This window comes from Microbacterium sp. I2, assembly GCF_051364985.1.
Taxonomy (GTDB): Bacteria; Actinomycetota; Actinomycetes; order Actinomycetales; family Microbacteriaceae; genus Microbacterium.
The window spans coordinates 1-54,606 of sequence record NZ_JBLWIH010000003.1 but is presented as its reverse complement, the minus strand read 5'-3'; the positions used below and the strand labels follow the sequence as shown (position 1 = coordinate 54,606).

Annotated in this window: 55 protein-coding genes and 1 tRNA gene (1 of these 56 only partly in view); 27 read left to right on the top strand and 29 right to left on the bottom strand. The window is 69.6% G+C overall.

Going from position 1 to position 54,606, the window contains the following annotated elements; all coding sequences use genetic code 11:
- On the bottom strand, positions 1-13 hold the 5' portion of the coding sequence (locus tag ACLKM7_RS04450) for an SDR family NAD(P)-dependent oxidoreductase (RefSeq protein ID WP_436445955.1). It extends 836 nt beyond the left edge of the window; only the first 13 of its 849 coding nucleotides appear in the window; it begins with the start codon at positions 11-13; the stop codon falls past the left edge of the window.
- Positions 14-122: 109 nt separating this feature from the next.
- On the opposite strand from ACLKM7_RS04450, the gene ACLKM7_RS04445 reads away from it, so the two are divergent.
- The 3 genes from ACLKM7_RS04445 to ACLKM7_RS04435 all read left to right on the top strand — a co-directional run bounded on the left by ACLKM7_RS04445 (position 123) and on the right by ACLKM7_RS04435 (position 1,367).
- A complete protein-coding gene (locus ACLKM7_RS04445) occupies positions 123-707 on the top strand; it encodes an asparagine synthase (RefSeq protein WP_436445954.1) in 585 nt (194 codons plus the stop codon).
- A gap of 38 nt (positions 708-745) precedes the next feature.
- Positions 746-818, top strand: a tRNA-Arg gene (locus ACLKM7_RS04440).
- A 354-nt stretch (positions 819-1,172) separates the two neighbouring features.
- On the top strand, positions 1,173-1,367 hold the full coding sequence (locus ACLKM7_RS04435; RefSeq protein WP_436445953.1) for a hypothetical protein: 195 nt from the start codon (positions 1,173-1,175) through the stop codon (positions 1,365-1,367).
- A gap of 38 nt (positions 1,368-1,405) precedes the next feature.
- On the opposite strand, the gene ACLKM7_RS04430 is transcribed toward ACLKM7_RS04435, so the two are convergent.
- The 3 genes from ACLKM7_RS04430 to ACLKM7_RS04420 form a co-directional block, all read right to left on the bottom strand.
- The gene (locus tag ACLKM7_RS04430) at positions 1,406-2,293 is read right to left on the bottom strand and encodes a zinc-ribbon domain-containing protein (protein ID WP_436445952.1); all 888 of its coding nucleotides are present in this window, start codon (positions 2,291-2,293) and stop codon (positions 1,406-1,408) included.
- A gap of 33 nt (positions 2,294-2,326) precedes the next feature.
- A complete protein-coding gene (gene dinB / locus ACLKM7_RS04425; protein WP_436445951.1) occupies positions 2,327-3,523 on the bottom strand; it encodes a DNA polymerase IV in 1,197 nt (398 codons plus the stop codon).
- A 99-nt stretch (positions 3,524-3,622) separates the two neighbouring features.
- The gene (locus tag ACLKM7_RS04420; protein ID WP_436445950.1) at positions 3,623-4,579 is read right to left on the bottom strand and encodes a zinc-binding dehydrogenase; all 957 of its coding nucleotides are present in this window, start codon (positions 4,577-4,579) and stop codon (positions 3,623-3,625) included.
- A gap of 89 nt (positions 4,580-4,668) precedes the next feature.
- Here ACLKM7_RS04420 and ACLKM7_RS04415 point away from each other — a divergent pair, with 89 nt between their 5' ends.
- Entirely contained in the window at positions 4,669-5,319 is a 651-nt protein-coding gene (locus ACLKM7_RS04415; RefSeq protein WP_436445949.1) for a TetR/AcrR family transcriptional regulator, read from the top strand.
- Positions 5,320-5,368: 49 nt separating this feature from the next.
- On the opposite strand, the gene ACLKM7_RS04410 is transcribed toward ACLKM7_RS04415, so the two are convergent.
- On the bottom strand, positions 5,369-5,545 hold the full coding sequence (locus ACLKM7_RS04410) for a hypothetical protein (protein ID WP_436445948.1): 177 nt from the start codon (positions 5,543-5,545) through the stop codon (positions 5,369-5,371).
- A gap of 124 nt (positions 5,546-5,669) precedes the next feature.
- Here ACLKM7_RS04410 and ACLKM7_RS04405 point away from each other — a divergent pair, with 124 nt between their 5' ends.
- Together ACLKM7_RS04405 and ACLKM7_RS04400 are read left to right on the top strand one after the other, a co-directional pair.
- Positions 5,670-6,035 carry a VOC family protein gene (locus ACLKM7_RS04405; protein ID WP_436445947.1) on the top strand — a complete coding sequence of 122 codons (366 nt, stop codon included), beginning with the start codon at positions 5,670-5,672 and terminating at the stop codon, positions 6,033-6,035.
- 101 nt (positions 6,036-6,136) lie between these two features.
- Positions 6,137-7,732, top strand: a complete 1,596-nt coding sequence (locus ACLKM7_RS04400) for an L-serine ammonia-lyase, iron-sulfur-dependent, subunit alpha (protein WP_436445946.1) — start codon at positions 6,137-6,139, stop codon at positions 7,730-7,732.
- A gap of 227 nt (positions 7,733-7,959) precedes the next feature.
- Here ACLKM7_RS04400 and ACLKM7_RS04395 read toward each other — a convergent pair whose 3' ends face one another.
- Complete coding sequence (locus tag ACLKM7_RS04395; protein ID WP_436445945.1) at positions 7,960-8,931, bottom strand: DUF559 domain-containing protein; 972 nt, start codon at positions 8,929-8,931, stop codon at positions 7,960-7,962.
- A gap of 415 nt (positions 8,932-9,346) precedes the next feature.
- Here ACLKM7_RS04395 and ACLKM7_RS04390 point away from each other — a divergent pair, with 415 nt between their 5' ends.
- Positions 9,347-9,814: an Hsp20/alpha crystallin family protein gene (locus ACLKM7_RS04390; protein WP_436445944.1), complete on the top strand. Its 468-nt coding sequence runs from the start codon at positions 9,347-9,349 to the stop codon at positions 9,812-9,814.
- Between the two features lie 31 nt (positions 9,815-9,845).
- On the opposite strand, the gene ACLKM7_RS04385 is transcribed toward ACLKM7_RS04390, so the two are convergent.
- Both ACLKM7_RS04385 and ACLKM7_RS04380 read right to left on the bottom strand, forming a co-directional pair.
- Positions 9,846-10,463: a thymidine kinase gene (locus tag ACLKM7_RS04385; RefSeq protein ID WP_436445943.1), complete on the bottom strand. Its 618-nt coding sequence runs from the start codon at positions 10,461-10,463 to the stop codon at positions 9,846-9,848.
- Between the two features lie 11 nt (positions 10,464-10,474).
- The gene (locus ACLKM7_RS04380; protein ID WP_436445942.1) at positions 10,475-10,915 is read right to left on the bottom strand and encodes a MarR family winged helix-turn-helix transcriptional regulator; all 441 of its coding nucleotides are present in this window, start codon (positions 10,913-10,915) and stop codon (positions 10,475-10,477) included.
- A 42-nt stretch (positions 10,916-10,957) separates the two neighbouring features.
- Here ACLKM7_RS04380 and ACLKM7_RS04375 point away from each other — a divergent pair, with 42 nt between their 5' ends.
- Positions 10,958-12,766, top strand: a complete 1,809-nt coding sequence (locus tag ACLKM7_RS04375; protein WP_436445941.1) for a DUF2207 domain-containing protein — start codon at positions 10,958-10,960, stop codon at positions 12,764-12,766.
- Positions 12,767-12,839: 73 nt separating this feature from the next.
- A complete protein-coding gene (locus ACLKM7_RS04370) occupies positions 12,840-14,507 on the top strand; it encodes an alpha-amylase family protein (RefSeq protein ID WP_436445940.1) in 1,668 nt (555 codons plus the stop codon).
- Positions 14,508-14,713: 206 nt separating this feature from the next.
- On the opposite strand, the gene ACLKM7_RS04365 is transcribed toward ACLKM7_RS04370, so the two are convergent.
- The 4 genes from ACLKM7_RS04365 to ACLKM7_RS04350 all read right to left on the bottom strand — a co-directional run bounded on the left by ACLKM7_RS04365 (position 14,714) and on the right by ACLKM7_RS04350 (position 18,731).
- On the bottom strand, positions 14,714-15,301 hold the full coding sequence (locus ACLKM7_RS04365; RefSeq protein WP_436445939.1) for an NADPH-dependent FMN reductase: 588 nt from the start codon (positions 15,299-15,301) through the stop codon (positions 14,714-14,716).
- Positions 15,302-15,377: 76 nt separating this feature from the next.
- Positions 15,378-16,637: a dihydrolipoamide acetyltransferase family protein gene (locus tag ACLKM7_RS04360; RefSeq protein WP_436445938.1), complete on the bottom strand. Its 1,260-nt coding sequence runs from the start codon at positions 16,635-16,637 to the stop codon at positions 15,378-15,380.
- A 10-nt stretch (positions 16,638-16,647) separates the two neighbouring features.
- Complete coding sequence (locus ACLKM7_RS04355) at positions 16,648-17,640, bottom strand: alpha-ketoacid dehydrogenase subunit beta (RefSeq protein WP_436445937.1); 993 nt, start codon at positions 17,638-17,640, stop codon at positions 16,648-16,650.
- Positions 17,637-18,731, bottom strand: a complete 1,095-nt coding sequence (locus ACLKM7_RS04350) for a thiamine pyrophosphate-dependent enzyme (protein WP_436445936.1) — start codon at positions 18,729-18,731, stop codon at positions 17,637-17,639. Before ACLKM7_RS04350 ends, ACLKM7_RS04355 begins: the two co-directional genes overlap by 4 nt.
- Before the next feature lie 234 nt (positions 18,732-18,965).
- On the opposite strand from ACLKM7_RS04350, the gene ACLKM7_RS04345 reads away from it, so the two are divergent.
- From ACLKM7_RS04345 to qcrB, 3 genes are all read left to right on the top strand, one after another.
- The gene (locus tag ACLKM7_RS04345) at positions 18,966-19,418 is read left to right on the top strand and encodes a carboxymuconolactone decarboxylase family protein (RefSeq protein ID WP_436445935.1); all 453 of its coding nucleotides are present in this window, start codon (positions 18,966-18,968) and stop codon (positions 19,416-19,418) included.
- A 64-nt stretch (positions 19,419-19,482) separates the two neighbouring features.
- Positions 19,483-20,856 (top strand): NAD(P)/FAD-dependent oxidoreductase, encoded by a 1,374-nt coding sequence (locus ACLKM7_RS04340; RefSeq protein ID WP_436445934.1) that lies wholly within the window; start codon positions 19,483-19,485, stop codon positions 20,854-20,856.
- The gene (qcrB, locus tag ACLKM7_RS04335) at positions 20,846-22,486 is read left to right on the top strand and encodes a cytochrome bc1 complex cytochrome b subunit (RefSeq protein WP_436445933.1); all 1,641 of its coding nucleotides are present in this window, start codon (positions 20,846-20,848) and stop codon (positions 22,484-22,486) included. The genes ACLKM7_RS04340 and qcrB overlap by 11 nt, the downstream gene beginning before the upstream one ends.
- 25 nt (positions 22,487-22,511) lie before the next feature.
- On the opposite strand, the gene ACLKM7_RS04330 is transcribed toward qcrB, so the two are convergent.
- Together ACLKM7_RS04330 and sigJ are read right to left on the bottom strand one after the other, a co-directional pair.
- Positions 22,512-23,624 carry a lipocalin-like domain-containing protein gene (locus ACLKM7_RS04330; RefSeq protein WP_436445932.1) on the bottom strand — a complete coding sequence of 371 codons (1,113 nt, stop codon included), beginning with the start codon at positions 23,622-23,624 and terminating at the stop codon, positions 22,512-22,514.
- 71 nt (positions 23,625-23,695) lie between these two features.
- A complete protein-coding gene (gene sigJ, locus ACLKM7_RS04325) occupies positions 23,696-24,598 on the bottom strand; it encodes an RNA polymerase sigma factor SigJ (protein WP_436445931.1) in 903 nt (300 codons plus the stop codon).
- Positions 24,599-24,736: 138 nt separating this feature from the next.
- Here sigJ and ACLKM7_RS04320 point away from each other — a divergent pair, with 138 nt between their 5' ends.
- From ACLKM7_RS04320 to ACLKM7_RS04305, 4 genes are all read left to right on the top strand, one after another.
- Positions 24,737-25,564 carry an NAD-dependent epimerase/dehydratase family protein gene (locus tag ACLKM7_RS04320; RefSeq protein ID WP_436445930.1) on the top strand — a complete coding sequence of 276 codons (828 nt, stop codon included), beginning with the start codon at positions 24,737-24,739 and terminating at the stop codon, positions 25,562-25,564.
- Positions 25,565-25,978: 414 nt separating this feature from the next.
- Positions 25,979-26,485: an alpha/beta hydrolase gene (locus ACLKM7_RS04315; RefSeq protein WP_436445929.1), complete on the top strand. Its 507-nt coding sequence runs from the start codon at positions 25,979-25,981 to the stop codon at positions 26,483-26,485.
- A gap of 100 nt (positions 26,486-26,585) precedes the next feature.
- The gene (locus tag ACLKM7_RS04310; RefSeq protein ID WP_436445928.1) at positions 26,586-27,290 is read left to right on the top strand and encodes a DUF899 domain-containing protein; all 705 of its coding nucleotides are present in this window, start codon (positions 26,586-26,588) and stop codon (positions 27,288-27,290) included.
- A gap of 29 nt (positions 27,291-27,319) precedes the next feature.
- Positions 27,320-28,474 (top strand): DUF4232 domain-containing protein, encoded by a 1,155-nt coding sequence (locus ACLKM7_RS04305; RefSeq protein WP_436445927.1) that lies wholly within the window; start codon positions 27,320-27,322, stop codon positions 28,472-28,474.
- 17 nt (positions 28,475-28,491) lie between these two features.
- Here ACLKM7_RS04305 and ACLKM7_RS04300 read toward each other — a convergent pair whose 3' ends face one another.
- Positions 28,492-28,977: an RrF2 family transcriptional regulator gene (locus ACLKM7_RS04300; RefSeq protein ID WP_436445926.1), complete on the bottom strand. Its 486-nt coding sequence runs from the start codon at positions 28,975-28,977 to the stop codon at positions 28,492-28,494.
- A 59-nt stretch (positions 28,978-29,036) separates the two neighbouring features.
- On the opposite strand from ACLKM7_RS04300, the gene ACLKM7_RS04295 reads away from it, so the two are divergent.
- Positions 29,037-29,780: an SDR family oxidoreductase gene (locus ACLKM7_RS04295; protein WP_436445925.1), complete on the top strand. Its 744-nt coding sequence runs from the start codon at positions 29,037-29,039 to the stop codon at positions 29,778-29,780.
- 25 nt (positions 29,781-29,805) lie between these two features.
- Here the strand turns inward: ACLKM7_RS04295 and ACLKM7_RS04290 are convergent, their stop codons facing one another.
- On the bottom strand, positions 29,806-30,732 hold the full coding sequence (locus ACLKM7_RS04290; protein ID WP_436445924.1) for a phospholipase: 927 nt from the start codon (positions 30,730-30,732) through the stop codon (positions 29,806-29,808).
- A gap of 184 nt (positions 30,733-30,916) precedes the next feature.
- A complete protein-coding gene (gene pgi, locus ACLKM7_RS04285; protein ID WP_436445923.1) occupies positions 30,917-32,599 on the bottom strand; it encodes a glucose-6-phosphate isomerase in 1,683 nt (560 codons plus the stop codon).
- 259 nt (positions 32,600-32,858) lie between these two features.
- Between pgi and ACLKM7_RS04280 the strand changes: the two genes are divergently transcribed.
- On the top strand, positions 32,859-33,221 hold the full coding sequence (locus ACLKM7_RS04280) for an HNH endonuclease (protein WP_436445922.1): 363 nt from the start codon (positions 32,859-32,861) through the stop codon (positions 33,219-33,221).
- Here the strand turns inward: ACLKM7_RS04280 and ACLKM7_RS04275 are convergent, their stop codons facing one another.
- Both ACLKM7_RS04275 and ACLKM7_RS04270 read right to left on the bottom strand, forming a co-directional pair.
- Positions 33,222-34,070: an esterase/lipase family protein gene (locus ACLKM7_RS04275; RefSeq protein WP_436445921.1), complete on the bottom strand. Its 849-nt coding sequence runs from the start codon at positions 34,068-34,070 to the stop codon at positions 33,222-33,224.
- A gap of 25 nt (positions 34,071-34,095) precedes the next feature.
- A complete protein-coding gene (locus ACLKM7_RS04270; RefSeq protein ID WP_436445920.1) occupies positions 34,096-34,764 on the bottom strand; it encodes a TetR/AcrR family transcriptional regulator in 669 nt (222 codons plus the stop codon).
- A gap of 124 nt (positions 34,765-34,888) precedes the next feature.
- On the opposite strand from ACLKM7_RS04270, the gene ACLKM7_RS04265 reads away from it, so the two are divergent.
- On the top strand, positions 34,889-36,397 hold the full coding sequence (locus ACLKM7_RS04265; RefSeq protein ID WP_436445919.1) for an MFS transporter: 1,509 nt from the start codon (positions 34,889-34,891) through the stop codon (positions 36,395-36,397).
- Positions 36,398-36,409: 12 nt separating this feature from the next.
- On the opposite strand, the gene ACLKM7_RS04260 is transcribed toward ACLKM7_RS04265, so the two are convergent.
- Both ACLKM7_RS04260 and ACLKM7_RS04255 read right to left on the bottom strand, forming a co-directional pair.
- A complete protein-coding gene (locus ACLKM7_RS04260) occupies positions 36,410-38,140 on the bottom strand; it encodes an amidase (protein WP_436445918.1) in 1,731 nt (576 codons plus the stop codon).
- A complete protein-coding gene (locus tag ACLKM7_RS04255) occupies positions 38,137-39,171 on the bottom strand; it encodes an agmatine deiminase family protein (RefSeq protein ID WP_436445917.1) in 1,035 nt (344 codons plus the stop codon). The genes ACLKM7_RS04260 and ACLKM7_RS04255 overlap by 4 nt, the downstream gene beginning before the upstream one ends.
- An 86-nt stretch (positions 39,172-39,257) precedes the next feature.
- On the opposite strand from ACLKM7_RS04255, the gene ACLKM7_RS04250 reads away from it, so the two are divergent.
- The 4 genes from ACLKM7_RS04250 (at position 39,258) to ACLKM7_RS04235 (ending at position 41,859) form a co-directional block, all read left to right on the top strand.
- The gene (locus ACLKM7_RS04250; protein ID WP_436445916.1) at positions 39,258-39,902 is read left to right on the top strand and encodes a TetR/AcrR family transcriptional regulator; all 645 of its coding nucleotides are present in this window, start codon (positions 39,258-39,260) and stop codon (positions 39,900-39,902) included.
- 40 nt (positions 39,903-39,942) lie between these two features.
- Entirely contained in the window at positions 39,943-40,644 is a 702-nt protein-coding gene (locus ACLKM7_RS04245) for a M23 family metallopeptidase (protein ID WP_436445915.1), read from the top strand.
- A gap of 104 nt (positions 40,645-40,748) precedes the next feature.
- Entirely contained in the window at positions 40,749-40,940 is a 192-nt protein-coding gene (locus ACLKM7_RS04240) for a hypothetical protein (RefSeq protein ID WP_436445914.1), read from the top strand.
- 85 nt (positions 40,941-41,025) lie between these two features.
- Positions 41,026-41,859, top strand: a complete 834-nt coding sequence (locus ACLKM7_RS04235; protein WP_436445913.1) for an aldo/keto reductase — start codon at positions 41,026-41,028, stop codon at positions 41,857-41,859.
- A 30-nt stretch (positions 41,860-41,889) separates the two neighbouring features.
- Here ACLKM7_RS04235 and ACLKM7_RS04230 read toward each other — a convergent pair whose 3' ends face one another.
- From ACLKM7_RS04230 to ACLKM7_RS04220, 3 genes are all read right to left on the bottom strand, one after another.
- The gene (locus ACLKM7_RS04230; RefSeq protein ID WP_436445912.1) at positions 41,890-43,653 is read right to left on the bottom strand and encodes a glycoside hydrolase family 35 protein; all 1,764 of its coding nucleotides are present in this window, start codon (positions 43,651-43,653) and stop codon (positions 41,890-41,892) included.
- 105 nt (positions 43,654-43,758) lie between these two features.
- Positions 43,759-44,505 carry an SDR family oxidoreductase gene (locus ACLKM7_RS04225; protein ID WP_436445911.1) on the bottom strand — a complete coding sequence of 249 codons (747 nt, stop codon included), beginning with the start codon at positions 44,503-44,505 and terminating at the stop codon, positions 43,759-43,761.
- Between the two features lie 66 nt (positions 44,506-44,571).
- Positions 44,572-45,345, bottom strand: coding sequence for an SDR family oxidoreductase (locus tag ACLKM7_RS04220; protein WP_436445910.1), 774 nt, complete (start codon positions 45,343-45,345; stop codon positions 44,572-44,574).
- A gap of 92 nt (positions 45,346-45,437) precedes the next feature.
- On the opposite strand from ACLKM7_RS04220, the gene ACLKM7_RS04215 reads away from it, so the two are divergent.
- The gene (locus tag ACLKM7_RS04215; RefSeq protein ID WP_436445909.1) at positions 45,438-47,576 is read left to right on the top strand and encodes a S9 family peptidase; all 2,139 of its coding nucleotides are present in this window, start codon (positions 45,438-45,440) and stop codon (positions 47,574-47,576) included.
- A gap of 73 nt (positions 47,577-47,649) precedes the next feature.
- Here ACLKM7_RS04215 and ACLKM7_RS04210 read toward each other — a convergent pair whose 3' ends face one another.
- A complete protein-coding gene (locus ACLKM7_RS04210; RefSeq protein ID WP_168911557.1) occupies positions 47,650-47,835 on the bottom strand; it encodes a DUF1918 domain-containing protein in 186 nt (61 codons plus the stop codon).
- A gap of 62 nt (positions 47,836-47,897) precedes the next feature.
- Complete coding sequence (locus ACLKM7_RS04205; protein ID WP_436445908.1) at positions 47,898-48,122, bottom strand: hypothetical protein; 225 nt, start codon at positions 48,120-48,122, stop codon at positions 47,898-47,900.
- 72 nt (positions 48,123-48,194) lie between these two features.
- On the opposite strand from ACLKM7_RS04205, the gene ACLKM7_RS04200 reads away from it, so the two are divergent.
- Complete coding sequence (locus tag ACLKM7_RS04200; protein WP_436445907.1) at positions 48,195-49,112, top strand: aldo/keto reductase; 918 nt, start codon at positions 48,195-48,197, stop codon at positions 49,110-49,112.
- 57 nt (positions 49,113-49,169) lie between these two features.
- On the opposite strand, the gene ACLKM7_RS04195 is transcribed toward ACLKM7_RS04200, so the two are convergent.
- The 3 genes from ACLKM7_RS04195 to ACLKM7_RS04185 all read right to left on the bottom strand — a co-directional run bounded on the left by ACLKM7_RS04195 (position 49,170) and on the right by ACLKM7_RS04185 (position 51,533).
- Entirely contained in the window at positions 49,170-49,586 is a 417-nt protein-coding gene (locus ACLKM7_RS04195) for a VOC family protein (protein ID WP_436445906.1), read from the bottom strand.
- 129 nt (positions 49,587-49,715) lie between these two features.
- On the bottom strand, positions 49,716-50,729 hold the full coding sequence (locus tag ACLKM7_RS04190) for a DNA-3-methyladenine glycosylase family protein (protein WP_436445905.1): 1,014 nt from the start codon (positions 50,727-50,729) through the stop codon (positions 49,716-49,718).
- A 60-nt stretch (positions 50,730-50,789) separates the two neighbouring features.
- A complete protein-coding gene (locus ACLKM7_RS04185) occupies positions 50,790-51,533 on the bottom strand; it encodes a winged helix-turn-helix domain-containing protein (RefSeq protein ID WP_436445904.1) in 744 nt (247 codons plus the stop codon).
- 581 nt (positions 51,534-52,114) lie between these two features.
- Here ACLKM7_RS04185 and ACLKM7_RS04180 point away from each other — a divergent pair.
- Positions 52,115-53,152, top strand: coding sequence for a LacI family DNA-binding transcriptional regulator (locus ACLKM7_RS04180; protein ID WP_436445903.1), 1,038 nt, complete (start codon positions 52,115-52,117; stop codon positions 53,150-53,152).
- A gap of 103 nt (positions 53,153-53,255) precedes the next feature.
- The gene (locus ACLKM7_RS04175; RefSeq protein ID WP_436445902.1) at positions 53,256-54,566 is read left to right on the top strand and encodes an ABC transporter substrate-binding protein; all 1,311 of its coding nucleotides are present in this window, start codon (positions 53,256-53,258) and stop codon (positions 54,564-54,566) included.
- The last annotated feature ends 40 nt before the right edge of the window (positions 54,567-54,606 follow it).

The window sequence follows — 54,606 nt, the reverse complement described above, 5'->3', positions numbered from 1 at the left end:
CGAGTCGTCGCATCCGTGCCACGCTTCCTCCCGTGTGCGGGCATCGCCTGTGATGCCCGACGCCTTCGATTCTGGCCCACCGCGAGGGCGCCGACGCACTAGCCTTTCCCGAGGGAGGTGCGATGGGGAAGACCGCGGATGCGATCGCCGAGGGCGTCTCCATCGCGTCCGCCGCCGCTCGTCTGGCCCTGCGCAACCGGATCCTCGTCGAGACCATCGCCAACGACGAGCCGTTCGACCTGACGCGGTTCGCGCCGTACGCGCGCGAGATCCTCATCTCGCTGGCCGATGAGCAGGACCAGGCAGCCGAGCTCGCCCGGCGTCAGCGCAAGAAGGCGTGGGGCAAGTTCACCGATCCCGACGGCACGCACGACTACCGCGACCGCGACACCCGCAACCTGCGCAAGCGCCACCGTCAGTACGTGGGCGTCGCGAAGGAGCTCCGCCGCATGGCGGAGGATCCGCACGTCGTGCGCGTCCTCGTCGAGCAGTCGCGCGATGCCGCGTGGGGAGACGTCGAGGCCAACCTGCAACGCCGGCTCACGGTCGAGGGCATGCGACCCGATCTCGACCCCGACTACGAGCGGATGCGTGCCGCGCGCATGCAGTCGATCCGCCTGGTCGACCTGCCGCGGCTGTCGGCCCACCGTCGCCGCGCGACCGAGCCCGAGGAGCCCGACGCCGATTCGCGCCGATCCGCACCGTGAGGTATTCTTGACGACGTTGTGCGCGAGAGCGGCAACGTGCGCCTCTAGCTCAATGGATAGAGCATCTGACTACGGATCAGAAGGTTGGGGGTTCGAGTCCCTCGAGGCGCGCACTGTGTTGAGACAGTAAGGAAGAAGCCCCGGATCCGGGGCTTTTTCTGTATCTGCCGGGCGTGTGTGCTCGATCGCGGTCGCGGGGCCGGAATCATTCCCGATCGAGGACTTCATCCGCCGAACGTTCGCGGCGACCGGCGATCAGCGCCCCGTCACCAAGAGCCCCGAAGCGCAGCACTTCGGAGCACACATCGAAGAGGCGGCGCTTCTTCCTCTGGACGGTGCCCAGCTCTCGTCGACCACGCTCGACGAATGCTGGCGGCGCAGAGCCGGCGCTGATAGACCGGGGTGGGAGGAGCGAGGATCGTCGCTCCTCCCACCCCGGTTCGTTTCAAGAGGAAGGTGACTCCGTTGGAAGATCCGCTATCCCAGACACCCGAGGACCTCACGGGGACGGTCGACGAGCGACAGAGGCGCCTCGCGCAGCTCGCGCCTGAGGCGCTGTCCGCCGAATGGCTCCGGCGCCAGCTCGACAACGCGCTCATCGCGTGGGCGGCCGAAGAGACGGAACTCGACATCGTCAAGGATGCACACACCGACTACTGACCACGGAGTCCGCGCAGTGCGTTCTCCTGCGGGCGGGCTCAAGACAAGTACGGGTCGACCAGCAGCGGTCCGCGGATGTCTCTGAGCGTGTCGATGAGACGATCGAGGCCGTTTCGGCTCCAGGCCGGCACCTGCAGATCGTAGGGGCCGAGCAGTTCGAGCTTGCCCGTGCGAATGCGCACGACCTCCCACTTCGCCCCGCGCAGGGCGCGGTCTTTGCGGCGGTCGGCGTCCGCGCGCTTGCCGACGTGCTCCAGGCCGTGCCGGCCGGTGCTGTCGTACTCGACGGCGATGCGCAGCTCCGGAAGCAGGATGTCGGGCCACACCTCCAGGTGATCGAAGAACGGCCGCGACACCCGGACCGCGTTCAGGCCCGCTGTCACCGACACGCGCGAGAACAGGTCGGCCCTCAGTTGCGCTTCGATCGCGGATGCCGGCTTGGGCGCGCACTCCGAGCGAAAGGGCGTGCCGGTCGGCAGATCCGGTGTCTTCGGGCAGAGCTGCAGCTTGCGCCTGGGCGTTCTCGGCCGCAGGACCGTGCGTTCCATCGGGGTTTCGATCGCGGCCGGGACGGGCGCGTCGGCAGGTGTCACGACGTCTCTCATCGGGAGCGCACGCGGGGGGCGGGCGAGATCCGTGCACTCGGGGCACCACGCGGAGCGGCGACGTTCGCGGCCGGGGCGGTTGCGCTGCTCGTCAGGGGTCGCGGCGAACTTGTGGCCTGCTTCGCACTGCCACAACAGCAGCACGTCTGCCGCCGGCGGCACCTGGCTGAGCACGATGCCGGCATTGAGCTCCGGATGGTATTGGCGGATGAGGGCGGGGAACGGCGCCCACGCTTCGCGGTAGCACCCCACGGGGTAGGGGACGGCCGCGCCCTTGGAGAACTGCCGGCGCGCCCACCAGAGTTCGACGCGTTCCGCCATGCGGGCAGAGTAATAGCGGCTGACGACATCCGTTCACTCGTGCTCGGGCAGCAGCGGCGTCGACCAGCCCGGATCATGACCGAGTTGGGCGGCGCGGGCGACGGATGCCGCTCCGAAGCGGTCACGCACCGCGTCGAGCACCGTGTCGAGGCGCGCACCGTCTTCCCAGTCGATCGGCAGTTCGGGCTGGATGCTGTCGGCGTGCCCCAATTGCGAGAGCGAGATGCCGATGAGGGTGATGCCCCGTTCTGCGATCTCGGGTGTGCAGGCAGCGAGCAGCGCGCGCGCGACCGAGAGCAGCACCGCCGTGCGGTCGGTGGGGAATCGGACGGTGCGAGACCGGGTGGCCTTGGCGTAGTCGCCGTAGCGCAGGCGCAGCACCACGGTGCGGCAGACCCGGTCGCGCTCGCGCAGGCGGCGGGCCAGCCTGTCGACGATCTGCGTCAGGATGAGGTCGAGCTCGTCGAGCGAACGCGCGCGGCTGCCGAGCGCCCGTTGAGAGCCGATCGAGCCGCGGCGCCGCGTGGTGTTTACCGGTCGGGGGTCCCGCAGCCGGGCCAGCGCGTGCAGGTGCGCTCCGGTCGCCTTGCCGAGCAGCCTCTCTGCGGCCGCGGCTTCGAGTTCGGCGAGCTGACCGACGGTACGGATGCCGAGGCGATGCAGCTTCTCGGCGGTCACAGCGCCGACGCCCCACAGCCGCTCCACCGGCAGAGGCAGGAGGAAGGTCTGCTCCTGGTCGGGCTCCACGACGAGCAGCCCATCGGGCTTGCTCACGGCGCTCGCGACCTTCGCGAGGAACTTGGTCCGCGCCACGCCGACCGAGATGGGCAGACCCACCTCGGTGCGCACGCGCTCGCGCAATCGCACCGCGATCTGGTCGGGGGTGCCGGCGATCCGGCGGAGCCCTCCGACCTCGAGGAACGCCTCGTCGATCGAGAGGCCTTCCACGAGCGGCGTCGTGTCGCGGAAGATCGCGAACACCGCTCGGCTGGCCTCGGAGTAGGCATCCATCCGAGGCGGAACGACCACCGCATCCGGGCACAGGTCCCGCGCCTGCCGTCCGCCCATCGCCGTGCGGACGCCGCGGGCCTTCGCCTCGTAGCTCGCTGCAAGGACCACTCCGCCACCCACGATCACGGGCCGTCCGCGCAGCGCGGGCGCATCGCGCTGCTCGACCGACGCGTAGAAGGCGTCGAGGTCGGCGTGCAGCACCGTCGCCTCTCCCCGCATCCCCACCCTCCCGCCGATCGCGCGTCCAGCGGATCGTCGCACGCACCGGGGACACGGCAGGTTCGGGGTGCGGGCCGCGGCGGGCCGATCAGGCGAATGTCAGGGAGTCAGGACGATCCGTCCGAACACTGCGCCTGCGTCCATGCTGCGATGGGCGTCGACGGCCGCCGCGAGGTCGAGCACGTCGTGGACCACGGCATGAAGCTCACCTCGGGTGGCGGCTTCGAGCTGCGCGCTGCGCACACGATGAAGCTCCGCCCTCGAAACGGTGTCGAGGCTGAAGGTGCTGAGCGTGAGCGAGCGCTGGAATCGGGCGAGCAACCCGGTGCCGAAGTCTGCCGGCGGGTATCCCCCGACGATCCCCACGATGACCATGCGGCCGTTCGGCGCCAGCCGCTCGATGAACAGGGGGGTGGCGGGGCCCGCGACGACGTCGAGGATCACGTCGAAGTCCCGGGGTGCGCTGTCGTCGCCGGTTCCGTCTCGCTCGAGCACGTGCGTCGCGCCGAAGCCGCGGAGGCGTTCCCCGCGCTCAGCGGAGGATGTCGTCACCGCGACCGCTGCGGCTCCCGCCTTCCGGGCGAGCTCCACGGCGGCGATGCCGATGCTTCCCGCGGCGCCACGCACCAGGACGGTCTCGCCGCGTGCCAGATGCGCATGCGCGAGTGCGAAATGCGCGACGGGTCCGGCGCTGCCGAGGGCGACAGCATCCACCGACGACAGCGTGTCGGGCAGAGCCACGATGTCATCCACGCGCGCGACCGCCTGCTCCGCATAGCCGCCGATGCCGGTGAAGGCCCACACGCGGGTGCCCACCCACGAGGAGTCCACGCCGTCGCCGACCGCGGTGACAATGCCCGCGACTTCGCTCCCGAGAACGATGCCCTCACTGAAGGAGCCGCCGATCGACCCGCGACGGATGACGGCGTCGACGCCGCCGACGCCGATCGCCTCGACCCGGACCGAGACCTCGCCAGGCGACGGTTCGGGCGACGCGAGATCGAGCAGCTCCAAGCCGTCGGGGTCTCCGAAGGAGCGGATGGTCACTGCGCGCATGTCTTCCTCCTGGTCGCGGCGGGCGGAAGTGCGCGCCGTACCCGGCGACCGTATCGGACGCAGGCGTCCACTTCGCTAAAGTGAGGCACATGAGCCACGCACTGCCTCAGGTGCTCCGATCGGACGCCCGAGAGAACCGTGACCGCATTCTCGAGGCCGCTCGCGAGATCTTCGCCGAGTCCGGCCTCGATGTCACGATGCGACAGATCGCGAGGCGAGCCGCTGTCGGGCCGGCCACGCTCTATCGGAGGTTCCCCTCCAAGCAGGACCTCATCCACGCGGCCTTCCGCAAGGAACTCGTCAGCTGCCAGGCGATCGTCGATCGAGGCGCGGCGGATGCCGACGCGTGGCACGGGCTGTGTGCTGTCATCGAACAGATCACCGTGCTCAATGCCCACAACCAGGGTTTCACAGACGCGTTCCTGGACGATCACCCCGGCGAGTTCGACTTTGCCGCGCATCGGCGGGGGATGCTGCGGCAGTTGTCCGCGCTGATCCGTCGAGCGCAGGGCGCGGGTGCGCTGCGCACCGACTTCACGATCGATGACTTCGTCCTCATCCTCCTCGCCGGGCGGGCCCTGGCGCGGACGCCTCTTGCGACGCGCGCGGCTGCGGCGCGGCGTTTCGCCGCCCTCACCATCGAGGCGCTGCGCGCCGCGCCGACCAATTCGCCGTTGCCGCCACGCGTGCGACTTACCGCGGAGATCGTCGGGACGGGGAGCGAAACCACCGCGGTGTGACTCAGGGGTGCATGAGCGGCTGACACCGGCTCACGGGACCGCGGGGCGCTCAGTGACCGGGCGGGTCGCTGTCCATGCGCTGTGCGGTGATGGGGACGGCAACCGCCGCGGCGATGCACAGCACGCCGGCGACGAAGATGAGCGACGACAGGGTCGGCGCAGCGAACGCGAAGCCGACGAGCCACATCCCGCCGATGAGCAGGATCGCGTAGAGAATGATGAGCACTTCGAACCTCCTGAGATCGGTCGTCTCCTTCGTATCCACCGGGCGGGCGTGCTGTCGCGGGGGTTGACAGCGTCCGATCGCGCAACCCGGTGACGTGGGTCCTGATGAGCGCGACAATGTCAGCATGAGACTCGCGCAGGTCGCACAGCGGGCGGTGGACCTCGATCGTGCCGCGGCGTTCTACACGGCGCTCCTCGAGGTCGAGCCCGTGGCCCGCTTCGACCCGCCCGGGCTGCTGTTCTTCGACTTGGACGGCATCCGTCTGCTGCTGGACCGCAACGCCCCGTCGTCGCTCATCTACCTGCATGTCGCGAACGTCCACGAGACTCTCGAGAGACTGGACGGTGTCGCGCGGATCGTCTCGCATCCGCACGTGATCTTCCGCCACGACGACGACCGACTGGGCCCCGAGGGCCACGACGAATGGCAGGCGTTCATCGAGGATTCCGAAGGCAACACCGTGGGGCTGATTGCTTTCCAACGCCCATGAGCGACACACTGCACATCCGAGCCGCCCGTGCCGCAGCATCCTGCCATTTCCTGATGAACCAGGGTACGCACTTTGCCCGCCGCGCGGCGTAACCTGGACGGGTGAGCGCCTACGTCTCGGCGTTCGAGCTGTTCTCCATCGGCGTAGGACCCTCGAGCTCCCACACAGTCGGCCCCATGCGGGCCGCGCATGACTTCGTCGTCCGGCTGCGCGAGACCGGGATGCTGCCCCGGGTCGAGCGCGTGACGTGCACCCTCTACGGCTCGCTGGGGGCCACCGGCATCGGGCACGGAACACCGGATGCGGTCGTCGCGGGGTTGCGCGGACTGCGGCCCGAGACGGCGGATCCGGATGCTGTGCGCTCGTCGTGGAGCGGGTGGCCCCACGACCGACCTCTCGACCTCGGCGGCGAGCACTCGGTGTCGTTCGACCGGTCCGACATCGTCTTCGAGCCGCGGACGCGGTTGCCCGCACATCCCAACGCGATGACGCTCGAGGCGTGGGCGTCGCCGCAGCAGGGTCCGCCGCGGCAGGGCCATGACCACGCGCTCGGGGTGCGGGCGACCGGCGCCGACAATCGGCCGGCGGCCGTGGCATCCGGTGGGCCGGCGCCCGGGCTCCTCGCCCGCGAGACGTACTACTCGGTGGGAGGCGGGTTCGTTCGGCGCGAGGGCGAAGCGGCGCCTGTCCGCGCGCACGCGTTCCCCGTCGACTTCGCCAGTGCAGAGGAGCTGCTCGCACTGTGCGACGAACGCGGGCTGACGATCGCCGAGGCTGCGCGACTGAACGAAGTGACGCTGCGCAGCGACGAGCAGCTCGCCGACGGCCTCGACGCCATCTGGGACGCGATGGCAGGCTGCGTCGAAGCGGGGTTGCAGGCCGACGGAGTGCTGCCGGGCATGCTGGGCGTGAAGCGGCGTGCCGCCGCGATCCGCGCGCAGCTCGAGGCAGCCGAAGCGGACGGCCGACGAGAACTGCCGGGGGAGTGGCTGGGCGCGTTCGCGCTCGCCGTGAACGAGGAGAACGCCGCGGGAGGACGCGTCGTCACCGCCCCGACCAACGGCGCCGCAGGCATCGTCCCGGCCGTGGCGATGTACTGGTGGCGGTTTCTCGCGGACTCGGGCCTCGGCGCCGGGAACGCCGTCACGCCGTATGGCGAGCTCGTCGGCAGTGCGCTGCTCGGGTTCGGCGAGGGCGGGCACGCGCCTGCCGCCGGCGCCTTGGAGGACGAACGCCTGATCGCCGAGGCGAACCGGCGCCGCGGCATCCGGCGGTTCCTGCTGACGGCGACCGCGCTGGGTTCGCTGTTCAAGGCGAACGCCTCGATCTCGGGCGCCGAGGGCGGCTGCCAGGCCGAGGTGGGATCGGCGTGCGCGATGGCCGCCGGCGGCCTGACGGCGGTGATGGGCGGCACCAACCGGCAGATCGAGAACGCCGCCGAGATCGCAATGGAGCACCACCTGGGCCTCACGTGCGACCCGGTCGGCGGCCTCGTGCAGATCCCCTGCATCGAGCGCAACGCGATCGCCGCATCCACCGCGGTGACTGCAGCACGGCTCGCGCTGCGCGGCGACGGCTCGCACTACGTCTCGCTTGATGCCGTCGTCGAGACCATGCGCCAGACCGGCATCGACATGTCGCACAAGTACAAGGAGACCAGCGAGGGCGGCCTCGCGGTCAACGTCATCGAGTGCTGACGCGAGGCGCCCTTAGCGCCGTTCCTCGCTCTTCGGTGGTGCGTGGAGGCGGGTTCGGGTGGCGCAACACGCGGAGTCGGACGACGGATGCCGCGTGTCGTGCCCCCTGAACGTGCGTCGCTCCCGGGTTGGCGTGGAGGCGGGTTCGGGTGGCGCAACACGCGGAATCGGACGACGGATGCCGCGTGTCGTGCCCCCTGAATGGCGGTTGGCCGCGCCTCGCGCGCTTATGACGGCGCGGGGCGCCAGCCTCGTCGCTGCAGAACGGACCGCACGATCGACACCCCGCGATGATCGGCACTGCGCACGTGGGCGGACGTGAGCCGGACCACCTCCCAGCCTTCGGTGGCGTACGCGGCGTACTTCTCGATGTCTCGGTTCCACTGCTTGCGGTCCGTGCGATGCTGATCTCCCTCGATTTCCACGACCGTCCGATACTTCCGGAACACGAACTCGGTGATTCCCAGGAGAACGCCGCGGCGATCACGGATCTCGACGTCGAGCTCGGGCCTCGGCAGGCCCGCGGCCTCGGCATCCAGGCGGAAGTCCGTCTCGAGCGGCGAGGAACTGCCCACCCGGATGAGCGGCAGGGCATCGGCGAGGCGTCCGATGCCGCGACGCCTCCCGGCCGAAACGCTCGTCGTCAGCTCGTCGATCGTGGCGAGGCGGTCGCGCGGCACGAGCCCTCCGCGCCGGTCACGAGGTATACGGACGATCTGGTCACCGAGTGCGACGAGTTCGCGCACGCTGAGTTCCGAGCCCAGCATGGCCCACGTCGATGCTGCGTCCGTCGTGCGCACCCCGGCGTGCACTCGGATGTTCGCGAGGTGCGGCGCGACCTTGACGCCACGGACGCCTCGCGCCCGGGGAGCTCGTGCTGGTGCGAGCACGCCGATCTCCAGGCGGGTGTCTGGGTCGATCGAAAGGCCGAGATGGACGGCGGCGGTACGTCCCGCGAGGAACGCGTGCGGTCGCATCGCGGTGGCGTACGCCTGAATTCTTCGCTGCTCCGATCGCCGGGCGGCGTCGTGGACGGACAGGTCGGCCTTGGGAACCTCCAACGTCTGGCGCACGCCGTGAAACGGCGCGTCCAAGTCGCTCGCCTGCAGTCGACCGGATGACACACCCCGCGCACGGGCGTCGGCAACGGAGAAGGCATTGCCAAGGCCTCCGGGCAGCGGTGAGGGGCGCGCAGACATGTTGCGACGATGCCGTGCGCTGAGTCCATCCGCCGCGCTCGGCTCCGGGATTGTGAGTTCTCCGCCCGAGAAGGTCGCCTGTGGAGGAGCCGCCGGTCGGGTGCCCGACGACTCGCCTCGAGTTCAGGTGGCGCGACACGCGGGGTGGGTGCGCGGATTCCGCGTGTTGTGGCACTTCGGCGGCGGGTTGGCTTTGGGTGCGAGGTGCCCGACGACTCGCCTCGAGTTCAGGTGGCGCGACACGCGGGGTGGGCGCGGGGATTCCGCGTGTTGTGCCACCCGAAGCGGCAGCGACCGACGGGGCTCATGTTCGTTCTGAGCGAACGTCACGCACTTAGCACTCGCGACCCTAGAGTGCTAATCTGGTCGTAGTTGAGCCGAGGTGGCTCAACTTACAGACCAGAGAGGAGAAACCATGGCCACGTACGACCCGTTCCGCGACCTCGACCGCCTCGCATCGAGCCTCTTCGACACGCGCCGCGGCCCGCGCCGCATGCCGATGGACCTCTACCGCGACGGAGACCACTACGTGCTGACCGCCGACCTTCCCGGCATCGACCCGGGCTCGGTCGACATCGACGTCGACGGCCAGCTGCTGACGATCCGCGCCGAGCGCACGCTCACCAGCGGCGAGGATGTCAAGTGGATCACGCGTGAGCGCGAGGCCGCGAGCTTCCTGCGACAGCTCAACCTCGGCCAGGGCATCGACACCGACCGCATCTCGGCGAACTACAACAACGGCGTGCTGAGCGTCACGATCCCGGTCAGCGAGAAGGCGAAGCCGCGCAAGATCGAGGTCAATTCCGAGGGTTCGGCGCCCGTGCTCCAGGCACAGGAGAGCAACCAGCCGAACCAGGACGAGCCGCAGCCGATCGAGCAGTAGGCGAAGGCGTCACAACACAGGAACGGATGCCTCATCCCCGGGATGAGGCATCCGTTCTGTCGTCTGCGGGCTTCTCAGCTCCGGTGAAGTGACGTCGGCAGCGCGCCTGGTACGACTCGATGCCGCCCACCTGCGCGGGGGTCGGAATGCGCGGATCTCCGAGCTCACCCGGCGCCAGACGCTGGTGGAACGCGGCGTCCGCGCCGCAGACCGCGCACACGGCCGTGAGCTTGAGCACGTCGTCCGCGATGGCCATCAGCGACGGCAGCGGTTCGAACGGGCGTCCGTCGAACGTGACGCACAGGCCGGCGACCATCACCGTCACGTCATCGGCGACGAGTGTGTTGACCGCGTCGACGAGGTCGCCGCCGAAGAACTGCGCCTCGTCGATCGCGACGACGTCGAGCCCGCGGCCGCCCACGCCTGCGACGAGCGCATCGACGTCCGGCACGGACCGCGAGGGCGCGGCGAGCCCGGAGTGCGAGCTGACCTGACCCTCGCCGCGCCGGTCGTCCAGCGCGTGGCTGACGACGTCGACCGACAGCCCGGCGATGCGGGCCCGCCGCACTCGGCGCAGCAGCTCCTCGGACTTGCCCGCGAACATCGGGCCGGCCACGACCTGCAGGCGGGCGGGGGCAGGTGAGCGCATGGGCGGGGCTTTCAGCAGCTCGGCTGCTTCTTGCGCAGCTTGGCGGTCAGCTCGCGCAGCTGCTGCAGCTCGTCGTCGCTCAGGATCGACATCCGCTCGGCGATCGCCCGGCCGTGCGCACCCGCGACGCGGCGGAAGAGGGCGGCTCCGGCATCCGTCGCCTTCACCAGCGAGCCGCGACCGTCGTCGGGGTCGGCGCATTTCGAGATGAGGCCACGGGCGACCATGCGGTCGACCAGACGCGACACACTGGGCTGGCTGATGAGCATGTTGGCCGTGACATCACGCAGCCGCGCGGTCATGTTCTCGCCGCGCGTGACGGTCAGGAGCACGTCGTACTCGGCCTGATTGAGGGTTTCGTCGTGGAAGTCCTCGTTGATGTCGCCGAACACCTCATGCTGCGCGCGGAACAGGCTCTCCCAGGCGTCGATGGCAAGGCGTCGATCGGTCATAGCGACAAGATTACGGCGAACCGGCACCCGTAGGCTGACCCCATGGGGACTGGATTCGCCACGCCACCGCTCGACCGCCGCCCCCGTGCCGGCGTACTGCTCCTCGGGATCCTCGCCGGCCTGCTCGCGATGGTGATCGGGCTTGGCGGATCGCCCGCCCACGCGGACGTCGACGACTTCGCCTTCGAGAACCTGAACGTCGAGTACCAGCTCGACCGCGACGAGGACGGCACGAGCACGCTGACCGTGGTCGAGACCTTCGTGGCGCTGTTCCCCGAGCACGATCAGAACCGAGGCATGCAGCGGGCCGTTCCCGAGGCGCACCAGGGCGCGCCGCTGCATCCCGAACTCGTCTCGATCACGGACGAGACCGGCGCCGAGCGCCCGTCCGAAGTCGAATCCGAGGACGGCTGGTACGTCATGACCTCGCGTGCCGACGACTTCGTGCACGGACGCCAGACCTTCGTCTTCACCTACACGCTCGAGAACGTCACGCGCCCGTTCGCCGACACGGCCGCGGACGAGTTCTACTGGGACGTCAACGGCACCGGCTGGCCGCAGCCGTTCGGCAGCGTCACCGCTCGAGTCACGATGACGGACGCGCTCGCCGAGGCGCGCACCGGCGAACAGGCCTGCTACGTCGGCGCCCAGGGCTCGACCCAGACGTGCACCCTCACCGGCGACGGCACCGAGGTCGAGGCATCCGTCGGTCCCTTGGGACCCCACGAGACGATGACCATCGCGATCGGCTTCGAGCAGGGCACCTTCACGCGGTTCGACTCGTCGTACTTCGCTTCACCGTGGGGCTGGCTGCAGGCCGGCGCCGCGGTGCTGGGCCTGGGCAGCGCGGTCGCCCTCGCCGTACGCGCCCGACGACGGCACCTGCGCGACGCGCCGGGCCGCCCCGTCGTCGTGGCCGAGTTCACCCCGCCGCGCGGCATCGACGCGCTCGAGAGCGCAGTCATGCTGGGCATGACCACGAAGGCGATCCCGGCCGAGGTGCTCGAGCAGGCCGTGGTGGGCAGCATCCGCATCGAAGAGGGCGCGTCGAAGTGGTGGGGCGGCACCAAGCTCAAGGCGGTGCTCATCGATCCGTCGAAGGCAGACGGGGATGGGCGGATGCTGCTGCAAGGCCTCTTTCCGGACGGCCGGCCCGGTGACGAGTTCGAGTTCGGTCGCACCGACACCAGGTTCTCGTCGGCCGCGCAGTCGATCCTCAAGAGCGCTGCTCGGGAACTGGTGACACGAGGGCTGCAGCGGCAGGTGCGCGGCGGCGTGCGGGCGTTGCCCATCCTCGTGGTGATCGTGGCCGCCGTGCTCGTCGTGGGCTTCGGGATTGCGGCGCTCGTCGGGTTCGTGCAGCCGCTCGTTCCCATCGTGCTCATCATCGTCGCGGTGCTCGCCGTGCTGCTGGTGATCCTCCTGGTCGTGCACAAGCCGCTCACGGCCGTGGGCGCCGAGACGCGGGATCACCTACTAGGGCTCAAGCAGTTCATCGAGTGGGCCGAGGCCGACCGCATCCGGATGCTGCAGTCTCCGGAGGGCGCCGAGAGGGTGCCCGTCGACACCGACGACCCGCGTCAGATGCTGCGGCTGTACGAGACGCTGCTGCCCTATGCGGTCGTGTTCGGCCAGGAGAAGCAATGGGCGCGCGAGCTCGCCGTGCTGTACGGCGAGGGCAATTCGCCCACGTGGTACGCGGGCAGTTCCGGCTTCAACGCCGCCGCGTTCTCGGCTGGGATCTCGAACCTGTCCTCGAGCTCGGCGTCGGCGTCGTCGACATCGGGCGGTTCCAGTGGCGGCGGTTCGGCCGGTGGAGGCGGCGGAGGTGGTGGCGGCGGCGGGGTGTAGGCCTGTTTAGCTCATCGCCGTCGCCCGCGAAAGGGGGTTCTGCGCGGCATCCGTCCCGACAACGCTCGGGGGAATGAGGATCACCGACACGAGCGACCTGTGGTGGAAGAGCGCCGTCATCTACTGCCTGGACGTCGAGACGTTCCTGGACTCGAACGGCGACGGCATCGGCGACCTGCAAGGCCTCGCCGCTCGCATCGACTATCTCGCGCAGCTGGGCGTCACGTGCATCTGGCTCATGCCGTTCTACCCGACGCCCGACCGGGACGACGGCTACGACGTCACCGACTTCTTCGGCGTCGACAGCCGCCTGGGCGATCACGGCACGTTCGTCGAGATGGTGCGCACGGCTAAAGACCGCGGCATGCGGGTGATCGTCGACCTCGTGATCAACCACACCTCGGACCGCCACCCGTGGTTCGTCTCGGCCAAGCGCAGTGTCAACTCGCCCTACCGCGACTACTACGTGTGGCGCGACGACCCGCCCCCCAAGGGCCAGAAGAACAGCGTGTTCCCCGGCGAGGCGGACGGGATCTGGACGAAGGACGAGAAGTCGGGGCAGTGGTACCTGCACAGCTTCTACGAGCATCAGCCTGACCTCAACGTCGCGAATCCGCGGGTACGCGACGAGATCGCGCGGACGATCGGCTTCTGGCTGCAACTCGGCGTCGCGGGCTTCCGCGTCGACGCGGTGCCGTTCCTGCTCGAAGTGCCCGAGGGTGCAGAGATGGCCAATCCGCACGACTTCCTGCGCGATGTACGACGGTTCCTGCAACGGCGTTCGAGCGAGGCGGTGCTGCTGGGTGAGGTGAATCTGCCGTACGAGCAGCAGGTCGCGTTCTTCGGTGCCAACGACGACGGCCAGGAACTCACGATGCAGTTCGACTTCGTCGCTATGCAGCGGTTGTACCTGTCACTGGTGCGCCGGGACCCCGCGCCCCTCGTCGAGGCATTGACCGCGCGGCCGGAGCTGCCGATTGAGACGCAGTGGGCGAACTTCTTGCGCAACCACGACGAGCTCACGCTCGACCAGCTGAGCGAGGACGAGCGGCAGGAGGTGTTCGACGCGCTCGCCCCCGACGAGAAGCAGCGCGTGTATGGGCGTGGCATCGTGCGGCGTTTGCCGACGATGCTCGAGGGCGATCCGCGGCGCATCCGCATGGCCTACAGCCTGTTGTTCACCCTGCCGGGCACGCCCGTGCTGTTCTACGGCGAAGAGATCGGGATGGGTGAGAACGCCGAGATCCGCGGCCGCCAGGCTGTGCGCACGCCGATGCAGTGGTCGCGCGACAAGAACGGAGGATTCTCGGATGCCGCGGCTTCACGCCTGGTCTCGCGGCCACCGGGCGATGGCTTCGCGCCCGAGCACGTCAACGTCGCCGATCAGCTCGAGGATCGCGGATCGCTGCTGCATTTCTTCCGTGATCTGATCTCGCGGTACCGGATCTCGCCCGAGCTCGGCTGGGGCCGATTCGAGGTGCTGTCGCCCGAAGGATCCCGGGTGCTGGTGCATTCGCTGCGGGCAGACGTCGGGCGCATGGTGGCCGTGCACAACTTCAGCGATGCGCCGGCGGTCGTGGCCTTCGCCCTCGAGGACGAGCCCGACGGGGTGTCCCTCGTCGACCTGCTCGGTGCGGAGCGGATCGCTCTCGGCGATCGAGGGCGCGTTGAGCTCGAGGTGCCCTCGTACGGATACCGGTGGCTGCGGGTCGCACGGCCGGGCGACGGGCGGGTCACGTAAGACGGCGGGGGCGCAGAAAAGGGCGGGGGCGCAGAAAAGGGCCGGTCGGAGAGGCTCCCGACCGGCCCTTGTCCCTGCACCAAGAGTGTCCTGCAATCACATGTCGGTAGCTGCCACAGCAAAACAACTACCTTCGTGAACTCTATAACGGCCAGGTAACGAAGGCAAGGTTTCTCGTTATCTTTCTGTGATCTGGAGCGTCGCCCTCAGGACTGCGTCAGGGTGAAGCCGTGAACGGGGCGCAGCGTCTTGTCGAAATGCGCGTGAGCGGCGGTCAGCCAGCTGATGAGGAATTCTCGGGTGCGGCTGTCCGTCACCTGCCCGTCATCGGTGAAGAGGTCGTCGTACGACTGCACGTATGCCTCGGGCTGTGGGAGCACCGGGGAGGCGAGGAAGCTCAGTATGCCGCGCAGCTGCTGCTGCGCAACGGCTGTGCCGATTGCACCCATGGACGTCCCGATCACTGCCGACGGCTTGTCGGCGAAGCTGTTGTCGCCCCAGGGGCGGCTCGCCGTGTCGAGCGCGTTCTTGAGAACGCCGGGTACCGAGCGGTTGTATTCGGGCGTCACCACGATGATGGCGTCGTAGTCCACGATCGCCCGCTTGAACTCGGCGGCCTCCTCGGGGATCGCCGCGTCGTGGTCGGCAGAGTAGATCGGCAGGTCGCGGATCGGGATCTCGGTGAGAAGGAGGTCGGTCTGCGGTGCGAGAGCGATCAGCGCCCGCGCGAGGCGACGGTTGATCGAGGTCGAGGAGATGCTGCCGACGATCAGGCCGACGTTGTGGATGGTCATTGTTGATTTCCTTTCGTGGTGGTCAGATGCTGACGACCGTGCCGAGCACGGCACGGAGTCGGCGAGGATTCTGAACTCAGGCGATGACCCGGAGCGGCTGTTCGAGAAGACCCCTGAGCGTGGCGAGGAATCGGGCGGCATCGGCCCCGTCGATGATGCGGTGGTCGGAAGTGAGGGTGAAGCTCAGCGCACTGCGTGCGACGAGCTCGCCGCCGACGGGGATCACCTCATCGCGCACGGCGCCGACGGCGAGGATGGCGCCCTGGGGCGGGTTGATGATCGCGGTGAAATGATCCAGGCCGAACATGCCGAGGTTGCTGATCGTGAAGGTCCCGTCGCGCACCTCCGCGGTCGACAGCCTGCGCTCCGACGCCTTGCCGATGAGCTCGCGGGACGACGTCGCGATTGCCGTGACCGACGCGCGATCGGCGTCGCGGATGACCGGCACGACCAGCCCGGCGGAGGATGCGACGGCGATGCCCACGTGCACTCGTCCGTGCCGCAGCGCAGCTCCTGGCCCGTCAGCGTCGTACGATGCGTTCACCGCGGGGTGCGCGCGCAACGCGAGCGCGACCGCGCGCACGATGAGGTCGTTCACGCTCACCTTGACGCCGCTCTCCGCTGTGGCCTCGTTGATCCGCGCCCTCAGCTGCAGCAGCTCCCCGACGTCGGCCGATGCGGTCGCCGTGAAAGTGGGGATGGTCGTTGCGCTCTTCGTCAATCGAGAGGAGATCACCTGACGGATGCCGTCGAACGGCACGCGCGTGCTCTGTCGCGCGTCCGTATCCGCCGGTGCGGCAGGCACGAGGGCGGCGACCGGGATGTGCTCGTCGGCGGCCGTCGTGGCGCCCGTGGGAGGGAGGTCGGCGCGTACGATGCGTCCGCCGGGGCCGGTGCCGGAGACGCTGCTCAGGTCGATGCCCTGCTCGCGGGCCAGCCGGCGCACGAGGGGTGTGGCGAGGCGCCTCTCGCCGGGGTCTGCGGGGCTCTCGGAGGCGGCGGCGCTCTCGGTGGGTGCGGCGGTCCTGGTGGGCAAGTCGGTGACGGTCGCGGAGACCGCCTCTGCGGCGGGCGGATCGGCGGCTTCCGGCCCGGGGCCGCGCCCATCGTCCAGGCGAGCGATGGGAGTGCCGATCTCGACGTTCTCGCCCTCGGGGACCAGGATCTCGACCAGGATGCCCTCGTCGTACGCCTCCTGCTCCATCAGCGCCTTGTCGGTCTCGATCTCTACGAGGATGTCGCCCGGCTTCACCGCATCACCCGGCTTCTTGTGCCAGGCGGCGACGGCGCCCTCCGTCATGGTGTCCGAGAGCCGCGGCATGAGGATGTCGATCATGATCGTCCTTTCAGACTCGGCGCGCGACGGCGTCGAGGGTTTCGCGGATGGCGTGGACCGCGTCGTCGAGCGAGGGCAGTGCGGCGGTCTCAAGCGACTTGGCGTAGGGCATCGGAACCTCCGCCATCGCCACGCGGCGGACAGGAGCGTCCAGCCAGTCGAACGCCCCGTCTGAGATGGATGCGGCGATCTCGGCGCCGATGCCGTAGGTGAGCCAGTCGTCCTCCAGGACGACGGCGCAGCCGGTCTTCTTCACCGAGGCGATGATCGTGTCGCGGTCGAGCGGACGCAGGCTTCGCAGGTCGATCACCTCGACGTCGATGTCTTCGCCCGCCAGCAGCTCGGCGGCCTGACGCGCGATCATCGCCATGCGCGAGTACGCGATCACGGTGATGTCCGCGCCGGTCCGCGCGACATGGGCCTTGCCGATCTGTACGGGCTCCAGGTCTTCGGGGACTTCTCCGGTCGTGTTGTAGAGTCCCAGGTTCTCGAGCACCAGCACGGGGTCGTCGTCGCGGATTGCCGCGAGCATGAGCGCCTTGGCATCCGCCGGCGTCGACGGTGCGACCACCTTCATGCCCGGCACGAAGGCGTAGTAGAGCTCGATGTTCTGAGAGTGGGTCGCGCCGAGCTGCTGACCGCCGCCTCCGGGGGTGCGCACGACGAGGGGGACGCGCGCCTGCCCGCCGAACATGCCGTAGATCTTGGCAGCGTGATTGACGATCTGATCGAGGGCGAGCAGGGAGAAATTGATCGTCATGATCTCGACCACGGGACGGAGTCCGACCATCGCGGCACCGATGGCCGCTCCCGTGAACCCCTCTTCGGCGATCGGCGTGTCCCGCACCCGCTGGGGGCCGAACTCCTCGAGCATTCCGGCGGTGATCTTGTACGAGCCTTCGAATCGACCGATCTCTTCGCCGATCAGGAAGACGTCGGGATCCCGGTGCATCTCCTCTCGCAGCGCATCGTGCAGTGCCTGCCGATAGCTGATGACGCTCATGCTCGCACTTCCGCGGTCACGGCGCCCGGCCGTGCGGCGGCAGGGAATAGGGCCTCCCCGGGCAGACGCCGGGAGTCGTTGGGGACGGGTGTCGCGTACGTGTAGTCGAACAGCGTGGACGCCGCGGGATGGGCGCTCGCGTCGGCGAACGCGACCGCGGCGTCGACAGCTGCCATCGCCGCATCGTCGATCTCCCTCGCGGACTCCTCGCTGAGGAGCTCCCGCTCGGCGAGAGTGGCTGCGTACTCGGCGAGGGCGTCGCCCGCCAGCAGCTCGGCCTTCTCCGCGCGGGAGCGGTACGAGGCGGGGTCGACGACCGAGTGGCCCTTGAGTCGCTCGGTGATCGTCTCGATCAGGAAGGGCCTCCCCGACCGGGCGCTCGCCAAGGCCTCGCATGCGGCTGCGTGCACGGCGACGGGATCGTTCCCGTCGACGCGTGCAGAGGGGATCCGATACGAGGAGGAGCGCTTGAAGAGCTCGGGTTCGGCCGAGGACTGCGCGACTGTCGTACCCATGCCCAAGCCGTTGTTGCTGACGACGTACACGATGGGCAGTCCCCACAGGGCTGCGATGTTGAGCGACTCGTGGAACGCGCCGATGTTCGTGGTGCCGTCGCCCATCTGACACAGGACGGCCTCGGTCCCGCCCCGGTGACTGATCGCGAGTGCGGTGCCTGTCGCGAGCGGGATCTGCCCGCCGACGATGCCGTAGCCGCCCATGAATCGCGAGTCGGCGTCGAACAGGTGCATGGACCCGCCCCAGCCCTTCGACACGCCGTCGGCGCGTCCGTACAGCTCGGCCATCACCCGCTCGGGGGCTATTCCGCGCGCCAGCGCGTATCCGTGGTCGCGGTAGCTCGTGTACACGTAGTCGTCGGGTTCGAGGGCGGCCATCACGCCGACGACGGCCGCTTCCTCTCCCAGATTCAGGTGGCAGTACCCGCCGATCTTGGCCTCGGCGTACCCGCGGGCGGCCCGCTCCTCGAAGCGCCGGACCAGCACCATCTGCCGGTAGAACGCCAGTTCCGCCTTGCCGTCACCTCGCTGTGGCTCCGCTGTGCTGGTGCGCTGCGCCTTGGATCGTGTGGGCATGTGCCTGCTTCTCCCTGATGTGCGGGTCGGTGTCGCGAGAGCGCGTCTCGCTCGTGTGATCGGTGCGGGTGCGCATCCGATGAGCCGAGCGTGCGCGGCGTGGAGACGTCCACTCCCTGTATGACCGGGTGGGTCCGCCCGATGTGAGGTTGTGCCGTGCGCCTCACAAACGGCCGATCCGTCCGGTCGTTCTCAGTAGGCGCGAGGACCGCGCCGGGAACGGAGCGGCCACTCATGGGTCACATCAACATCGGCAAGGAGTACCCCGAGGTCTATCGGGCGATGGAGCGATTCAGCGTGCAGGCCGCCGCGGCGGCGGAGCAGGCCGGACTGGAGGGCCGGCTGGTCGAACTGGTGAAGCTCCGGGCGTCCCAGATCAACGGATGCGCCTATTGCCTGCGGTTGCACGCACGGGATGCGACGGCGCTCGGTGAGACGCCGGAACGCCTCGCAGTGCTCGCGGCCTGGTGGGAGTCGCAGTACTTCTCGCCTCAAGAGCGCGCCACCTTGCAGATCGTGGAGCAGGTGACCCTGATCAGCGACCGCAACCCGATGCCGGATCGCGGAGCCGACCTGGCCGCGCTGTCGGACTCCCAGATCGCCGCGGTCACGTGGTTGTCGGTGGCGATCAACGCGTGGAACCGCGTCGCCATCAGCAGCCATTACCCGGTCGCTCCCGGCCACTGATGCGCGCCGATCACAAATCGCGCACCTCTCCGGTCTTCATATGTAGGAGCAATCGGAGGTAGTGATGCGAAGGATACTCATCATCGGCGGCGGCTACGCGGGTTTCTACGCGGCCTGGCACCTGGAGAAGAGGGCCAAGGCGAAGGAGGCGGAGATCACGATCATCGAGCCGCGGCCGTACATGACCTATCAGCCGTTCCTCCCGGAGGTCGTCGCCGGGTCCGTCGAGGCGCGGCACGTCGCCGTCTCGCTGCGCACCAACCTGCGGCGCACGCGAGTCATCCCTGGTCGGGTGCTCGCCATCAGGCATGCGGACAGGTCGGTGACGGTCCGCATGCCTGACGGATCATCAAGAACGGTCGACTACGACATCGTCGTGATCACTGCGGGCGCCGTGACGCGCACGTTTCCGATTGAAGGGATCGCCGAGCACGCGATCGGACTCAAGACCGTTGAGGAGGCCGTCGCGATCCGTGACCAGCTGCTGACCGCGTTCGAGACGGCGGCGGCCCTGCCCGACGGCCTGGAGCGTCGCAGACTGCTCACTTTCACCGTGGTCGGCGGAGGGTTCTCGGGCGTCGAGGTGTTCGGCGAGATGCTGTCGCTGGGGTCGGCGCTGTTGAGGTCGTATGCGGAGCTCGACTTCTCCGACCTCAGCTTCCACCTCATCGAAGCGAGTGGCCGGATCCTGCCGGAGGTGACCGAGAAACCGGGCAGGTGGGTCGTCGATCATCTGACCCAGCGCGGGGCGATCGTGCACCTCGAAACGCAGATGGTGTCAGCGCGCGGGGGAGAGGTGGTCCTCTCGACCGGCGAGCGATTCGCGACGAATGTCCTCGTCTGGGCGGCGGGCAACGCCGCGAACCCGGTGGTGGCCACTCACACCGATCTGCCGGTGGACGATCGCGGGCTGATCGTCACGAGGCCCGATCTGCGCGTCGGCACCGCGGACGAGGTCATCGAGGACGCGTGGGCGGCGGGAGACAATGCGGCCATCCCCGACCTGGCGCTCGGCCGGGATGGCGCGCGTACCGTCCCGAACGCACAGCACGCGGTGCGCCAGGGCAAGCTGCTGGCGAAGAATCTCACGGCGGTCGTCCGCGGCGAGCTGCCGAGGGACTATCTGCATCACAGCCTCGGAACGGTAGCGACGCTCGGCTTGGGGTACGGGATCTTCCAGTACCGACGTCTTGTCGTCAAAGGGCTCATCGCCTGGCTCATGCACCGGGGGTACCACGTACTCGCGGTGCCGACCTGGAGCCGCAAGGTCCGCGTCCTCATGCTCTGGATCTCGGCATTCCTCTTCGGGCGTGACATCGTCTCGCTCGAGTCCGTGCAGGAGCCGAGGGCCGCCTTCCTCGCCGCCGTTCCTGCTGCGCCCCGCCCGATGCCCGGCCGCGGCGACGACGAGCCGGTGGAGTCACGTCGTGCGAGCTGACCGGCGCCACCCTCAGTCCGTCACGGACCGAGCGGGACGGTTCCTGCGCGAGCGCACCACCCTCGGGCGCAGCCTCGCCGCCGCCGTCGCGGATGCGAAGCGGCGTTCCGTGCCCGTGCACTGGACGAACCTCTTCGGGGTGATCACCATCGCGAGCATCGCTGTGCTGTTCGTCACCGGCGTCGCGCTGATGTTCGTGTACTCGCCCTCCAGCGAGCCGGTCACCTACCACGGGCCCTTCGCGCCACTCGAGGGCGCGCAGGTCTCAAGGGCGTTCGACTCCGTGATGCGCCTGTCCTTCGAGGTGCCCGGCGGGCTCCTTCTGCGGCAGCTGCACCACTGGGCGGCTCTGCTCGTCCCGGCATCCATCATGATCCAGCTGCTCGTGAGCTTCTTCACGGGCGCCTTCCGGCGCCCGCGCCGAGGCAGCTGGGTCGCCCTGTTCCTCCTGCTCGTCGCGGTGCTCGCCGGTGGATGGAGTGGTTACGCGCTCCCTGACGACATGCTGTCGGGGTCGGGATTGCGCATCGTCCACGGAATCGTGCTCAGCATCCCGCTGGTCGGGACGTGGATCGCGTCCGTCCTCTTCGGCGGCGAGTTCCCGAGCAGGATCATCGAGAACCTCCACCTGATCCACATCGCCATCGTGCCGGTCGCCATCCTCGTGCTGATCGCCGTGCGAGCGAGGTCCGCATACCGCAACAAGCCGCCGCAGTTCGCAGCAGCCGGGCGTAAGGAGCGCAACGTGGTCGGCATCCGCTTGCTGCCCAACGCCGCCCTCCGCGCCGGTGGGCTGTTCTCGATGGTCCTCGGACTGCTGGTCCTGATCGCCGCAACCGTGCAGATCAGCCCGGTGTGGACGTATGGGCCCGCGGATCCGGGCAACGCGTCCGCCGGCAGTCAGCCGGACTGGTACACGGGGTTCCTCGACGGGGCGCTGCGACTGGTGCCCCCGAACTGGGAGTTCGTGCTGTTCGATCGCACCTGGGCGGCGGCGCTGCTCGTACCGCTCGTCGTCATCGGCGTCTTCCTCCTCGTCGTGGCGGTCTACCCGTTCCTCGAGGGATGGATCTCGAAGGATGCACGCGAGCATCACATCCTCGATCGACCCCGCAACGCCGCGACCCGCACGGGCATCGGAGTCGCCGGCATGACCTTCTACGGCGTGCTGTGGCTGGCCGCCAGTGCCGACATCATGGCATTCGTGTTCAGTCTGACGTTCGAGTCCGTCATCACGACCCTGCAGATAACGCTGATCGCCGGCCCATTCCTGGCCTTCTTCGTCACCCAGCGCATCTGCCTCGCCCTGCAGAAGAAGGACCGCGACCTGGTGGAGCACGGATTCGAGACGGGCAGGATCGTGCGTCTCCCTGGTGGCGAGTACATCGAGGTCCACGAACCACTCGACGACTACGAGCGCTGGCGTCTCTCGGCCCACACCCACCCGGATGCGGTCGATGCGCGGCCGGACGAGGCTGGACGACTCCCCGTGATCGAGCGTGTCAGGGCGCGGGTCGCGAGGTGGTTCTACTCCGACAGGATCGAGCAGCACGTCCGCGCGGGCATAGAGCCCATCCCGGTACGGACCGTCGAGGGCGGGGACGAGAAGGAGAGCATCAAAGCGGGGTGACGACATCTCGCTTTGATGAGCCGGCTCAGCGGCCGGCGCGCACCGGAGACGCCGCGTCCCTGCGCGGGTGGCCGAAGTACATAACCTCCCAGATGGCCTCGTCGGCGAACGACTCGACGAGCGTCGAGCCCGACCAGCGTTCGATGGTCAAGTCGCCGACGAAACGCAGGTAGGCGCCGTCGAAACGGATCAGCCGCGCGGCGAGTTTGCGCCATCCGCTCATCTGCTCCACGAACGTAGCGGCGACGAGATCCCGTCTCCTGGCGAACCGCACCACAAAGCGCTCCCTGCCGTCGTCGTAGGAGTACTCCGTGACTCCCGCGATCGGCTTCCTGGTCTTCGGGTCGATATACACGTCGGATGCTGTGAAGCGCACATACTCGGCCCGGTCGGCGACGATCTCGCCGTCCTTCGCGAGCATGAAGATCGGGATCTCAGCGAAGTCGTACTTCTCGTGGGACGTGATGTAGGAGGCGATCACCGAGTAGGGACCCGCTTGGCCGCGAGCCCAATACCAATCGTTGATGATCGTGGTCATGCCGACATTGCCCCAGTTGTGGTCGTGGTACCCCACGCCCGTGGCATCCGAGCGCAGACCGTCCACCTCGTAGTATCCGGAGACCCTTCCCTCCGGAACGGCCGGCAGCCATGAGAACTCCAGGTCGCGCTTCTCGCCGAAGACGAGGTAGCCGGTGTCGGGACGCCACGGACGGAGGGTCGCGTCGAGCGACACCTTCACCTTCACGTCGTCGATCTCGACGTCGATGTCGTAGTGGGAGAGGTCGCCGACGAAGCTGTTCCGGCCGATCTGCACGTCAGCGTTTCGGCGCCCCGCCTCGTAGGTGCCGGCGTCGTAGGTGCGGATGAAGCTCTTGCTCGTCCCGTCCGGCAGATCCAGGTTCAGCCGGATCATGGGCGATAGGGGCTTGCCCGGTGTCGACAGGTCCTTCGTCATGAAGATGATCACGAGCTTGGCGCCGTCGTCCAAGTGCGCGTCGAAGTACCACCACTCGTATGTTCCGCGACGACCGTCAGTGCGCGCGCCATCTTCCTTCGGGACGATCTCGTCGCGGGAGATCCCGATCCGACGATAGTCCTGATCTGTATTCGCGATGCTGGCGGTGTGCGGGGTGCTCACGATCGTCTCCATTCGCGGCCTCGTCCGGGCCGTTCACGAATATTGACCGGGCGGGAGCGTGTTTCGTGAGGTCAGTTCCACAGCGAGAGCTTGTACGGGTTCATCATCATCCGCACATCGACGATGAGACCGTCGGCCACGTCCAGGGTGACGATGCCGTAGATGCGTCCGTCGTCCCACAGCGCGAATCCCGTGCCGTCGTGGGTCTCCTGCTCGAGCACCGTGGTGTTCGGACGCTTGTGGAGCGCGCCCAGAATGAACCGGGCGACCTTCTCGACGCCGAAGACCGGATTGCGGGCGGCCGTGACGATTCCGCCGCCGTCGGAACGCAGCACGACGTCGGGGTCGAGCACGGCAACGAGGCCGGCGATGTCGCCCGCGCGAGCTGCGGCGGCGAAGGCCCTGACCACTTCTTCGTGCTCGGCATGGGTCGCTCGGCGACTGCGACTGCTCTGAACGCGGCGTCGCGCGGAGAGGGCCAGCTGACGACAGGCCGGTGCAGACCGGCCGACGACCTCGGCGATCTCGTCGAACGGCATCGCGAACACGTCGTGGAGCACGAAGGCGACGCGTTCCGCCGGCGTCATCGACTCCAGGACCACGAGCAGCGCGGTGCTGATCGACTCATCGAGGGTCACGCGGTCCAGTGGATCCAGAACCCCCTCGTTCGGGGTTCCGAACGCGAGGGCAGGCACCGGCTCCGGCAGCCACGGGCCGACGTACATCTCGCGCCGCTGTCGTGCTGAGGCCAGGATGTTCAGGCACACCCGACTCGTCGCCTTCGTGAGCCATGCCCGCGGCACCTCGATCGCCGCCCGATCCTCGTCGCTCATCCGGTACCAGCGGATGTACGTGTCCTGCACCGCATCTTCGGCATCCGCGACTGTCCCCAGCATGCGGAAGGCCAATGAGACGAGGTGTCTGCGTTCGCCCAGCACATCGTCCTGGAGCCCGCCGATCGGCGTGATCGTCATGTCTGCGCCCTCTCCTCTTGCTCATTAGACCGCGCAGCCGCTCCGAATGTGAGGTTTCGGCTCACATTTCATCGCGGTGCACGGTCCTGAAGGTATGAACGCAACACCCTGTCGCACAGGCCGCCCGAAAGCCGGCTCGTGAAGATCTTCATCGCCGGTGGCTCAGGAGTCATCGGAAGCCGCCTGATCCCGCCGCTCGCTTCCGCCGGGCATGACGTCGTCGCTTCCACTCGTCGTCCTGAGAATGTCCAGTTCATTGAAGACCGGGGTGCGCGCGGCGTCGTCGTCGATGTGTACGACGCGCCGCACATCGCGGATGTGATGTGCGGCGCCGCGCCCGACCTGATCATCCATCAGTTGACCGACCTCAGTGACTTCGACCTCGAGGCGAATGCGCGGCTGCGTCGCGCGGGCACCGCCAACCTCGTCGCGGCGGCGCGGCAGGCGGGCGTCGAGCGGATGATCGCGCAGAGCATCGCGTGGGCATATGTCCCTGGCGAGACCGTCGCCGATGAGAGCGTGCCGCTCGTCGAGAACACGGCGGTCGCAGTGATGGAGGAGCGTCTACGGGGGATGCCACGGACCACCGTCCTGCGCTATGGCCGCTTCTACGGCCCGGGCACCTGGTACGCCGAGGGCGGCCGGATAGCGAATGCCGCCGCTGCCGGACTTCTTCAGGCGACCCCCGCCATCGCGTCGTTCATTCATCTCCACGACGCGGTGACGGCGACCGTCCAATCGATCGACTGGCCCGACGGCGTCTACAACGTCGTGGATGACGAGCCGGCAGCGGCGACCATCTGGGCGCCGGTGTTCGCCCGTCGGCTCGGCGCCCCCGAACCTCGCGCATTACCGCTCCAGCCCGGCGAGGTGCGGGGCCGGCGCGTGTCGAACACGAAGGCCCGCGCGCGAGGCTGGTCGCCGGTCTACTCGACGTGGCGCGACGGCTTCCCTGGCGCCGACTAGTCACGACAGCTTTCGAGTGACCGACAGCATCCGTGGCGCGGGCGTTGGAGGGCCTGACGCGGCGGCAAAGGTGAGGGCCGGTCGGAGAGGCTAACCGACCGGCCCTTGTCCCTTTGCACCAAGAGTGTCCTGCAATCACATGCCGGCAGCTGCCACAGCAAAACAGCTACCGTGCAAGCACTGTATAACGGCGAGGTAACGACAGCAAGGGTTTGCCGTTATCTTTTCGTGATCGGACACGCGCACGATGGTCGCGACAAGATGGAGGCATGCCAGTTCCCCGCCGTCGTGATCGTGGCGTGATCCTCGTGCTTCCCCGGCGGCGGCTACCGCAGGCACGCCCCGCACGAGGCCGAGCCCGTCGCCGAGTGGCTCTCGGGTCTCGGCTGGACGACCCGGGTCGTACGTTATCCGGTGCTGACGCGGCATCCTGGACCGCTCGCTGCGGTCCGACGCGAGATCGCGGCCGAACGGGCGCGTGGGGCGCACACCGTCGGCGTGGTCGGATTCTCGGCCGGAGGACACCTTGCGGGACACGCCGCACTCGCTCCGGATTCGTCGCCCGACGAGCGGCCGGATTTCGCTGTTCTCGGCTATCCCGCGGTGAGCCTGGTGCACCACCCCCACCCGGGCTCCCGCAGCGTTCTCGTGGGCGACCCGGGTCCCGAAGAGACGGCGCTCGAGCTCTCGCTCGAGCGCCTCGTTGCGCCGGGTTCGCCCCCGATGTTCGTGTGGCATACCGCGGGCGACCGCGTCGTGCCCGTCGAGCACAGCTATCTGCTGGGCACCGCGCTCGCGGCCGCGGGCGTCGGGCATGAGCTGCACGTCTTTCCCGGCGACGTGCACGGCATCGGCCTGGCAGTCGATACGGATGCCGCGGCCTGGACATCGCTCGCGGCCGCCTGGCTCGACCGCCGCTGACGGCCGCTCGGCGGCGCAGCTCGTGCAGCGCAGTCGGGCTTGACCAGCCTCGGGTGATGTGTACAGTGTGAACATAACACTCGCACACTCGGAGGTTCCGATGCAGAGCACGACCCAGAACGCCCTCCCGCCCGTTGTGGACGCCGAGACGTGGCGCCGTGAACTCGCCGAGCTGCGGGTGCGCGAGAAGGCTGCCACGCGCGAACTCGACGCGATCGCGGCGCAGCGCCGGCGGCTGTCGATGGTCGCGCTGCCCGAGTACACGCTCGTCGGCGAGGACGGCCCCATGCGCCTGGCCGACATCTTCGAGGGCCGCTCGCAGCTCATCACGTACCACCACATGTGGTTCGAGGGAAAGGAATGGCAGTGCCCGGGCTGCACCGGCTTCACGTCGCAGTTCACGCGGCTGGAGTTCCTCGAGCCGTACGACGCGCGCTTCGTGATCATCACGCAAGGGCCGATCGACGAGGCCCTGGCCTACAAGGAGAAGACCGGGAACCGCATGGAGTGGTATTCGACGGCAGACAGCCCCTTCGGTGAGGACATGGACGCGCCGAAGGGCGGCGGGTTCGCGGTGAACGTGTTCCTCCGCGACGGCAACGACGTGTATCGCACATGGCACACCGACGGTCGCGGCACGGAGCAGCTGGCGCACACCTTCCCGCTCATCGATCTGCTGCCCTACGGCCGCCGGGAAGCGTGGCAGGACTCTCCGGAGGGATGGCCACAGGCCGAGACTTTCGACGGCTGGCTGACCTCGCAGCAGGTCGCGCAGTACTACGGAACGCACACGCCCGTCCGCTGAGCGTTCGTCCATCGGCCAGGATGGACTCGATGAATGAACCCTCCGGCCGGCGTCTGGCCCTCTCGAGTGTCCTGGCCGGAGCGCTCTGGCTGATCGTGGCCGGGGCTGCCTGGGGCTTGCGTCAGCTGCCCGGAGGTCTGCCGCAGCTGGCCAACCTGGTTCCGGCCATCATGCCGCCCACTGTCTGGACGTGGCCCGGCGCCTGGCCGGCAGCGATGGTCGTGCTGGGTGGCCTCGCGATCGTCGTCTGCCACGCGCTGTTCACGAGGCTCGCGCGCCGCGGGGCCGCGACATCCGGTCTCATCGGCGGGTGGTTCGCGACCGCTGCGGCAGGTGCGACGGTCGGACTCGCTCTCGACTTCGCGGTGGCCTGGAGCTCGCTGTCGATGTTCGGTGCGCGCGGTCTTCTCGGCGGCGCGTTCGGCGTGGCAGCCGCGTCCGGGGCGCTGTGGGGGCTGGCCGCGGGATGGATGCCGGGGCTCGTCGCCGCGCGCGAAGCACCACGCGGCGCGGCGGAGACGGGCACACCCGTGATGCGCCCATGGATCTGGGCGGCCGCCGCGGCATCGGTCGTCATCGTCCTCGTGGCGGGCCTCGGGGGTGATGACGCCCGGCGTCTCGACATCGAGGCGCAGGTCGAGGCCACGCGGCAGGCGCAGGCCGAGGCGGCTAGGGGCATCGGCGCACCGGTCGACCCGAACGCGGAGGGGGATCCCGTGCCCGCGCAGGCAGAGGCATCCGTTCCCGACGACGCGCAGTGGTGCACGCCCGAGCGCGCCACGCTCCTGCTGGGAGGCGGGGACGCCGCCACCGGGCACCGTGTGCAGGCCGTGCAGCTGATGAACTTCTCGGAACAACCCTGCGTCGTCGAGGGCTACCCCGACATCGCCTTCGGCGACCAGAACGGGCATCTGCTCGACGTCACCATCGCGCGGGGCGGCTCGTTCATGACGACGGACTTCGGTGCGCAGCGCATCGAAGTGCCGGCGGGCGGCTCGGCCGTCACGTACCTCGGCTGGGATGCGGCATCCACCCACGGCGCGCTCGTCGGTGCGACGCTGCACGCCGCCCCTGTCGTCGGCATGACGCGCGACTCGTGGCCCGTCGAGCTCGACATCGTCGAAGGGGCGACCGTGGCCGTCACTGCGTGGCAGCTCGATGACGGAGGCTACGCGGGCCAATAGCTCGAGGTCCTCGGGCTTCAGCGGCGCGGGAGCGGATTCTCGACGAGCAGCCGGCGGTTCTTGGCCACGACATCGGGCGACAGTCCGGCGATGATCTCTCCGAGCGTCACGCCGCGCAGCGACTCCAGCCATGCCTCGTGGGCGCCACGCATCGCCACCGCCAGTGCGCACGGGCGCGTGCAGTCCTCGGGCCGCGCGCTTCCGCGTCCCTGCTGTCGCAGTTCGCGGCACACGTACGGATCCGAGATGCCGTCGACGGCGGCCACGACGTCGAGGAGGCTGATCCGGGATGCCGGCCGCGCCAGGCGGAAGCCCCCGCGCGGTCCGGTGCTGCCGGTGAGGATCCCGCCGCGCACCAGCTTCGCGAGCTGCTTGGAGAGGTACGGGTTCGGCACGCCGAAATGCTCGGCGAGCTGCGCACCCGAGATCGTCGAGTCGGTGGGGAGCTGTGCGAGCACAGCGGCGGTGTGCAGTGCCCATTCCGTGGTCTCGGGAAGCTTCACTTGTCCAGAGTATCGGTCCTGGCTATCGTGGACACTAAATATCCATAATAGGAGATCTCATGCGCAGTGCAGTGGCAGGCGGTACCGGTCGGATCGGAACGCTGGTGGTGGAGCGGCTTCGAGCTCGCGATCACGAGGTGGTCTCGCTCAGTCGGGGGCAGGGCGTCGATCTCGTGACGGGTGAGGGCCTGGACGGCGCGCTCGCCGGGATCGACGTCGTCATCGACGTGAGCAATCCGGCCGTGGCGGATGTGCCGACGGCGGAGCGGGTGTTCGCCGCGGTGAGCGAGAACCTGCTCGCCGCCGAGGCGAGGGCCGGGGTCGGCCACCACGTCGCGCTGTCCATCGCGGGTGCCAGCCGGGTGCTCGGCAACCCGCACTACTTCGGCAAGCGCGTTCAAGAGCGAGTAGTGGCGACCGGTCCGGTGCCGTACACGACCGTTCCGGCGACGCAGTTCCACGACTTCCCGGCGATGATCGCCGACTGGAGCACCGTCGACGGTGTCTCGCACGTGCCGCCGCTCCTGCTGCAGCCGATCGCGCCGGAAGACATCGCCGGTGTGCTGGTCGAACTGGCCGAGGGCGAGCCGCAGGGGCGCTACGCCGACGTCGCGGGACCCCTGACGGAAGATGCCGTCGACATGGCGCGGCGCACGCGCTCAGCCCGACGAGACGCCCGGCCGATCCGAGCGAGCTGGCAGGGCTCGGCGCTCGGGGTCGAGTTCGCCGGAGAGGTCCTGCTGCCGGGCGAAGGTGCGCGGATCGCGCCCACGACCTTCGACGAGTGGCTCGCCGCGATCTGACCCGGAGCTCGACGGCGCCGGGGCGTCAGTACCAGTTGGTGGCCTGCGAGTGCCCCCAGGCTGCGCACGGCGTGCCGTACGCGCGCGAGATGTAGTCCAGGCCCCACGCGATCTGCGTCGCGGCGTTGGTCTGCCAGTCGGCCCCGGCTGTGGCCATCTTGCTGCCGGGAAGGGACTGCGGGATGCCGGTGGCACCGCTGGAGTCGTTGTAGGCCTGGTAGTTCCAGTTCGACTCCTTCTGCCACAGCGAGTTCAGGCAAGAGAACTGGTCGCCGCCCCATCCGTAGCGGTCGGCCGCCATCGCCTGAGCAGTCGCGCGCGCACCCTCGGGAGTGTTGGCCGCCGCCAGGGCGGCTGCAGCCGCTTCGGCCTGGCGCTGCGCCTCGGCGGCCGCTGCGGCGGCGGCGGCCGCGGCCTCTTCGGCGGCTTCTTCGGCGGCGCGCTGGTTCCGTACCGCTTCCAGCTGCTCGCGCAGTTCGGTGACGCGCGCGGTGACCGTGCGCGTCTGGGCGGTGACCTCGCCGGCTGCGTCGGGGAGTAGCAGCAGCGGAACGATGTCGAGGCTCGCCAGCCCGGCGACCGCCGCGCGCAGTCGAGTGGTGTCGATCGCGGTGCGCTCAGCGCCGAGATCGAGGCCCGAGCCGACGATCTCGGCATCCACGGCGTCGGCGTCGGCCAGCGCGAGTCTCGCCGTCTCGAGCGTGGCATCCGCGTCGGCGGCGATGTCGCGGAGCGACTCGGTGGCCGGCAGCACGCTCGCGGCGGCGGTGACGGCTGCCGACGAGGCGGTCAGCGGCGACGCGGCTGCGGCGGCGACAGCAGGCGGCGCCAGGAGGACGCCCGCGGCGGCAAGGATGCCGGCGGCGGCGCCGACGGCGATCACAGGCCGGACGGAGCGGCGGCGGGTGCGGAGCGTGCGGCGGGTAGGAGTGGACGAGGGGTCTGAGAGCATGACGAACGTACGATCCTTCGGGTGTTCCGCGCGAGCACAGCCGTGCGGGGCGCCCTCGGGTCGGACGCACAAGTCCCCGAGTCTGCGCCGCCGGTCTGGACGAGTCCTCCGGTTTTGCTGGACGAACCGTGTAAGCGGCCGCTCGTTCAGGGCGGATGCCGGGGCCACCGGCATCCGGAATCCGTCAGCTCTTGCGGTGTGCCGCGTAGTAGGCGAGGAGCGCGCGAGTCGAGGCATCCTGGGCCGCCAGAGCCTGCTGGTCGCCCTCCACCGCGGGGGCGATCTGCAGGGCGAGCTGCTTGCCGAGCTCCACGCCCCACTGGTCGAACGAGTTCACGCCCCACACCACGCCCTGCGTGAAGGTGATGTGCTCGTACAGCGCGATGAGCTGACCGAGCACCGCGGGGGTGAGCGCCGGCGCGAAGATCGACGTGGTCGGCTTGTTGCCGGCGAACGTGCGCGCCGCGACGAGTGATCCGGTCGTGCCCTCGGCCTCGACCTCTTCTGCGGTCTTGCCGAACGCGAGGGCCTTGGTCTGCGCGAGGAAGTTCGACAGGAACAGCCCGTGCACATCGCGGCCGTCGTCGGCGAGCGGGTACGCCGGGTTGGCGAACGCGATGAAGTCCGCCGGGATGAGGCGCGTGCCCTGGTGGATGAGCTGGTAGAACGCGTGCTGACCATTGGTGCCGGGCTCGCCCCAGAACACCTCGCCCGTGTCGGTGGTCACGGGGCTGCCGTCCCAGCGGACCGACTTGCCGTTGGACTCCATCGTCAACTGCTGCAGGTATGCCGCGAAGCGGCTCAGCTGCTGCGCGTAGGGGAGTACGGCGTGCGACTGCGCGCCCAGGAAGTTCGAGTACCAGACGTTCAGCAGGCCCATGAGCACCGGCACGTTGCGCTCGAGCGGCGTCGTGCGCACGTGCTCGTCGACGGCGTGGAAGCCCGCGAGCAGCTCGCGGAAGACATCCGGTCCGAGCTCGATCATGAGCGACAGGCCGATCGCCGAGTCGACGGAGTACCTTCCGCCGACCCAGTCCCAGAATCCGAAGGCGTTGTCGGTGTCGATGCCGAAGGCCGCGACCTTGTCGAGAGCGGTCGAGACGGCCGCGAAGTGGTGGGCGACAGCATCCGTCTTCTGCTCGTCGCTGTCGTCGATGGCGCCGGCGGCTTCGAGACCCGCCCAGAGCCAGTCACGGGCGAGTCGCGCGTTGGTGAGCGTCTCGAGCGTCGTGAAAGTCTTCGAGGCGACGATGAAGAGGGTCGTCTCGGGGTCGAGCCCCTTGGTCTTCTGCGCGAGGTCGGTGGGGTCGATGTTCGACACGAAACGCGCCTGTATGCCGGCGGTCGCATACGGCTCGAGCGCGGCCGACACCATGACGGGGCCGAGGTCCGAACCGCCGATGCCGATGTTGACGATGTGCGTGACCTTCTTGCCGGTCACGCCGGTCCACTCGCCGCTGCGCACGCGGTCGGCGAAGGCCGTCATCGCGTCGAGCACTGCGTGCACGTCGGCGTCGATGTCCTGCCCGTCGACGACGAGCGCGGGGGTTGCCCCGGCAGGGCGACGCAGCGCAGTGTGCAGCACGGCGCGGTCCTCGGTGGTGTTGATGTGCTCGCCGGCGACCATCGCGGCATAGCGCTCCGCCACGCCGGTCTGCTCTGCGAGGCGCACCAGCGCGGCGAGGATCTCGTCGGTCACGAGGTTCTTCGACAGATCCACGTGCAGATCGGCGAGATCGCAGGTCAAGCGCTCGACGCGCCCCGGATCGGCGGCGAACCAGCCCCGCAGATCGGGCGAGAACGAGTCGCGGATGCTGCTGAGCTCAGCCCAGGCGGAAGTGGCGGTGGCATCGACGGGCGCAGTCACGTCCTTTACCGTACTCGGAGCTGAGTGCGCGTTGGTTTCACGATGCTCACGGTGCAGGTGTGCTCGCTGTGAGGGGAGGGGCCCGAGCGGCGGTGTCGCAGAACTGGTGACATCGAGCCGCCGAGTCGCCCGTGCCGAGACACGGTCCCCGCCGGTGTCAAAGAAGATGTGACTGTCCGCGACGGGAAGCACCGCTTCTGTGACATGAGATCCCGCGCGGCATCGCGGACCGCACGGCCAGGTCACCTAGGGTGAGCGCATGCCGGTGAGTCAGACCCGTCGCGCGCGCGCCTCGCGCCGTCGTGCTCGCCGCGTCGCCGCGGCCGACAACGACCTCACGCTCGACGAGTGGGTGGCGATCGTCGAGGCGTGGGGATCATGCGCGTACTGCGGGCTCGCGGACGGGCCGTTTCAGAAGGACTGCGTGCTGCCGATCTCTCGCGGCGGGCGCTACACGTTCGAGAACGTCGTTCCGGCGTGCCGCTCGTGCAACGCGAGCAAGAGCAACGACGAGGTCACGGGGTGGCTGCGGCGCAAGCGCCTCGATGAACGCGCCTTCCTGCTGCGCCACGTCGAGATCCTCGCCGCGTGGCGCGGTTCGGCACCTGCTCCCTCGCCTTGATCACGGGGCGACGCCTCCGGGTCGTGCCAGCAGCGCGATGCCGTCCAGCACAGCGCGGTGGGTCGCGGGGGAGGCCAACACCCGGAAGTGCCCCCGGCCGGTCACGGCGATGTTCGTCGCTCCGTCCAACGCGCTTCCCTCGGGGATATGCGGATCGTACGGCCCGAACACCGACACGATCCGGCCGTTGATCGACGTCTCGCGCCCGAGCATCACGATCGTCTCGTCGTCGGGCAGGAAGGCGCGGATGCTCGGGTCCGCGAACAGCAGCCGGGCGCGGCGCGCGCCGCCGAACGGTGTCGCGACGGCGACGAGCCCGAGCAGCCCGAGGGAGGGGCCTCCCGCCGGCGGCGTCGCAGTGGCCGCGGCATCCGCGGGGTCCCCGCCTGCCGCCGCTTCGGCCGCGGCGTCCATCGCCGCCCCCGAGCGCACGAGCACGTGCTTGCCGATGAGCCCGCCCTTGCTGTGCGCCACGAGCACACGTCCCGCGGCGGGGGGCGGTGATTCGGCGAGAACGCGCGTGAGCCGCTCCGCCGTCTCGGGGATGCTGCGCCGGTTCACGCCGAGTCCGTGCACGACCCGCACGCGATACCCGGCTGCGGCGAGAGCGTCACCGAGCGGGCGCAGGAAGGTCCAGTGCTCGTACACACCGGGGAGCAGGTACACCTCGGGACGCGCGGCGTCACCGCGCCGCCATGCATCGGGCGTCGCCCGCCGACGACCGACGGCCCAGGAGAGCGACAGCACGGCGAGCTGCCGTCGCAGTGCGTAGGCGTAGTCGGCCGCCCACCACAGCGCCCGGCGCAGGGGGCCGGCGCGGTCGCCGGCGTCCGGCGGTGCGTGGGTCATGCGCGAAGTCTAGGAGCCGCCGGCGTCAGGTGGCCGAAGATTCCGCCTCCTGCGCTGCGGCCGCCGGTGCCGCTGTCGTGCCGCGCACGCCGGTGATGGCGGACTCCACCACGGCGGCGGCGAGCGCGTCGATGACGGGTGCCGGCTGCCACTGCACCGGACCGTGGACGGCGATCTCGGCGAAGCCGTGGACCGCCGACCAGCACGCCCACTCCGCGTACGGGCGACGTTCGGGATCGAGGGCTCCGGCATCCACCATCTCGTCCAGGGTGTCCAGCAGCAGCTGGAACGGCGCGACCACCGCATCGCCGAGCGTGACGATGTCTTCGTTCGGCTCGGTGTCCTGGGTCGAGAACGCGACCTCGAACCAGCCGCGTTCGGCGCGCGCGAAGTCGATGTAGGCCAGGCCCACGCGACGGAGTCGCTCGACGGATGCCGCGGCCACGGGCAGCTCGGACGGCGTGGCCGCCACGCGCTCGCCGATGGCCGTGGCGAGGGCGAGCTGGGCCTCGGCGGCGACCGCGCGGACGAGGTCCTCGCGGTCGGCGAAGTGGCGGTACGCGGCGTTCGGCGAGACACCGACGGCGCGGGTCACCTCGCGCAGCGTCACAGCGCCCGGACCACCGGTACGGGCAAGCTGCAGTCCCTCGTCGATGAGGGCACGTCGGAGGTCCCCGTGATGATAGGTGCGCACCAGTGGAGTCATTGCGTCGCCCCGCTCAAGTGTGTACGGTGTGAACATCGAATGTGCACGGTGTCCACATTCACCGTACCCCTCCCACTTGCTGTTGCCGAATCCCACACGCCCGAGGAACCCCATGAGTCAGCCCACGCCCGAGTCGCCGGCGTCCACCGAACCGCTGCAGCCGGCGCCCGGACCGGGAACCCTGCGGGCCTTCTACCAGGTCCTCATCAACACCGCGGTCGCCAACGTCACATCGAGCTACCTCTGGTGGGCGCTGACATTCTGGGCCTACCTCGAGACGAGGTCGGTGCTCGCGACGGCCATCATCGGCGGCTCGTACATGCTGCTGGTCGCGCTGCTGGGTGTGGTGTTCGGCGTGATCGTCGACCACATGAAGAAGAAGGCGGTCATGGTGCTCTCCAGCGTCGTGACGCTGTCGACGTACCTGCTGGCCGGAGCCCTGTACCTGTCGTTCCCCGAGAGCGTGCTCGTGAACTGGGGCGGGCCCTGGTTCTGGGTGTTCGCCGGCGTGATCCTCATCGGCGGGGTCGTCGAGAACATGCGCAACATCGCGCTGTCCACGACGGTGACGCTGCTCGTGCCGGGGGACCGCCGCGACAAGGCGAACGGACTCGTGGGCACGGTGCACGGCATCGCGTTCATGGTGACCAGCGTCTTCTCCGGCCTGTCGGTCGGCCTGCTCGGCATGGGCTGGACCGTCGTGATCGCGATCTTCGCGACCGCCATCGCCCTCCTCCACCTGCTGTTCGTGCCGATCCCGGAGCGAGGCGTCGCCCACGTGGAGGGCGAGGCGCCCAAGGGCTTCGGCTTCCGCGAGGTGATTCCCGCGGTGATGATCGTGCCGGGGCTGCTCGCGCTGATCCTCTTCTCGACGTTCAACAACCTCGTCGGCGGCGTCTTCATGGCGCTCATGGACCCGTACGGGCTGACGCTCTTCTCGGTGGAGATGTGGGGCATCATCCTGGGCATCACCAGCTTCGGGTTCATCATCGGCGGCGGTCTGGTCGCGAAGTTCGGCCTGGGAAAGAACCCGGTTCGCACGATGCTGCTCGTGAACATCGGCATCGCGCTGCTGGGCATGACGTTCGCCATCCGCGAGGTGTGGTGGCTCTACGCGGTCGGGATCCTGGTCTTCATGTGCCTGATGCCGATCGCCGAGGCATCCGAGCAGACCATCGTGCAGCGCGTCGTGCCCTACGAGAAGCAGGGCCGCGTCTTCGGGTTCGCGGCGAGCGTCGAGTCGGCGGCGGCCCCGGTGTCGGCCTTCCTCGTCGGGCCCCTCGCGCAGTTCTGGCTGATCCCGTACATGAACTCGCAGGCCGGGCAGGACTCGCTCGGCTGGCTGCTCGGCGAGGGCGAGGCGCGTGGCATCGCCCTGGCGTTCGTGGGCGCGAGTCTGGTGCTCCTGGTGGTCGTGCTGCTCGCGTTCGCGTCGAAGCCGTACCGTGAACTCTCGGACGCGTACGCGGCCGCCCCTCCGTCGCTCCACGCGGACGCGGACCCGGATGCTGTCGCCGAGGCAGCTGGCGAGGTCGAGGCCGTCGACGCCGCGCCGGCCGAGGAGCGCGTCACCGACGCGGTCGGCGACGCCGGAGATCACATGCGCTCGAGCGTGCGCTGACTGACGCCGGGCTCAGCCGAGCTCGGGGGTGCGCGGGGGAGGCGTGCGGCGCGGGCGCAGCGCCTCGAACGCGGCCGCCCATGTCAGCAGGTCCGGGTCGGCGTACGCGGGCCCGGCGAAGGTCAGGCCCACCGGCATCCCGATATCGGCCATCGTGCCCATCGGCACCGTGACCGTCGGGATGCCGAGGTGGCGGATCGCGAGGTTGCCGTTGGCGACCCAGACCCCGTTGCGCCACGCCGCCTCGGCCGACGTGTCATGCACGTCGGCGTCGGCCGGCCCGACGTCGGCGACGGCCGGGAAGAGCACCCCGTCGAGGCCGTGCCGCGACATCCACTCCTCCAGGTCGATCCGGCGCGTCTGCTCCAGCCCCCGGACTCCCGATTCGAGCTCCGGGATCTGGGCGAACGACGCGTACGGGTGCTCCCGCACCTGCGCGGGATAGGTCGCGATGTCGTCGTCGAACCCGGTGTACCGATCGGGGAGGGCACCCCGCGGAGGCGGGAAGATCGCCGCGCCGTCGACGATGTCGAGCCGGTCGAGCGCAGGGTCGCCGTTGGCGCGGAGGAAGTCGTCCCACGCCCAGGCCGAGAGGTCGACGATCTCGCGCCGGAGGAACTCGGGGCTCACGAGCCCACGGGTCGTGATGGTGGGGGCACCGGGCCGGTCGCCCTCATAATTGGTCACGACCGGGAAGTCGACCTCGACCACCTCGGCCCCGGCGGCCTCCAGATCGAGCCGCGCGGCCCGCCACAGCTCCATGACGGACGGGCGGGTCTCGATGCGTGTCCCGGTGGGTCCGCCGATCCCGCCGTCCGGATTCGTGCCCGCCTCAGGGTCCGCGTTGACGTACATGCGCGGCACGCCGAAGCGCCTTCCCGCGAGCGCAGCCCGGGCGCCGTCGGCGTGGGAAGGTGCGAGCGCCGGGTACGACGCCGGGCGGATGGCCGAGGCATCCGGAATCGGCACCCACGGCTGCGCACGCCAGAAGTCGCCGCGCGCCTCGGGGTCGTCGGCGACGAGCACGTCGAGCACCGCGAGCAGGTCCGCCATGGTGCGGGTGTGCGGCACCACGACGTCCATCGTGGGAACGAGCGGCCAGTTTCCGCGCACCGAGATGACGCCCCGCGACGGGGTGTAGGCGCAGAGCGCGTTGTTCGATGCGGGTGCGCGCCCGCTCGACCACGTCTCTTCGCCCAATCCGAATGCCGCGAAGGATGCCGCCGTCGCGGTGCCCGAGCCGTTGGACGACCCCGATCCGAACGCTGAAGTGAGGTAGTCGGCGTTGTAGGGGCTCTCGGCGCGGCCGTAGAGCCCGCGCTGCATGCCGCCGTTGGCCATCGGCGGCATATTCGTCAGGCCGAGGAGGATGCAGCCCGCCTCGCGCAACCGCTCGATCGAGAACGCGTCCCGCTGCGCGACGAGTTCGGCGAAGGCCGGCGAGCCCGCGGCGACCGTGAGCCCGCGGGCAAGGAACGAGTCCTTCGCCGTGTAGGGGATGCCGTCGAGCGGGCCGAGCGTGCGCCCCTCGGCGCGACGATGGTCGGATGCCTCGGCCTCGGCGCGCGCCTCCGGGTTGCGCACGATCACCGAGTTGAGGGCCGTGGCGGTACCGGGTTCGTCGTAGGCCGCGAGACGTGCGAGGTAGGCCTCGACAAGCTCGACGGCGGTCACCTCGCCGGACTCGAGCGCGGCTCGCAGCTCGGCGATCGACTTCTCCACGACGGGGAACGGTGAGGTCATCGTGCCACCGCCGGCTGCTGCTGGGTGATGCAGTGTATGCCGCCGCCGCCCGCGAAGATCTGCCGAGCGTCGACGGTGACGGCGCGGCGGCCGGGGTACACCGCCTCGAGGATCGCGCGCGCCCGGGCGTCGGCCCGCTCGTCGCCGAACCCGCACGCGATGATGCCGCCGTTCACCAGCAGGTGGTTGACGTAGCTGTAGTCGACGAACCCCTCGTGGTCGCGGAGGGCGTCGGGTGCCGGGAGGTCGATGATCTCGAAAGGGCGGCCGGCGGCATCCGTCTGCTGTCCGAGGAACTCGCGCAGCGCGCGTGAGACCTCGAAATCCGGGTGGTCGGGATTCTGCTGCGCGTGGAGAAGGAGGCGGCCCGGCGTCGCGATCGTCGCGACGATGTCGACGTGTCCGTTCGTGCCGAACTCGTCATAGTCGCGGCTGAGGCCGCGGGGAAGCCATACGGCCTTCGTGGCGCCGATCGTGCGGGCAAGCTCCGCCTCGACCCGCGCCCGGTCGGCGAAGCGGTTGCGCCGCGGGTCGAGCTGCACGGTCTCGGTGAGCAGCACCGTTCCCTCGCCGTCGACGTGGATGCCACCGCCTTCGTTGACGAGCAGCGAGCTGACCAGCTCGGCGCGGACGAGTTCTGCGGTGAAGCGGGCATGCGCGGCCGCCTTGTCCCAGTGGGCCCACTCAGGCGCGCCCCAGCCGTTGAAGACCCAGTCGACCGCGCCGAGCACGCCCTGTCGCTCGTCGTCGACCACGAACGTCGGACCGTGATCACGGAACCAGAACTCGTCGACCGGAGTCTGCACGGTCTCGATGCCGGAGGAGAGCAGGCGCCGCGCGTCGTCCGTCCGCGAGGGGTCGACGAGCATGGTCACCGGCTCGAACTCTGCGACGGCGTTTGCGACCGCGCTCCAGGCGGAATAGAAGCGCTCGTGCTCGGCCCGGTTGTCGCCGAGCGTCGGGCCCTCGGCCGGGAAGGCCATCCAGGTGCGCTCATGCGGATCGCCTTCGTGCGGCATCCTCCAGGCCATCGCGTGCCCCTTCGCATCGTGTGGTTGATCGGCTCACCATAATTGATCTAGCGATCAATAGGGAAGATATCTACACTGGCGAGACGATGTCAAGCACGCAACCCCGCCCGCGCTCGCGCAAGGCCCCCGCCGAGCGAGCGGCCGAGATCGTCGGCGCGGCCACGGCGATCGCACGCGAAAGCGGTCTGAGCGCTCTCACGCTGCGTGCCGTCGCCGACCGTGTGGGCGTAGCGTCCGGACTGATCGCCCACTACCAGCCGTCGATGGACGACCTCGTGGCGACCGTGTACACCGACCTCGTCGACGACGAGATCCGCGACGTGGAGCGCATCCTCGACACGCGACAAGGCCCGGCCGAGCGACTCGCCGCACTGCTGGCGACCCTGATGGATGACGGCCGCGAGGATCTGACCGTGGTCTGGGTCGAGGGGTGGGCGATGGCGCGGCGCAACGCGGCGCTCGCCGAGGCGGTGCGCACGCAGATGCAGCGCTGGCAGAGGCTCGTCGAGGGTCTCATCGCCGACGGATGCCGCCAGGGCCGCTTCACCACGAGCGACCCCGGTGCCGTGGCCTGGCAGCTCATCGGCATGATCGACGGGCTCAACGCCCAGTCGCTCGCGCGAGGCACCGACACCGCCCGATTCGCCGCGCGCACCGCGCGAGCGGCCGAGGTGCTGGTCGGCGCCGCCCCCGGAGGCCTCGCGGTGGAGAGCATCGAGGCGCACCGGTGAGCGCGGGCGGCGGCAGGATGCGGGAGCCATGGGATCGTCGGTGACCTCTCGCGAACTCGACGCGCCGATCGTGGTCGAGTTTCCGCTCCGCGGTGAAGGGTGGATGGCGGTCACGACGCCCGCCGCGCGCATCCCCAGCCACGGCGTCGACCTGCTGGGGCAGCGCTACGCCTACGACTTCGTGAAAGTCGACGAACGGCCGGGCGTGCGCGTGCATCCTGCCTCGACGTTCGTCGCGTCGACGATCGGCGGCCGCACGAACGAGTACTACGCGTGGGGGGCCGAGGTTCACGCCCCGCTCGACGGCGTGATCGTGGCCGCGGTCGACGGTGTGTCCGAGCGTCGCTGGATCAATCCCTTCCGCGAGGCGGCACGCCAGATCTGGAACGGGATCACCTTCCGCCCCGAGAAGATCCCCGCGATCCTCGGCAACCACGTGATCCTCAAGGCGAACGGCCCGCGCGAGGTGTACGCGGGATTCGCGCACCTCGTGCCCGGCAGCGTCGCGGTGCGCGCGGGGGATGAGGTCGCCGCGGGCGAGGTGATCGGTCGCGTCGGTCACACCGGCAACTCGACATCACCGCACCTCCATTTCCAGCTCATGGACTCGGCCGACCTCATGACCGCCGCAGGCATCGCGTGCGCATTCGCGGGCTACGAAGTGCGGGCGGGTGACGGGGTGTGGACGCGCGTCGAGCGCGGCATCCCGGGTCGCCGCGAGAGGATCCGCTCCCTCGACTGACGGCGCGGCTACCTCGCCGGCGCTCCGCGCGCAAGCCCCGTGCCGCTCCGGGAGCGCCGTTCTACGTTCGCATCGAGGCATCACCCGAGCGAATGGAGGACCCCATGTCCAGCCAGCCGATTCCCCCTATCGTCCCGCCGACGGGCGACGACGACGATCTCGCAGCAGACGAGGACGTCCTCGCTGACGACGACCGGCCGCTCGACCCCGATCTCGACGACGACCGGCTCGACAGCGCCGCTGCCGACGAGCGCGCGGCCACCGAGGGCACTCTCGACGCCGACGACCGCCCGTGACGGTTCGGCGGGCGTTCGGGGCCGACCGCCCGGCGGAGGGCAGCACGACGCCCCGCCGGGCGGCGAACCGGGCCAGGATGGATGCATGAGCGCGATCCCCTCCGTGACACTGAACGACGGCACCTGGTTTCCCGAACTGGGGCTGGGAACCTACAATCTGCGCGGCGAGGAGGGCATCGAGGCGATGGTCGACGCCATCGGTTCGGGCTACCGGCTGCTCGACACCGCGGTGAACTACGAGAACGAACGCGAAGTCGGCGAAGCGGTGCGGCGCAGTGGGGTCGATCGTGACGACCTGCTCGTGACGACGAAGATCCCCGGCCGCCAGCACGGCAGGCAGGAGGCGGTCGACAGCGTCAAGGGGTCGCTCGGGATGATGGGTCTCGACCGCATCGATCTGCACCTGATCCACTGGCCGAACCCGAGCGTGGGCCGGTACGTCGACACCTGGCGCGGGCTGATCGAGGCGCGGGACCAGGGTCTCGTCCGCTCGATCGGCGTCTCGAACTTCACCGAGGCGATGCTCACCGAGCTGATCGAAGAGACCGGCGTCGCGCCCACGGTCAACCAGGTGGAGCTGCACCCGTACTTCCCGCAGGGGCCGCTTCGCGCGTTCCACTCCCAGCACGGCATCCGCACCGAGAGCTGGAGTCCGCTCGCGCGGCGCACCGAGCTGCTGAACGAGCAGCTCCTGCGGGAGCTCGCGGCGGTGTACGACGTGACTCCGACGCAGATCGTGCTGCGGTGGCACACGCAGCTCGGCAGTACGCCGATCCCGAAGTCGGCCGACGCCGACCGTCAGCGCGAGAACGCCGACGTGTTCGGCTTCGAGCTCACCGAGGATCAGGTGGCGGCGATCAGCGCCCTCGAGCGCGGCCGCCTGTGGGGCGGCGACCCGAACACGCACGAGGAGATGTAGGCAGCAGCGCCGGAGCCGGGCGCCGGTGCGTCACGACTCGGTGTGGCCGAGGTCGGGTCGCGCGACGAACTCGACTCGGGTCCGAGCCGCCTGCAGTTCGAGCACGATGATCTCGTTGACCCCGGCGCGCACCAGGGGCGCGGGAACGTAGAGCGTGTGCTGCGGGCCCCGCGACCAATAGCGGCCGATGTTGACGCCGTTGATCCACACCGAGCCCTTGCCCCAGTCGCGAGTGGAGAGGAAGAGGTCTGCGGGCTCGTCCCGCACGAACTCGCCCACGCCGAACGCCGGCCCGGCAAGCACTTCGGCCTCGGTCGCGGCGGCCGACGCGGCATCCCGCACCGCCGACAGGTCGTTCAGATCCAGCGCCATCGCCTGCCACCGCGCCGGCGGACGGCCGTTCAGCAGGGCCGGCCCGATCAGGCCCTTGGCCTCGCCGATGCGCGCACCGTAGTTCACGCGACCCTGGTCTTCGAGGAGGATCTCGAGCGTTCCGCGCGCGCCGGCGGGGAGCGCGATCGCGTGGTCGTGGTGATCGCGGGCGAGGACGCCGACGGGCGCGCCGTCCACGGTCACGATCGCCCGGTCGCGCACCTCGGCGAACTCCAGCACGCCGGTACCGGCCTCGTCGATCCCGGTGCGATACAGCGCGAAGCCCTCGAAGCCGCCGAGCTCCTCCATCGTCGGAACGTGGTCGAACGACGCCCATGTGCCGAGCGACTCGACGACCTGCGCGAGCGGGACGACCGAGGTGAGGCGGGCGTCGAGGACGGGGGCATCGGATGCTTCGGCCGGCACGTCCTCGTCGGCCAGAGCGGTGTACCGGCTGAGCACTTCGCGGAACGCCCAGTACTTGACTGTGGGATTGCCGGCCTCGTCGAGCGGGGCGTCGTAGTCGTAGCTGGTGACGAGCGGCTGGTACACGCCCTTGTCGTTCGCCCCGTTGGTGAACCCGGCGTTCGTGCCCCCGTGGAACATGTAGATGTTGACGGACGCGCCGGCACTCAGCAGATCGTCGAGGTCGCGTGCGGACTCCTCGACCGAGGTGGTGTGGTGATGCGCTCCCCAGTGATCGAACCAGCCGTCCCAGAACTCGGAGCACACGAGCGGGCCGTCGGGCTGATGCTGTCGCAGCGTCGCGAGACGCTCGAGCGATCGCGAGCCGAACGAAGCGGTCTTGTGCAATCCGGGAATGCTGCCGTTCTCGAGCATGTCAGGCGTGGGCTGGTCGACCGTCGTGAAGGGAACCGTGAGGCCGATGTCGCGATTGAGCTCGACGAGCTTCCGGAGGTAGACGGGGTCGTCGCCGTATGCGCCGTACTCGTTCTCGATCTGCACCAGGATGACCGGGCCGCCGCGATCGATCTGGCGGGGGACGAGCACCGGCGCCAGCTGCCGCATGTACGCGTCCACCGCGGCGAGGTACTGCGGCTCGTCGCGGCGCACGCCGACCGTCCCCGAGGTGAACAGCCACGCGGGCAGTCCGCCGTTGGTCCACTCGGCGCAGATGTACGGCCCGGGTCGCACGATCGCGCGCATGCCCTCGGCGGCGACGTCGTCGAGGAACCGCCCCAGGTCGAGCCCGCCGGTGAGATCGAACTCGCCTTCACGCGGGGCGTGCGCGTTCCAGGCGACATACGTCTCGATGGTGTTGAGACCCATCTGGCGTGCCTTGCGGATGCGGTCGCGCCACTGGTCGGGATGGACGCGGAAGTAGTGCAGCGCTCCCGACAGGATGCGGAACGGCTGCCCGTCGAGCAGGAAGTCGTCATCACCGATGCGGAAGTCGCTCATTCGTTCTGTGTGTCCTGTCGTGCCGGTGTCATCTGCCGAGGTCGCGCGCGCGGGCGAGCGAACCTCGCGGAGCCTAGCATCGCCTGCCTCTCGTCGACGCGCAGCTCACGCGTCGGGAAGGGCGTCCAGCCACTCCGCGAACGTCTGCCGCCCCAGCGTCGCTCCAGGCGCCGGAAGCAGAGCGCCGCGGCGCAGTGCGTGCCCGTACGCGCCGGGTAGGTCGACGGCGGCGACGGGGCCCCGGAAGCCGACCGCGTGCGCGTACGTGCGGACGATCTCGGGGAGATCCTCCTCACGTGGGCCCGCCAGGTCGGCGGCTCTACCGGCGGGCTGCCCCTCGGCGAGATCGAGCAGGTGCTGGGCGACCTCATGCACCGCGATCGGCTGCACGCGCCCGTGCGGCACGACGTGGACGCCGGCGCGTCCCCGGTGGAACAGCATCGCCGCGTACTCGTGGAACTGCGTCGCGCGCAGCACCGTCCAGGGCGTCCGCCCGTTCGCGATCAGTCGTTCCTGCACGAGCTTGCCCGCGTAGTAGCCGTCGGGTGCAGCATCCGCACCCACGATGGTGAGGGCGAGATGATGCGGCACGCGCGCGCGGCGTTCGGCGGCGAGGAGGCTCTTGGTGGCTCCCGCGAAGAACGACACCGACACATCCGGCTTCGATGTGGTGACATTCGTCACGTCGATGACGGCGTCGACGCCGTCCAGCGTTCCGGCCAGCCCCGCACCGCTCAGCAGCTCGACTCCGGTACGGCGTGAGAGGACGACCACCTCGTGCCCGCGTTCATGGGCGGCCGCCGTCAGGTGCGTGCCGGTGAGTCCGGTGCCGCCGGCGATCGCGAACTTCACGGCGTCCTCTCGGGTCGGTCCTGCCTGGACCTCCATCGTCGCTGACGGGCGCCGGCCGCGGAAGCGTCAGCTGAGGCGCTCCAGCCACTCGGTGAACGTCTCTGTGCCGAGTTCGGCGCCCGGGGCCGGTAAGGCGAGCCCCGCTCGCATGCCCTTCATCTGCGGCCCGGGCAGGCTGACGGAGGGCACCCAGCCGCGGTGCCCGATGCGGCCGGCGTAGGCCTTGACCATGTCGTCCAGTCGTTCCTCGCGCGGTCCGGCGAGATCTGCCACCCTCCCGCGAGCGGTGCCGGCAGCCAGCTGTGCGAGGCGGGCGCCGACCTCGCGAGCCGCGATCGGCTGCACGCGCGCTCGCGGTGCGAGGTGGAACGGTCCGACGTGGCCGCGCTTGAACAGCTGTGCCGAGAACTCGTGGAACTGCGTGGCTCGGAGGATCGACCAGGGCACGGAGGATGCCTCCACCACCGCTTCCTGCGCGAGCTTGCCGGCGTAGTACTCGTGGGGAATCCGATCGATGCCGACGATCGACAGCGCCACGACGTGCCGGACGCCTGCCCGCGCGGCCGCGGCGACGAGGTTGCCGGTGGCCGTCTCGAAGAAGCGAGTCGCCTTGCGAGCCGACAGCGTCGACACGTTGGCCGCATCGACGACGGCATCCACGCCGGTGAGGGCGGCGTCCAGTCCGGTGCCGGTGAGGAGGTCAACGCCGGAGCTGCGGCTGAGCGCGATCGCGTGGTGGCCGGCTGCGCGCACGGCTTCGACGGTGGGGCGGCCCACGACGCCGGTGCCTCCCGCCACGGCGATGGTGAGCGGACGCGGGGAGTTCGGGGATTCGGTCATGTCCCCTCGACGATGGCCGAGCGCGCGGCGCTCGTCAATCCCGCGCCCGGGAAGGTGCGGGATGACCGTGAGCCCTCCATTAGCGTGGAGCCATGGCGACCCCTTCCGGCTCCACTCCGTTCCACGCGCTCACCGATTACATCGCGCTTCCCCGAGTGGAGGCGCTGGCGCTGTCGCCGGATGGCCGGACCGCCGTGCTCACCGTCGCTGCGCTGAAGAAGGATGCGACCGGCTACGAGCGGTCGCTGTGGGCGGTGCCCTCTGACGGCAGTGGTGCACCACGGCGTCTCACCCGCTCCGCGAAGGGCGAGAGCGGTGCCGCCTTCACCTCCGGCGGCGACCTGCTGTTCGTGTCCGCCCGCCCCGACGAGGACGGCGACGGGGAGTCCGGGCAGCTGTGGGTGCTTCCGGCCGCGGGCGGCGAGGCGCGGCCGGCGACCCGCTTGGCCGGGGGCGTCGACGGGATCGCCGCCACCGCCGAAGCCAGTGAGCGGGTCGTGATCGCGGCATCCCTCCTGCCCGCTTCCGACTCGCTCGAGGCCGACGCCGCCCTGCGCGCACGACGCAAGGAGAAGAAGGTGTCGGCCATCCTGCACGACGCCTACCCGGTGCGGTATTGGGACCACGACCTCGGCCCCGCGCAGCCGCACCTGCTCGCGCTGGATCTCGACGCCCTCGCCGACACGATCGCTGCGGTGGTCGCCGAGACGGCGGGGGAGGATGCCGCGGATGCCGATGCCGACGCCGACGCCGCGCCTGCATCAGAGGCCGCCGCATCCGATGACGAGCCCTATCCGGCGACGCTGCCGCGCCCGCGCGACCTGACGCCGAAGCCGGGTCGCTCCGCCGACCACGCCGAGGCGGCGCTGACGCCGGACGGCGAGACGCTCGTGGCCTCACTCGAACGACACGAGCAGCGCAGCGGGCGGCGCGTGATCGTGCGCATCGACACGGCGACCGGTGCGCAGGTGACGCTCTTCGACGAGGTGGGCGTCGACTACGAGATGCCCGTGATCAGCCACGACGGCACGCGGCTGGCGTACCTGCGCACCGAGAAGAGCACGCCACAGGGCCCGACCGACTACGAGTTGTGGGTCGCCGGCCTCGACGGCTCCGCGGCGCGCCGGATCGCCGAAGGATGGGACCGCTGGCCGAGTTCGTTCGTCTTCGATGCGGATGACTCGGCGCTGATCGCGACGGCGGATTCGAACGGTCGGGGGCCGGTGTTCCGCATCCCGCTGGACGGATCGACGCCCGCGCAGCTCACGCACGATGACTTCGCGTACTCGCACATCGCGGTCGACCGCACCACCGGGGCCCTCGTCGCCCTGCGCTCGTCGTGGGTCGTGCCGCCGCATCCGGTGCGCATCGCACGCGACGGTGCCGTCACCCCGCTGATCACTCCGGCGCCCGCGCCCACCGCACCCGGCACCATGACCGAGGTCGAGACGACGGCTGAGGACGGCGCGCGCGTCCGTGGGTGGCTGCTGCTTCCCGATGGCGTGTCGGCGGATGCCCCGGCCCCGCTCCTGCTGTGGATCCACGGTGGTCCGCTGAACAGCTGGAACGCGTGGAGCTGGCGATGGTCGCCGCTGCTGGCGGTCGCGCAGGGCTACGCGGTGCTGCTGCCGGACCCGGCGCTGTCGACCGGCTACGGGCTGGAGTTCATCGCCCGCGGCTGGAACAGCTGGGGAGGCAAGCCCTACACCGACCTGCTGTCGATCACCGACGCGGCGATCGAGCGCGACGACATCGACCAGACGCGGACTGCCGCGATGGGCGGATCGTTCGGCGGCTACATGGCCAACTGGGTCGCCGGGCACACCGACCGGTTCCGCGCGATCGTCACGCACGCGAGCCTGTGGGCGCTGGACCAGTTCGCCGGCACGACGGACGGATCGGACTACTGGCAGAGGATCTTCACACCTGAGGCGATGCTCGAGCACTCACCTCACCGGTTCGTGCGCGACATCCGCACACCACTCCTCGTGGTCCACGGCGACAAGGACTACCGTGTGCCGATCGGCGAGGGCCTGCGACTGTGGTCCGAACTCGCCGAGCACCACGCCGACGAGGACGGGCGGATGCCGCACCGTTTCCTGTACTTCCCGGACGAGAACCACTGGGTGCTGGGGCCCCAGCACGCGATCGTCTGGTACGAGACCGTGTTCGCGTTCCTCGCCGAGCACGTGCGCGGCGAGGAGTTCGTCCGGCCCGAACTGCTCGGCTGAGTCCGAGGCGCCCGCTCCCGGCTCACCGGCAGCGGTGCCGGCGGCCACCCGTACCGTCGACGGAGGACCGGTCTCAGGGCGCGTGTCGGATCTCGCAGTCGCTGCCGGGTGACAGGATCGCCTCATGGCCGTCGTCGTAACGCACGACCAGCAGCGGATTCGCCTCGCTTCCGCGGACCTCGACGACCTCGCCGGCGCGTTCGGCCGCACCGACGACTCGCCCGTGGATGATCACGCGGTCGCCCACACGTGTCTGCATGCGGACCACCTCCTGGCGGCCACGATACGACGCTGGCGGCGCGTTGTGTAGGGCCGCAGGGATCAGATCTGGGCGCCGTCGTCGTCGCGGTTGTCGAGGCCGACGTTGCGCCCTCGCCACGACTCGTACGCCATGAGCCAGCCGATCGATACGGCGGCCGCCAGCACCACCCCGAGCAGCAGGTTTCCCCAGATCAATCCGAAGACGATCCCGAGCGTGAACATGAGCGCCGTGCCGAACGCCCAGCCGGAGTGCCCACGGGTCCAGCCTCTGCCCCTCGATGCCATGGCCACAGCCTACGGGTCCGCGGGGCGATCGGTAGGTTGGAGGCACCGACCGCGCGATATGAAACGGATGTCATGGCCCTCAACGTCAGCCCGCTCACTCTCGGCACCTCCGGCCTGGGCCGCAACACCGAACCGGGTTCTCCCGAAGAGGAAGCCGCGGTGGCGATCGCCGTCGACCTCCTCTCCAGCAGCCATGGCTTCGCCGACACCTCGAACAACTACTCCGGTGGCCGCTCCGAGGCGATCCTCGGTCTCGCGATCGCCCGCATCGGCCCGGATGCGGCGACCAGGGTGATCTCGAAGGTCGACGCCGACCCCGAGAGCGGGGCTTTCGACCGGGAGCGCGTGCTGCGCTCGTTCGACGAGACGACCACGCGGCTGGGTGTGGACCGCCTTCCGCTGCTGCACCTGCACGACCCGTACACCGTGACCTTCGAGGAGGCGATGGGCCCAGGCGGGGCGGTGGCGGCACTGATCGAGCTTCGAGAGTCGGGCCGCGTCGACGGCATCGGGGTGGCTGCCGCGCCCGTGCCGCTGATGGCCCGCTACGTCGGCACCGGAGTCTTCGACGCGGTGCTGATCCACAACCGCTTCACGGTCGTGGACCAGTCCGCCGCGCCGGTGTTCGCCGACGCGCAGGAGCGCGGGATGACGGTGTTCAACGCGGCCCCCTTCGGCTCCGGCATCCTCGTCACCGGCCCTCGCGAGGGCGCGATCTACGACTATCGCCCCGCGACGCCGGACCTCATCGCGTGGGTCGAACGACTCGAGAAGGTCTGCGTCGCGCACGGTGTCTCGCTACCCGCGGTCGCTCTGCACTACTCGCTCCGTTCGCCGCTGGTCGATTCGACCGTCGTCGGGGTCGCCTCTCCGGGTCGCCGCGCACAGCTGGACGATCTCGCCGCAACGCCGATCCCTGAGGAGCTGTGGGACGAACTCGAGGCCCTCGGCCCGGCGCCGTCGCCGATCGACGACAGTCGCTACGCCTGAACCGCGCTGCGTCCGTCCGGTGCGACAGGCTCGCGCCATCGCACCGGACGGCGCGCGTCAGTCCTGCGCGGGGTCGATGGAGATCATCCAGTCGATGCCGAACTTGTCGGTCAGCATCCCGAACTTGCCACCCCACGGCGGGGTGTCCAGCGGCATGACGATCGTCCCGCCGTCGGCGAGCTTGTCCCAGTAGCCCTGAAGCGACGTGTCGTCGTCGCCGCTGACCGACACCGAGATGCCGGCCGGCTTCTGATACTCCATCCCCGAAGGTGTGTCGGCCCCCATCAGGACGAAGCCGTCGGGACTGGTGAGCTGGGCGTGCATGATGAGGTCGTTCTCGGCGGGGTCTTGCACCATGCCCTCGTACTCGCCGAACGTGTTGACGTCGAGGTCGCCCCCGAACACGCTCTGGTAGAAGGTCATGGCCTCGCGGGCCTCGTTCTTGAAGGACAGGTACGGGTTGAGGCTGGGCATAGTGAACTCCTGGACGTGGAAGATGGATGCCGCGCCCGGCCGCGTGGCCCGACCCAGTGTTCTCCGGGCCTCCGACATCCGCAAGGCTGCCCGCGCGACCGGCGAACGAAAGCCGGTCGACGGCGCGGATCAGCGGTTGCGGTGCTCTTCCGGGTGCAGGCGCGGACCACGGCGCGGTTCATGGACGCCGCTCGCGCCGATCAGCCGGATCACGCGCTGACGGTGACCTGACCACGGTGCCAGGAGTTTCAGCATCCCGTCGTCGTCCACGCGGTGACCTGTCAGCGCATAGCCGACCTCGTGGGCGAGGTGGTAGTCGCCGACGCTGACCGCATCGGGATCTCCGAACGCGCGGATGCGTGTCTCGGCCGAGGTCCAGGGACCGATCCCGGGCTGGCTGATCAGCACGCGGTCCACGGCCTCCCCGTCTTCGGCGGCGTGCAGGGCGCGAACGAGCGACTCACCCCGGCGTGCCGCGCGCACCACGGTCTTGGACTGCGGGGGCTCGAGTCCGGCCCGATGCCAGGCCCACGACGGAACGTGCTGCCAGCCCTCGATCGTCGGCGGCGCGAACATGGGTGTGGGTGTGGGGCCGGGCGCGCGCTCGCCGCACCACGTCACGATGCGGCGCCACGCGCCGAACGCCTGCATGCCCGTGACCTTCTGCTCGAAGATCGCGCTGACCAGCGCATCGAACACGAGATCGGTGCGCGAGAGCCGGATGCCGGGGTTGCGGCGGTGAGCGTCGGCGATGAGCGGATGCCGCGACGCGTCGAAGTCGCCCGGCTCGTCGTCCGCTCCGCACAGCGCCGGCAGCCTGCTCAGCGCCCATTCGCGTCCGGGGCCCCAGGCGGCCCCACGGATGACGCCGGGGTGGGTCTCGCGGATCGCGAGTGTCGCGATGCCCATCGGCGTCCTGCTCGCCCACCAGATCACCGACCCCGAGGCCGTCATCGTCGGGTCGCCGGCGCCGTGGCGCTGGTAGAGCACCGTGCGTCGAAGATCCAGCGGATGCCTCGGCCGGTACTCGGTCTCGAGCGGCCGGCCGTGGTCGGGTCTGGGGTCGCGCGCACCCCTGCGTGAGCGTTCGGCGTACGCCGCGGCATCCCTCGTCCGAGGAATGCGCGAGAGCGACGTCGTCATGCCCTCACCCTACGCGCCGCCTTCCGACATCCCGTCTCGGGCCCGCCTGGTCCGCGCGGGTCAGAAGCGGTCGGGCGAAGGCGTGCCGTGGCCGTAGCGGATCACGACGTCGGCGTGGCGGTCGAAGCGGTAGCCGACGCCGCGCACGGTGCGCACGATGTCTTCGTAGCGGCCGAGCTTTGCCCGCAGACGCCGCACGTGCACATCGATCGTGCGCTCGCCCGGCGCCTCCTCCTCGGTGGCGCCCTGCCACAGCGACGTCACGAGTTCGGTGCGCTCGATGGTGCGGCCCTCGCGCAGCACGAGGTACTGCAGCAGTTCGAACTCCTTGAAGGTGAACGCAGCGGACTCGCCGTCGATCAGCACGCGCTTGCGCGAGATGTCGACGACGACGCCGCCGGCGTTGCCGTCCTCGTCCTCGGGCTCGTCCTGCTTGGTGCGGGCGATCGCAGACGGCTCATGCAGCGCGAGCCGGACGACGTCGACGTCGCGACCGCCGGCGCCCACCGGAGCGAGGGCCACGGTGGCGTACGTCTCGGCAGCGGGCGCGAGCTCTGCGATGGTGCGACGGAGTGCGTCGACGAGGACGCCCAGGTTGACGCCCGCGGCCGCGGCCTTGGCCTCGTCGAGACCGACGTAGAGCGCGAAGCCGCGCGGGGCGGTGCCGGCGGGAAGGTTGCGGCCGGCGGGCTGAGCCGGCTCGGGGGTCGGTGCTGCCGGTGCTTCGACGCGGGCGGGGTGGTTGACGGCGCGAAGGTGGCGGGCGGTATCGGCGGGGCGGTCGAGGATGGCGGTGGTCGACATGATGATGGTCCTTGCGGGAGGAACCCGGTGTGCGAGGTACGGGTTCGGATGTGCTGCGGCCAAGATCGGCCGGGGCCTGAAGAAGGCCGGTGCCCGACGGTGGGCTTGTGTGCGAAGCGACAGCGGGCGTGCGTGATCGACGCGCGGTCCCGGTGCTTCGGGGGACATCCTCGACCGTGTTCAGAAACGGGGAAGGTGTCCGGCGGGGGTCACCGTGCTAGTGGCACATTCGACAACACATGACGACGCCACCGGCCATCATCATGCCGGCAGTCCCGTTCGCCTCCCAGGCGGACAGAGAGCGTGCGTTGTCAGTCATGTGGCTGATTATGACGGAATTGGTCTGAATGCGTCAAATCGCACGGATGCCGCGACCCGATGATGACGCAATTTGACAGATTGCTCACTCGCTGCCGATCGGACGGGCGCCGTCGTCGCAGCCGAGGAGCGGGCCGCATTTGTTGGCGGATTCGACAAACTACTTGCATTCGGCTGGCCGGTGTGCCTAACATGCCTGTCGAAGCGCTTCGCGAAGCGCTTCGACATCCCTACCAGCGACATCTTGAGACGACGAGGTCGGCATGGCGAACATCAACGAGGTGGCTGCGGCCGCCGGGGTGTCCATCAGCACCGTCTCGTATGCGCTCAGCGGCAAGCGGCCCGTGGCAGCCGACACGCGTCGTCGGATCGAAGAGGCGGTGAGAGAGCTCGGCTACAGCCCGAACGCCGGCGCGCGGATGCTCGCCGGCCGCCGCACCCAGATCTTCGCCCTCACCGAACCGCTGCGCAAGGACACCCACGCGCCGACGCACATGGCGTTCGTGCTGGCCACCGCCGTGGCGGCGCGTCGGCACGACTACGACGTGCTGCTGCTGACCGACGAAGAGGCCCAGGCAGGCATGCGCCGCGTCGCGGCGAACGGCCTGGTCGACGCGATCCTCGTGCTCGACGTCGCACCGCACGACCCGCGCGTCGAGCTCGCCCGGCAGATCGCGACGCCGACGGTTTTCATCGGCATCCCGAACGACAACGACGGGCTGGTGTGCGTCGACCTCGACTTCGAGGCGGCGACCGCGCTCGCGGTGGATGTGCTCGCCGACGCCGGGCACACCTCGCTCGGCCTCGTCGGTCAGGCGCAGACGGCGTACGAGATGTCCAACTTCCCGCCCCGCGTCCGCGCGTCGTTCATGGCACGGGCCGAGGAGCGCGGCGTCGCCGCGGGATACGGGACCTCCGGCGGCAAGCGCGTGAGCCGCACCGCGGCTCGCGCATCGGCCGCGCGCCTGCTCGAGGAGGGGGCAACGGGTCTCGTTCTGCACTGCGCCGAGGAGGCGCAGGCCTCGATCCTCGCCGAGATCGCCGAACGCGGGCTGCGCGTCCCCGAGGACGTCTCGGTCGTCGCCGTCGGGGCGTCCTTCGACACGGCGGGCCTCGCCACGCCGATCGACTCGATCCCGCTGGTGCCCGAAGCATCCTGCGAACTCGCCGTCCAGCTCGCCGTACAGGCGCTGGACGAGTCCCCGCCCGAACCGGGCATCCGCTACATCCCCCCGACATACCTCGCCCACGGATCGACCGCACCGCCGGGCAATTCCTCCGTGATCACCGCGCTCGGCTGAACGCGTCGCGACCGCCCGTTCGCACGCCTCGAGTCGAAGCGCTTCGACAACTTCACACCGCATTTCCCGACCCCTGCAGGTCACCAAGAAAGGAGTGCCACCGATGGCACGAATCACCCGCAAGAGCAGCCGGCGCGCACTGACCGCCGTCGGTGCCCTGACGATCGGCGCGCTGGCGCTGTCGGCCTGTGCCGGCGGCGGGGGCGAGGAGTCCGACGACAACACTCTGACGCTCTGGCACTTCGAGGGCGAGAACAGCGCGATGGGCATCGCGTGGGATGAGGCGATCAAGGTCTTCGAAGAGGAGACCGGCGCCACGGTCGAGTTCGAGGCGAAGAGCTTCGAGCAGATCCGCTCCACCGCGAGCCAGGTGCTCAACTCCGATGAGGCCCCCGACATCATGGAGTACAACAAGGGCAACGCGACGGCAGGGCTCCTGGCCAGCCAGGGCCTGCTCGCCGACATCAGCGAGGCCGTCGATGAGTACGGCTGGGCCGACCAGCTCGCCCCGGCGCTGCAGACCACCGCGCGCTACGACGACGAGGGCGTCATGGGCTCGGGCCCCTGGTATGGCATCCCGAACTACGGCGAGTTCGTCACGGTGTACTACAACAAGGATGCCTTCGCCGCGGCAGGGCTCGAGATCCCGACGACGTACGACGAGTTCACTGCGGTGCTCGATGCGTTCGTCGCGCAGGGAGTCACGCCGCTCGCCGAGGCCGGGCTCGAGTACCCGCTCGGACAGCTCTGGTACCAGCTGGCGCTGAGTCAGGCCGACCGTCAGTTCGTCAACGACTACCAGCTCTACGAGAACCCGGTGGACTGGGAGGGCGAAGAGATCAGCTACGCCACTGAGACGCTCCTCGACTACGTCGACAAGGGCTACATCTCGCCCGATGTCACGGGCCTGAAGGCCGAAGACGCCGGCGTGTCGTTCATCAACGGCAGCGCCCCGATCTTCGTGTCGGGCAGCTGGTGGTACGGCCGCTTCGCGGACGAGATCGACGGTTTCGACTGGGGCCTGTTCCCGTTCCCCGACAGCCAGCTGAGCCTCGGATCGTCGGGCAACCTGTGGGTCGTTCCGGAGCGCTCGGGCAGCAAGGACCTCGCGTACGAGTTCATCGACATCACGATGCGCCCTGAGATCCAGGCTCTCATCGGCAACAACGGCGGGCTCCCCGTCGCCGCGGACGAGGCCGACATCACCGATCCGAAGAGCCTAGAGCTGATCAAGGCGTTCAACGCCGTCAACGAGCAGGATGGGCTGTCGTTCTACCCCGACTGGCCCACGCCCACCTTCTACGACACGCTCGTCGCCGAACTGCAGGAACTCGTGAACGGCACCAAGACGCCGGCCGAGGTGCAGCAGGCCCTGGGTGACGAGTACGAGTCCTACGCGGCGGACTTCCGCTGACCCCTCGCCCCGGGCGGCGCTCGCCGCCCGGGGCCACCCC

Bases quoted from the DNA above. Each gene is read 5' to 3' on its own strand.
- ACLKM7_RS04230 (WP_436445912.1), bottom strand. From the start codon at position 43,653: ATGAGCGACTTCCGCATCGGTGATGACGACTTCCTGCTCGACGGGCAG.
- dinB (WP_436445951.1), bottom strand. From the start codon at position 3,523: ATGCGGGGAGAGGCGACGGTGCTGCACGCCGACCTCGACGCCTTCTAC.
- sigJ (WP_436445931.1), bottom strand. From the start codon at position 24,598: ATGACGATCACGCCGATCGGCGGGCTCCAGGACGATGTGCTGGGCGAA.
- ACLKM7_RS04275 (WP_436445921.1), bottom strand. From the start codon at position 34,070: ATGACCCACGCACCGCCGGACGCCGGCGACCGCGCCGGCCCCCTGCGC.
- ACLKM7_RS04265 (WP_436445919.1), top strand. From the start codon at position 34,889: ATGAGTCAGCCCACGCCCGAGTCGCCGGCGTCCACCGAACCGCTGCAG.
- ACLKM7_RS04385 (WP_436445943.1), bottom strand. From the start codon at position 10,463: ATGCGCTCACCTGCCCCCGCCCGCCTGCAGGTCGTGGCCGGCCCGATG.
- ACLKM7_RS04345 (WP_436445935.1), top strand. From the start codon at position 18,966: ATGGGTCACATCAACATCGGCAAGGAGTACCCCGAGGTCTATCGGGCG.
- ACLKM7_RS04375 (WP_436445941.1), top strand. From the start codon at position 10,958: ATGGGGACTGGATTCGCCACGCCACCGCTCGACCGCCGCCCCCGTGCC.
- ACLKM7_RS04195 (WP_436445906.1), bottom strand. From the start codon at position 49,586: ATGCCCAGCCTCAACCCGTACCTGTCCTTCAAGAACGAGGCCCGCGAG.
- ACLKM7_RS04215 (WP_436445909.1), top strand. From the start codon at position 45,438: ATGGCGACCCCTTCCGGCTCCACTCCGTTCCACGCGCTCACCGATTAC.
- ACLKM7_RS04200 (WP_436445907.1), top strand. From the start codon at position 48,195: ATGGCCCTCAACGTCAGCCCGCTCACTCTCGGCACCTCCGGCCTGGGC.
- ACLKM7_RS04390 (WP_436445944.1), top strand. From the start codon at position 9,347: ATGGCCACGTACGACCCGTTCCGCGACCTCGACCGCCTCGCATCGAGC.
- ACLKM7_RS04430 (WP_436445952.1), bottom strand. From the start codon at position 2,293: ATGGCGGAACGCGTCGAACTCTGGTGGGCGCGCCGGCAGTTCTCCAAG.
- ACLKM7_RS04235 (WP_436445913.1), top strand. From the start codon at position 41,026: ATGAGCGCGATCCCCTCCGTGACACTGAACGACGGCACCTGGTTTCCC.
- ACLKM7_RS04220 (WP_436445910.1), bottom strand. From the start codon at position 45,345: ATGACCGAATCCCCGAACTCCCCGCGTCCGCTCACCATCGCCGTGGCG.
- ACLKM7_RS04415 (WP_436445949.1), top strand. From the start codon at position 4,669: ATGAGCCACGCACTGCCTCAGGTGCTCCGATCGGACGCCCGAGAGAAC.
- ACLKM7_RS04255 (WP_436445917.1), bottom strand. From the start codon at position 39,171: ATGGCCTGGAGGATGCCGCACGAAGGCGATCCGCATGAGCGCACCTGG.
- ACLKM7_RS04205 (WP_436445908.1), bottom strand. From the start codon at position 48,122: ATGGCATCGAGGGGCAGAGGCTGGACCCGTGGGCACTCCGGCTGGGCG.
- ACLKM7_RS04340 (WP_436445934.1), top strand. From the start codon at position 19,483: ATGCGAAGGATACTCATCATCGGCGGCGGCTACGCGGGTTTCTACGCG.
- ACLKM7_RS04360 (WP_436445938.1), bottom strand. From the start codon at position 16,637: ATGATCGACATCCTCATGCCGCGGCTCTCGGACACCATGACGGAGGGC.
- ACLKM7_RS04290 (WP_436445924.1), bottom strand. From the start codon at position 30,732: ATGCTCTCAGACCCCTCGTCCACTCCTACCCGCCGCACGCTCCGCACC.
- ACLKM7_RS04295 (WP_436445925.1), top strand. From the start codon at position 29,037: ATGCGCAGTGCAGTGGCAGGCGGTACCGGTCGGATCGGAACGCTGGTG.
- ACLKM7_RS04305 (WP_436445927.1), top strand. From the start codon at position 27,320: ATGAATGAACCCTCCGGCCGGCGTCTGGCCCTCTCGAGTGTCCTGGCC.
- ACLKM7_RS04175 (WP_436445902.1), top strand. From the start codon at position 53,256: ATGGCACGAATCACCCGCAAGAGCAGCCGGCGCGCACTGACCGCCGTC.
- ACLKM7_RS04445 (WP_436445954.1), top strand. From the start codon at position 123: ATGGGGAAGACCGCGGATGCGATCGCCGAGGGCGTCTCCATCGCGTCC.
- ACLKM7_RS04280 (WP_436445922.1), top strand. From the start codon at position 32,859: ATGCCGGTGAGTCAGACCCGTCGCGCGCGCGCCTCGCGCCGTCGTGCT.
- ACLKM7_RS04310 (WP_436445928.1), top strand. From the start codon at position 26,586: ATGCAGAGCACGACCCAGAACGCCCTCCCGCCCGTTGTGGACGCCGAG.
- ACLKM7_RS04210 (WP_168911557.1), bottom strand. From the start codon at position 47,835: ATGCAGACACGTGTGGGCGACCGCGTGATCATCCACGGGCGAGTCGTC.
- ACLKM7_RS04420 (WP_436445950.1), bottom strand. From the start codon at position 4,579: ATGCGCGCAGTGACCATCCGCTCCTTCGGAGACCCCGACGGCTTGGAG.
- ACLKM7_RS04355 (WP_436445937.1), bottom strand. From the start codon at position 17,640: ATGAGCGTCATCAGCTATCGGCAGGCACTGCACGATGCGCTGCGAGAG.
- ACLKM7_RS04260 (WP_436445918.1), bottom strand. From the start codon at position 38,140: ATGACCTCACCGTTCCCCGTCGTGGAGAAGTCGATCGCCGAGCTGCGA.
- ACLKM7_RS04240 (WP_436445914.1), top strand. From the start codon at position 40,749: ATGTCCAGCCAGCCGATTCCCCCTATCGTCCCGCCGACGGGCGACGAC.
- ACLKM7_RS04250 (WP_436445916.1), top strand. From the start codon at position 39,258: ATGTCAAGCACGCAACCCCGCCCGCGCTCGCGCAAGGCCCCCGCCGAG.
- ACLKM7_RS04395 (WP_436445945.1), bottom strand. From the start codon at position 8,931: ATGTCTGCGCGCCCCTCACCGCTGCCCGGAGGCCTTGGCAATGCCTTC.
- ACLKM7_RS04185 (WP_436445904.1), bottom strand. From the start codon at position 51,533: ATGTCGACCACCGCCATCCTCGACCGCCCCGCCGATACCGCCCGCCAC.
- ACLKM7_RS04380 (WP_436445942.1), bottom strand. From the start codon at position 10,915: ATGACCGATCGACGCCTTGCCATCGACGCCTGGGAGAGCCTGTTCCGC.
- ACLKM7_RS04405 (WP_436445947.1), top strand. From the start codon at position 5,670: ATGAGACTCGCGCAGGTCGCACAGCGGGCGGTGGACCTCGATCGTGCC.
- ACLKM7_RS04350 (WP_436445936.1), bottom strand. From the start codon at position 18,731: ATGCCCACACGATCCAAGGCGCAGCGCACCAGCACAGCGGAGCCACAG.
- ACLKM7_RS04365 (WP_436445939.1), bottom strand. From the start codon at position 15,301: ATGACCATCCACAACGTCGGCCTGATCGTCGGCAGCATCTCCTCGACC.
- ACLKM7_RS04180 (WP_436445903.1), top strand. From the start codon at position 52,115: ATGGCGAACATCAACGAGGTGGCTGCGGCCGCCGGGGTGTCCATCAGC.
- ACLKM7_RS04370 (WP_436445940.1), top strand. From the start codon at position 12,840: ATGAGGATCACCGACACGAGCGACCTGTGGTGGAAGAGCGCCGTCATC.
- ACLKM7_RS04190 (WP_436445905.1), bottom strand. From the start codon at position 50,729: ATGACGACGTCGCTCTCGCGCATTCCTCGGACGAGGGATGCCGCGGCG.